Here is a 55,266-nt window from a genome sequence, read left to right as displayed (position 1 = left end):
CTTTCCGAAAATGTCACGGCCACCCGCGTTTTATAGGTCATCGCATATTGCTGGGCGTACAATAAATCATCACGCAACTGTGTAATGATATACGTTTCTGTTTTCTGCCGCGCCAAGTTGCTTAAAGAAGGGAGAGAAACCGCCATCAACACGGTGATGGCGGATAAAACGAGAAGCATTTCGGTAAAGGTAAATCCGCGATCACGTTCCACTTTCGCTTACTTCCCCGTTGCTATTAATTTGAATGGAATGGCCGTTCGGACATTTATCAGACTTAATATACTTTTCATCGATCAGGTCCTGTACAGTAGGAATTTTGTTATTCTCCATCTCATACGCTTTGACTTGTGCTTGGACGGTATTGACAAACGCCGCACATCCCTTGGTGTTAATCATCCCGTTATGTTTTGTTATATTTGGAATGACAATTAGCAATAAGACAGAAATAACCATTAATACGATTAACATTTCGATTAATGTAAAACCCTTTTCATTCACTGTCCTTCCCTCCTATAAATGATTCATCATAGAAAACATCGGCAGCAAAATCGCCAAATACATGCAAATGACAAGCAAACCGACAGAAGACAGAAGCAGCGGCTGAATGAATTTCAATAACGCTTCAAGTCGCTCCTCGAACGTCTGAAACAATATTTCGCTATAATGATTTAACTCTTTGCCCAATTCCCCATTAGACTGGCCATGACGGATCACGAGCGCCAGCTCTTGTTCGTAATAGTTGCAAGCAGCGATAGTGCTATCTAGCGGAAGTCCTTTCGCCAGCTCGTCTTTGATCCTTCTTCCTTCCGCCTGTAAAAACGGCAGCGATTCTTGTCGTTCAAAAACTTGGAGCGCCTCATATATCGACATTCCTCCCTGTAGTAAATGGCCGAGCTGCAGCGCAAGCAGATGGGTGACATAAAGCTTGACAAAAGATCGAAGAAGCGGGATTTTCATCACAACGTTGATCTTGGTGGTCACCGTCCATTTTCGAAACGAGCCGATATAAAAAAGAAAACAAACGATACATAAAACAAAAACAACAGCAAACATATTAGGGACAATAGAAACGATGTGCATAAAAACGGTGGATGCCAAAGATGGCGAAGAGGATAGAGTGGAAGAAACTTGAGCAAACCGCGGCAGCAGCAGATGCCCAACGGCAGCCAACATCAATACCATAAAAAACAGCAACATTAGCGGGTAGCTGCTCGTTTTGCGTAGCTTTTGCATATATTCCGCTTTCTGCATTAGCATTTTTCCCGCTTCGATAATGCCGCGCGGTAAATCCCCGCGCTGCTCTGCGAAAAACAAATAGCCGATTGCTTCGTGATGAAAAGAAAGCGAAGCAACAGATTGGTAAAAAGGTAGTCCCGAACGAAGTCGGGAAAGGCATTGCTGCAAATGATGGCGTCGGGAAAGCGGCTCTTGAATTTCTAAAAATTCGAGTGCTTGTGACAGCGAATACCCTCTTTCTAACAGGCTTCCTAGCCGCACTAAAAACGTTCCTTGCTGATGTAGCGGCCATTTTCGTTTCTTCATTTTTCCCCTCCCTTAACGACCGCGAGAGTGTGCGCCGGCAAAAACCCAAGCGCCACTCCTTTGCGAATGATATTTTCCAACGTATAGTAGCGGCATAGTTGGTTTCCTGTTTGCACGGATTGAATAGCATCCGACAGTGCATTTCCATACAGCAGTTCATGCACAGCGACGCGGCGCACTTTTCGATATTGGCGGCAAACGGGCAAGCAATGTTCGCCGCAAAACGGACAGAGTAAATCGACAAGCCGCTGTGCTGCTACTGCGAGCAATGTTTGTTCAACATCAGCGAGCGGGATGCCGAATTCGCGCAAACGGTAAATCGCGCCAACCGCGTTGTTCGTATGCATCGTCGAGACAATCAAATGCCCTGTCATGGCCGAGCGCACCGCAATTTTTGCCGTTTCGGCATCGCGGATTTCGCCGACCATAATGACGTCCGGGTCATGGCGCAAAGCAGCCTTTAAGCCAGCGGCATACGTAATTCCCGCTTTTTCGTTAATCTGCACTTGCAGTAAATTGTCAATCCGCTTTTCGACCGGATCTTCCAAAGTGATGACATTGCGATGCCACCTTTCTTGGCAAATCCGCAGCAGCGTATATAAAGTTGTCGTTTTTCCTGATCCGGTCGGCCCGGTGAAAATGATTAATCCTTGCGGTTGTTGAAACAGGGAAAGTAATATGTTAGTGGAGTGGGCAAACAGAGAAATTTGTGACTGCGGCAGGAAAAAACTTTGTGGAAGAAGCCGGATGACGAGGCTTTCGTCGTAGAGTGTCGGCAATGTGGAAAGACGCAAATAAATGATTTCCCCTCGCTGGTTTATCTCCATTGCTCCGCTTTGCGGCCGGCGGCGTTCGCCAATATCCATGCCTGCTAAAAATTTAAAGTGGGTAATCAGCCGCTCACATGTTTCTTTTGTCAGCGCTGCTTTTTCCATCAGCATTCCATCTAAGCGAAAACGTACTACCGCATCGTTCTTCCGCGGAACGATATGAATATCCGAGACGCGAAACAACCCCGCTTCCATGAGAAGACAGTCCGCCAAAAATTCGATCTCATTCATTCGTTCATACCATTCCCCCTTTCATCAAACTAATTGTATATTTCGACTTGCTTTCTCCTATTTCCTGCATTAAAAATAAAAAAATTTTATGAACATTTTATGAACTTTTTACGATATTTATGTTGACAGTGATAAATATCATTCCTTGCCGAAAACCAATTTATTATAATGGTCATAGGAATTATTATTTAGGAGGAACCATTATGGAACAAACATTAAAAATTACAAACGTATTGGCGGATCCGACACGCTATCATATTTACGAGTATATCACCAAAAAACATAAGGAAGTATCTGTTCAAGAAATTGCCGATGCATTTAACATCCACCCGAATGTCGCCCGTCTTCATTTAACAAAGCTGGAAGATGTCCGTATGATTGTTTCCGAAACGCAAAAAACTGGAAAAGGTGGACGGCCAAGCCGCCTTTACCGTCTATCGGATGAAGTCATTCAGCTGCATTTTCCGTTTCGTGATTATCAGCTCCTTGCCAAAATCGCGATCCAAGCGATGATGAAGCTTGGTGATGTGGGCAAACAGGCGCTTTACGAAACAGGAAAAAGCTTTGGCAAAGAACTTGTCGCCCAGCGCATCCCACATGATCAATCCCCACAGCAGTTAACGTTTGCCGAAAAAGCAGCCATCGTGAAAGAAGCAGCAGAAACGGCAGGATTTTACCCGACGTTTGAATATAACGAAGAAGAAGGAAAAATATATTTGCAAATTTTTAACTGTCCGTTTAAAGAAATCGCCTTTCAGACGCCGGAAACCGTTTGCCAAATGCACCGCGCCTTTTTGCAAGGAATGTTTGAAGTGCTTTTCCCAAACACAGAACTAGTAGAAGTGGAAAGCATGACAAACGGCTGCGATTATTGCTCGTACCGGGCAAGTTTGGCACAATAAAACAAAGGCACCGCTTTTCTGTCAGCATTGGCAGAAAAGCGCTTTTATGTTTCACAAATGGAGCTTGAGGTTTCACCTTTTACGGAGAATCATAATGCTTTTTGACTGCCGGAGGCAAGCCTGCGTCTTGCCGTTGCGACAACACAACGGCACAATATGGGGATAGATATGGAAAGCGTTATTTACATTCGCTATTATTGTACATTATAATAAGTAAAGGTGGGGACTTGCACATAAAAAGGAGGGATACATAATGGATCGTATGTTCCGCGTCTTAGCGTTTTGGACGGGAATTTTCGCAGTCATGTTTTATCTTGGGCATATGCACACAACATCGCTCATTTTCTTTGGTCAAACCGTATTTTTCCTCTTAGTTGGTTATTTAAAATTAACGGAAAGAATGTACATTTATATTTTCGGGGCATACTTAACCATTTTCTTCGCCGCCTTTACGTATTGGACAACATTTATGATGGTCCCAGGAATGGGAGAATGAAAAACGAGCAGGAGGCTGTTTCTCCTGCTCATTTTCTTTGCCTTCCATTAGGAAAAAAGCAAAAACTCTCGCTGCGCCCATATATCATCCCAGCAAAGCTGCATACCTTTTTGTTGGATCATCACATGAAAGGCGCTGCTCATTCCCTCGTCCATGATCAAAGAGCGAAGCGCCCGGTTTTGTCTGTTTTTAGAGGAAAACGGATTTACATCGTCGTGTGCCACTAAATACTCCAATATTCCAGCCGCAAGCAAAAAGCGGTCCTGCCTGACGAGCGCAACATCCTCCCATCCCGCCTGCTCCCCGTACATTCGCAGCGCGTCCCACTGAACATGCGCTGTTATATCCATCTCTCCAGGATACATAAGCGGATCGGTGATGAGATGGTGGCGATAATATCCGCGCAAGCTTCCCTGCTGCCTTGCTGGCCATCGTAACTCCTCGTCAGTATAGCCGTAATCAATCGTTATCATTACACAATTCTGAAAAAACGAAGCGGTTTGCAAAAGAAACTGTTTCATCTCAAGCGGTACTTCTAAACGCTGTCCGTCCGCTAAATAAAGCTGCCGCTCATGTAAATATTGAAAAATATCTTCATTATCTAACGGGTATTTTTCCTCGATCAGCTTGCCATCGTTCGCGGTGACAAAACATTCATATATTTTTCCATTTTCCTTTGTGATGACGTGCACCGGAAAAGCATCAAAAAATTCGTTGCTAAAGACGATTCCCGTAAACGAAGGTATATGCTGCTTTAGTTCCTTTATATCTTTATACTGTATCACTTTTTCTGCAGCATCGCCAAGCGTTTGCATCTGCTGTGCCCGCTGGTAAGGACTTGTTTCGACAATAATATAAGATAGTTGCTTGTATGTGTGCGGACTTTTTCGCTTCCATTCCTCTAACACCGCGCGCGCAAATTTGCCGTCCCCGCCTCCGAACTCGCAAATATGCGGCAACACACCGCCTTTTTCTACTAACCGGAGAAAAAAGGAAGCAAACAGCTTGCCAAATACGTCGGAAACATAGCTGTTCGTAAAAAAGTCTCCATCTTTTCCAATTTTCGTTCTTTCGCTCATATAATAGCCAAACTGTTCGTTATATAAAGCCAACCTCATATAGTCGGCATACGAGATGCGCCTAAGCGGCGACGATTGGATCGCTTCATAAACCGCCTTTGCCATATCTATTTCCTTTCCTGTTTTTTGCTTTTTACTATTGACATAGTAAAAATACTGTTATATTGTTATAGTAGTAGCTTAACTATATCCCCTCCCATTATATGGATAGAACATCCCCCAAAAACCCTTCTTGATCGAAGAAGGGTTTTTTGTTTGCAAAAAAGCAAACGTGTCATTTGCCAACCGAGGCCGGCACGTTTGCTTTTTTGCATTCATTCCTTTTAAAATCCATGCAAAAACGGATTTGCATCCATTTCTGCACCGATTGTCGTTTCACGTCCATGTCCGGATAATACGACTGTTTCCTCCGGCAATGTAAGCAGCTTATCATGAATGCTGCGCAATAGCTGTTCATAGTTTCCACCTGGCAAATCAGTGCGTCCAATGCTGCCGGCAAAAAGTACATCTCCGGAAAACACCGCTTCAACCTCTTTACAATAGTAAGAAATGCTGCCCGGCGAATGGCCTGGTGTTTCCAACAAATCAAAGGCAAACGCTCCGATTTGCAACGTTTGTTCTCCTATTATGCACGTCGGCTCATGGCGGACGATGACTTGGCCGCCGAAATACGCCGATCCGTTTAAAGCAGGATCGGTTAACCACTCTTTTTCTTTCTCATGGATATAAATAGGCAGTTCCCATCGTGCTCTCACTTCATGGATGCCGCCGATATGGTCGAAATGAGCATGGGTCAATAAAATCGCCAGCGGAGTGAGCTGCTGTTTTTCAATATGCTGAACAATTCTATCTCCCTCCGCGCCCGGATCGAAGATGACACAAGTGCCATCCGTATGGGATAGGATGTAGGCGTTGGCCTGAATCGGTCCGACCGGAATGCGCTCCCACTTCATTGATTATTCCTCCTCCATTGTTGGCACTATAAACCAAGTTTGTTTCTCATATGCCGGCAAAAACGTCACTATCTCCTAGACGTATGTTCCAAACCGCTATATCCACTAATTACTACTTATTTTATCGCAACATGACCAAGTTTGTCATTTCGCTTATTTCTGCAAAACCATTCTAGGCAAGAACAGAATAAATAGAAGAAAATAGGGCACAATGATGATAAATACACGAACACTTCCGTCTCTTTTCCTGTCCTAAAAAGCATAATAACCAAACATCATGGAACCGCCTTAAAAAAATTGCTGATGCATATCGTATGATGATTCACATTTTTGACCTCGACAAATAAATAAAAAAAGATTACAATGAAAAAGAGTTGGTCGGTTTCTTACATAATTTCACCATACCGATTATTTTACAAGGGGGTAAGACAATGGGAACAGTCATTATTTTTGCATTAGTAGCGCTGTTGGCGCTTTACGGAATTGTGCGCTCCTTGCGCGAGAAAAATATACTTGCATTTCTTTTCGGACTTGGTGCCTTCGCCGTATTCGGCTGGTTTACGGTTATGACCGTATTGCATCATGGTTTTCCAACAGGCACGCATTAAAACGCAAGAGGCCTTCCCAAAGCCTCTTGCGTTTTTATTTTTTTCCTTTACGCCATGTACAACGCCGCCAGGAAAATGCCGAGACTATCTTCATAAATCTCGGTAAATTGTTCAATTGGCAGCGGGTTTACTCCTTCTCCTAGTTCCACCGTGTATCCTCTTCGTTTCCATGTTTGAATAAACCAGTCGCGATATCCGGCATGGCTATCAATATACCGTATGGCTTGATAGCCGCTTGCTTTGGCAAATTCATTCACGGTTTTTTCCGCTTCCGGCGGTTCTAGTCCTTCGTACCCCCAATATATTTCTTTTCCTTGTGTGTGAAAAGCTAAAATCATGGCAAAATCACTTTCCTCGGTTAACGCGGCCATCGCTTTTGTTTCCGGTTCTGTGAGCGGCGCGAACCCTGGAAAATCGCGGGGTGCCGGCGCTTTTGGAACTTTGCGGGCCTGCTCCACCTCCCATTTGGCCGGAAATTGATTATTTAAATCAATGCCGCGGATGTTTGCCTTCCACTGTGAAAAATCATAAGACCCTCCGTTCATACGGATCACTTCGCTCCGATACGGCTCTTGTTCCGGCGGACCGTGCAAAACAAGATTGACTCCATCGGGATTGACCATCGGCACAACGGAAAGCGTCACCTTGTTATAATAGTCTAGCATTCGATGGCCGCGCAGCGTTTGCTCGTTTGTCACCGCCAGCAAATAGTCGTTTAAAAACGTCATAATCACCGCGGTCGTAATCCATTCGTTGGCATGAAAGGATCCATTAAAATGGATGCGGATCGGCCCGCGGCCAATCTGCAGCTCGATTAATGGCAAGCCGAGCACGCTATATCCAATCGTTCTTGTTCGTACAAACGGATAATAGCGGCAAAGTGTCTTGATATCCTGCTGCAGCGTGGAAAAATCGTACGCTTTTTGCCCCTGAACCACGCGGGAAACAATCCGTTTGGGCAGTTGCACCGCCCCGCTTGTGATTTCCCTCGTGCCTTTCATGCGTTGTAATGCCATTTCGTGTACGGAAAAAAAGCCCGCCAGCTCTTCCCATGATTGGACCGTATCATATCCCGGAATGCAAATAACCTCTCCCTGCTTCAAATGTCCGTTTTTAATATGCGGGTTTGCGTCCGCCAATAACTCGCAAGGAACAGAAAACCATTCGCTGTACATGGTCAGCGTATCGCCCAAGGAAGCATATATATTCAAACGCCGTCTCTCCTTCCTCCTATTCTACCTTCAACATATGAGACGGGACGGCGGAAAATGAAAAATAAAAAACGGTTCATCGAAGGGTTGATCGTTCGATGAACCGTTTTAATAGGCACACTTTTATACCGGCAATGTTGTTTTAGCCAGCCATGCGCCGCCGATGACTCCCGCATCATTGCCAAGCGTCGCCAGTACAATCGTTGCGCCTTCAGCAACGCGCGGAAACGCAAAGCGGCGAAAATAGGTGGTGATACGTTCTACTAATATACTCCCTGCCTTCGAAACCCCGCCGCCAATGACAATTTTCTTCGGATTGGAGACATTGGCGGCATTCGCTAACGCCAAGCCAAGATAAAACGTTACTTCTTCAACAATTTCGAGCGCCAATGCATCTTCTGCTTTCGCGGCATCAAACACCGCTTTCGCCGTTACGGCATCAGGGCGAAGCATCGTCGGCCGATCCGATGCTGCTAATTTTTCTTTCGCGATCCTTACAATTCCCGTGGCCGAAGCGATTGTTTCCAAACAGCCGCTTTTTCCACAATTGCACGGTCCCCCTCCGCTCGGAATCATCGTCATATGACCGATTTCGCCGCCGGCCCCGTTGACGCCATGCACAATTTGGCCGTTGGCAATCACTCCGCCCCCGACACCAGTACCAAGCGTAATGCAAATCAAATCACGTGCACCACTGCCCGCCCCCTTCCACATTTCGCCAAGGGCGGCGATATTCGCATCATTATCTACCGCGACAGGAAGTGACGTTTCCCGCTCTAACTCTTCTTTCAACGGATAATTTTTCCAGCCTAAGTTCACTGCTTCATAAAGCATTCCCGTTTCCATATGGACAGGTCCCGGCGCGCCGATGCCAATCGCTAAAAGCCGGTCTTTGTTTTCCCCTAAATGATGCAATGTTTCTTGTAGCGACCGGGAAATATGTTTGACAATGTTTTTTCCTTGATTCGAAAGATCGGTATCAATTTCCCATTTATGTACAATATCTCCATCTGTCGTTACAAACGCCATTTTCGTCGTTGTGCCGCCTAAATCAATACCAACAAGCCATTTTTCTGCCATCGTTCACTTCATTCCCTTTTCATTCGTCTTTCTCTTTCGATCTGCGCCTCATGCCGTAATATAAAAAGTGCCATTTGAAAATCTTTCACGTCAATAAGCTGCGACTGGTATAGCTCTTTTAACTCTTCTTCCATCAACTCTAAGTCGGCTAGACGGTCTCCAATATAGACGATCGTCCCAAACCGTTTTAAAAGCTGCTGCACATCATAAACCGTTTTCATTATTTCACCTACACCTCTTTTTCCCAATATAAATGTATCGGCAAATCTCTCTGTTCGTCAAGCACAAACATTCATCTTTCACAACCACAAACAAATTCATACATAAATTCCTGCTTCCATGCATATATTGGTGACAACCTTGTCCATCATGGGAGGTTTCTATGAGAAAATGGATCATTCCAATAATGACGATGATAGTAGCGCTTTTATGCATTATCCCGTTATTTTCCCTTTATTTCCACAACTCAACAAAAGAAACGATTATCTTTTTCCCTATCCATCCGCAAGCAACATTTAAGGAGGCAAAAACAACGTTACAGCTGCAGCCGCAAAAACGGAAGGGAAAATATTCACTGCTTTGGTCAACGTCCTCTTCCTTAGATAGAACCGCCTATTTACGCCAGGATATTTCTTTGCTTTTTGCGGATGGCCGTCTTATCGACCGTCTTTCTAAATGGGAGAGTAATAGGAAAACGTTAACACAGCGAAAGAAAGTAACAACCAAAGATAGCCGCTTTTTTCAAACGATTTCGTTTCACTATGGTGAACTCCATGAAGGAAATGCCATTACGAGCAGCCAGACGATGACAAGCGATTATTTATATGTCATCGATTCGCCGTACCACCCGCTCACGTCGTTTCGCCGAGCGACAACAGAAGAGGAGAAAGAGTGGCAACGAATATTAAACAAAACAACAAACGGATATCTTCAGCATAAAGCCCAATCGCTTTTATCACACTTCTCTATTCAAGCGCAGCAATATTATTCATTATATTTACCTGACTTAATTATGTATAATGAACAGCCGCTGCCAGACCTTTCGATGAAAAAAACACAAGAAATCATCGGGAAACTTTGGGAAGGAATGTACAAATCTTATTTCCTCGGCATAAAAAAAGAGGATGGTTCCATCCTCTCGCCAATCGGCAGCACCGTACCGCTTATTTTAATAAGCAAAGACTATTCCCACTTAATTGTACTGATCGAGACGGAAAACGGGGAGAAATTTCAGCTAATCCAAAAAATAACCTAAAGGCGGAATCCGATCAATAAGCCTAAAGCAACAATACTTACCGTGACAAATAAGGAACGAGCTTGCCGCTTCCATGCAACATGATTGGGCAAATGAACGATACCGGCGGCAAGAAATCCGCCAATTAACCCGCCAATATGGCCGGCATTATCAATTCCGGGAACAACGATTCCAAATAACAGATTGATAATAATCAGGCTGATAATATTCGTCCCGATCGTTTGAAAAAAAAGATGTCGATATACCGTCCCAAAGTAAAGCAAGGCTCCAAATAAGCCAAAAATGGCGCCAGATGCCCCTGCGGAAAGGGACGACGTGAACAAAAAGCTGCCAAGTGTCCCAAAAAAACCGGCAATCATATAGATACAGAAAAAACGCCACGATCCGTAAAGACGTTCCACCATCATGCCTAAATAGTAAAGCGCGAACGTATTCATCAGTAAATGCAAAAACCCGATGTGCAAAAAAATCGGTGTAAAAAAGCGCCACCATTCCCCTTCCCAAATAAGGGGATTAAATTTTGCTCCATATCGAATCAACACTTCAGGATTCGTGCTGCCGCCGCTCCATTCCATCAACAGAAACACCGCCACCTGCAAAACGATAAAAATATAGGTAAAAACAGGCTTTCCGTATTCAAACAGTCGCCTTTCCCGCTCCTGTTGTTCTCTCACTTCCTGGAAAATCCGATGTTTCAGCCGCTCCGCCTCGAAAAATGGATCGCTGCCATCGTCGATAGAAAGATCAATAGGCGTTTTTATCGTTTCTGTTAACTGTTGCAGCGAGCGATCGATATTCCCCGAATGGATCAAAAACGTCTGGAATACGCCGTTCTGCCGCTGCGGAAGCGGAAGCGGCTTTGCGATCAGAAATTCCCAATCATCAACAGGGGGATAGGTGGAAATATAAATATTCACCACTTGGTCCATCTTTCCTATTTTCCGCTTTGGCATTTGCCCGACAATACGCCAAGCATATTCCATATCCCTTTTCAACTGTTGCCCCCAATCGATATCATCACGCACGATACGGACGAGCGAAACATGCCGCTTCTCCAGTGACTCCAACCATATTTCATTCACGCGATGGGATAATTGGACAATCCGGTAACGCTGTTTTATAAAAAAATAAACGAGCTGCCAAAATAGCCATTCCATTTTCCCGTTCAACGTCTCCTCCCCCTTTTCTCTATAACATCAAGCTCCCCGAGCAATGTGGAAGCTAACTCTCCCACACTATGGCAGGTAACGACAGATGGCGACAGAACGGTGAAAGCAGGTTGCCTCTGCTGAAAATAAATCGCCTGCCATCCGGCATGAAGCGCCCCCATGACATCCAGCTCCCAAGAATCACCAATATATACCGGCTGTTTCCCAGCGGCCAGTCGACGTTGAGCGCAACGGAAAATCGCCGCATCGGGTTTTTCACAACCAACCTCCTCAGAAATAATCACCGCGTCGTCGGGAAAAAAGCGCCCCAAACCGGCGTAAACAATTTTCTCACGCTGAACGGCACTTTCTCCATTGGTTATAATACCAAGCGGAAGCGAAAGGCTTTGCAACCGTTCGAGCAATGAAATGATGCCTGGCAGCGCTATCGCAAAACGGCCGACTATCTCGTCAAAATAGGCGTGAAACTCATCTGCTGCTTTTTCGCTTACCTTTATATGGAAATAGCGCATCGCCTCAAGAAAGCGAAGCCGACGATACTCCTTTCTTGTCAAGCGCCCTCCCGCATAATCCGGCCAATAGCGGTCACAATACCATTTAAATATACGAAACCAGGACGAAAAAGAAACAGCTTTGTTTGGAAAAAACGTTATAAAACAATGGTAAATGGCAGCGCGGAATGTCCGCTCATAATCAATAAGCGTATCGTCAAGATCAAACCAAATAACATCCCACTGTTTCATTGTACCACACTTAACGTAATATCTGGGAAATCATTGCATTGCGAACAAACGGAACATTCATAGCAGAGCGGACAAGCCCTTTTTGCAAAAACCGGATGCGTAATAAAACATTCAATATTCGGTAGCGATAGCGATATACCACTATACCAGCAATAATGGCTAATATAGAATAAACAAGTTTATTCATCCTTCCATCTCCCTCTATTATACGAATTCCTCTTTATTCTTTTTCCCATTCATTGATAAATTATGAAATAGCAGCAACAGCAAAAAAAGAAAAAACGGGCCAAAAATGGGCCGTTTTTAGCGAAAAATGTTCATATGGACGCCCCGTTTCAGAAAATGGATAAAACGGCATAAACCAACGCCGAACAGGCAATAGACAAAACATTCACCACATCATTGTTGATAAAATGACACCCTTTGATATGCACCGTTTTCTGTCCGCAATGTTCCTTCCGTTCCGTTTGCATCCCGCATATCGGACAACGATACACCGCTTGCCAGACTGCGCCAAACCATGTATCAAACAAGCTGCCAAGCCAACCGAAAAAGGCGATCGTCATAACGGAAATGTTTTCCCATTGAACAGCGCCTGCAGCAGCGATAAAAGCAGCCCCGAAAAAGGCGGCAGCCGTGCCAAGCAGCGTCACCGCTCCGGATGTCCCCGCTTCTACTTTTTTAAAATTTGTCAATAATCTTGGCGACTGTTTGCTTAAACTACCGATTTCCGACGCCCATGTATCCGCATTGGCAGTGGCGATAGAAATGATAAACAAAGAAAGCCATAGCGGCGATGGATGCAAAAGCGAAAGCAAACTGATAACGGCGGGAACTCCTCCATTGGCAAACACTTGTATATAGTCACGGCACTCTCCTTTTTCTACTTTTTCCGCCAACTTCTGTTTTTTCTTTTTGCCGATTTTGCTCCACACGCTGGAACTAAGGAAAAATATTCCAAGAAGTATTAGTCCTTTCCATGAAAATCCCATTCCAACGACCGCGCCAACAATGATGGTCGCGATCGCTCCGGAAAGAGAAAGCGAACGAACAAACCACCCTCCGATCGCCGCAACAGCGGAAGCGGCGATATATAGCCATTCACTCATTACATTGTATAACCCCTTCGTTTGTAATAATCATTTGCACAGGAACGTCATGCTCCTCTATAGGGAGAGAGTCGACAACTTGAAAGGAATAAGCTAACGAAACCGTTAGCGCGGATACGTGTTGCAAATAGCGATCATAATATCCCCCACCATATCCAATGCGATAACCGTTCTTAGAAAAGCATATTCCCGGAACGATGATGATATCCATATCGCTTTTATTTACTTCGCTCGTCACTGTTTCGATTGGCTCGAGCAGACCGAAATATACCGATTCTAGCTGGGAAAACGATGTGATTTGCCGAAATGCCATCGACTTTGTCGTCGGATCGCATTTTGGTACGCTTACCGTTTTTCCTTCGCTCCAAGCCTGTTTAATAATAGGGATTGTATCTATTTCTTTTCCTTTCGAAATAGTAATGGCAATGGTATCCGCATTTTTCCACTGCGGCAGTTCATATAGCTTTTCTGCGATTTGTTTATCATATGTTTGTTTTTCTTCATCGGTTAATTGCTGCAACTTTGCTTGCATCCACTTGCGGATTTGTTTTTTTTCCTCCATTTTTCTTTTCCTCCCTCAAGGCTACCATAAAAAGATAAAAAGCAGCAGGAACTTATTTCCTACTGCTTACTTCGTTTCGCGATGAGCTACCGCCTTTTTGCATCTTGGGCAATATTTTTTTAATTCAAGGCGGTCAGGATTATTGCGTTTATTTTTGGACGTAATATAGTTACGTTCACCGCATTCTGTGCAAGCCAATGTAATGTTTACGCGCATGTATCTTCCCTCCAAACTACTGTAGTTGAACTTATTATAATCAGACCTTTCTATGATAGCATTTTTTTATAGCGATTTCCACATCTAAATTTCATCTTTTTCGCTTGATCAATGAAGTATTTCTTGAATAAACGAGCTATGGTATAGTGAAATGGGGTGATAATGATGATCGAATATGTGATGCTCGCTTTGGCCGTCCTATCTATTTTTCTCTTTATTGTTTCTTTTTTTGGCAAAGATGAAATAAACCGTCTTGAAGAACAAATCGACCATCTCACCATTTCGCTGGCGCAGGAAACCTATCAAATCAAAAAACGGCTGCAAGTGTTGGAAGAAGAATTGCTTATTCCGCATGAGAATGGATCGAACGCCATGGCTATCCGCCATGATGGGCTGCTTTCTTCTTCCCAAAAGCGCGTGTTGTTCCTTTACAAACAAGGACTCTCTCATGAACAAATCGCCCGCGAAACCGCCCTTACGACAGAAGAAGTGCGCATGATTTTAAGGGGACTGGCACGATGATGAAAAAGCAAACGATTCGCGCCATCGCTCTTGGAATGCTATTTGCCACTTCGGTTATCGGCGCCGCTTACTACATGGAATTCGGCACGTTAACAACTGCAAAACTCCATGACGCACTGAAAAAAGAAGGGCTGATCGCGATAAGTGTATCAGAATATAAAAAGTTAAAAGAAGCAGCTAAACAGGATAGTCCTCCTTCTGTTTCAAACAATCAACCTTCAGCCAAAACTGTATATGTTTACTTTCTTACGATTCAAAAAGGTGAAGTGCCAAACGACTTCGCGCAAAAGTTAAAGGATGCTCATATTATTCCCGATGCTAACGCATTTGTAACCTATTTAGAAACACATGGGCTGACCCGCTACGTTCGTGCCGGTACTTACAAAGTACATAGCGGCATGAGTTATGAAGAAATAGGAAATCTGATCACTAACCACCAACAAATCCGATAAAAATGGGGTTATTCCCTAAAACAAGGGAATAACCCCATTTTCGATTTTTAGCCAAATCGTCCGGTAATATAATCTTCTGTTCGTTTATCTCTTGGATTGGAAAACAATTGGCGCGTATCTCCAAACTCAATTACTTCCCCGTTTAGGAAAAATGCAGTTTTATCCGAAATACGTGCTGCTTGCTGCATATTATGAGTAACGATAATAATACTATAATGTTCCTTCAGCTGTTGCATCAGCTCTTCAATTTTCGCTGTTGACACTGGGTCCAATGCGGAAGTAGGCTCATCCATCAAAATAACATCCGGTTCGACCGCTAAACAGCGAGCGATGCATAGCCGTTGCTGCTGTCCTCCTGAAAGCATATGTGCATGCTCATGGAGACGATCTTTTACTTCATCCCAAAGTGCTGCGGCACGTAAACTTTTCTCGACAATGTCGTCTAATGTACTTTTATTTCGTACCCCATGAATGCGCGGACCGTAAGCAACATTATCATAAATGGATTTCGGAAACGGGTTCGGTTTTTGGAAAACCATTCCGACACTCGTCCGCAATTCTTCTACGTGGTAAGAAGGGTCAAAAATATTGCGACCGCGATAACTGACTTCTCCAGTAATGCGGACATTTGGCGATAATTCAATCATTCGGTTTAACGTTTTAATGTAAGTGGATTTGCCGCAACCAGATGGACCGATAATCGCTGTAATTTCGTTTTCATAAAAAGATAAGTTAATATTTTTTAAAGCGTGGTGCTCTCCGTACCATACGTTTAGTTGGTTTGTGTGGTATACCGTTTCCTTTTTCGCCGTTTCTCTTAATGTATTCATATGAGGTCGTTCCATTACCAATGTTACACCCATAAATGTCTCCCCTTTTATTTTGCTATAAAAAGGTAAAAAACGCCTTTGATTCGCTATCGCTTTCACAAAAAACGTTTCTATCACTCACTTAACTTCACTAAGCCTCCTAAATCAAGGATACACCGGAACTATTAACGATATTTTAATTAAATGTTAAGATTTTGTTAAAGGGAATTTAAAAAAAGAAGGCACCGCATACAAAAGTGCCTTCTTTTCCTGCTGTTTAATGGCTGTTACTCATTTCTTCCGTGTTTGTCCCTGGGTTTCCGTTTGCAGCATTGTTTGCAGTATTGCCTTTTGCTCTCTCTGCCATCAGCTCAAAATACGCATCTAAAATTCGTCTGCCGATTCTATTGTTAATGCCGTCGCTCTCTCCTTGCGTTGCCCAAGGAACGACAACAGAAAACGCCACTTCCGGATCATTATACGGAGCATATCCGATTAATGTCAAATTATATGTTGGATCATTTCGTCTGCTTTGGATCGGTCCGTCATAAAAGGCTTCCGCCGTTCCCGTTTTGCCAGCCGGCTTATATGGCGCATTAGCGAAATACACATACGCAGTTCCTTTCGGCATCTGCATCACCCGGCGGAATCCTTCCTGCACCCGTTTAATATACTCCGTCTTCATATCGATTCGGTTTAATACAACCGGTTCAAAGCGTTGGACAATCGGCCCCAATTCCTTTGCACTATCCGTCGGCTTGCGAATCTCTTTGACAATTTGCGGCTTCATCCGATAGCCGCCGTTGGCAATCGTTGATACATATTGCGCCATTTGCAGCGGGGTATACATATCGTATTGGCCAATAGAAAGGTCTAGCAATTTCCCGGCTCCCGTTTCTTTTCCCTTAAAACCGCTGAGCTCGTTTGGCAAATCAATTCCTGTCTTTACTCCGAGCCCGAATTGGCTAAAATACTTGCGAATGGTCGTGAACGCTTCCGGATTAACGCTTAATGACCGGTGTGGGCGATACTTCCCGCCGCCGATGGCGATCGCCGTTTTAAACATATATACGTTCGAGGAGCGCTGCAGCGCGGTCAACTCATTGATAGTCCCCATCGTCTGCCACGATTTTTTAACGGGCGTGTCTTTGATATATAATGGTTCATCACGGATGTAAGTATTCGGATGCAATACTCCTGTTTGAAAGCCCGTCAGCACCGTCGCACCTTTTACTGCCGATCCCATGGCATATGCTGAGGTGATGTTGCCAATAGCAAAATCAACAAATTGTGTTTTTCCATTTTCACCTTTTGTGAGCAGTTTTCCAGCCATGGATAAAACTTCTCCCGTTTTCGGGTTCATCATCACCACAAACGCCCGGTCAAGCAGCGGAGATCTTCCCTTCCGCTTTGTTGCCATGATTTCTTCTTCGATGATTTGTTCCACCTGCTTCTGAAGTTCGATGTCGATCGTCAGTACAAGATCCTTCCCGCGCTCTCCGTTATATATTTGCTCTACCGAAGTCACATTGCCGGACTTGTCCACGACATTTTTGATTTTTGCCTTTTTGCCGTGCAATACATCCTCAAATTGCGCTTCAAGGTAGCTTTTCCCAACGCGATCATTCCGGCTGTAGTCACGGGCCAAAAAATAGTCAAGCCGTTCACGCGGAATTCCTTCATCATCTTTCGTCACATTGCCGAGTACGGAACGGAACGTGTTGTCATACACATAATGCCGTTTCCAATCAACCGTGGTATTTACTCCTGGAAGCTCCTCAAGATGTTCGCTGACAACGGCGTACTCTTCATCTGTTACGCCATCATTTTTCACCGTTTGCGGTGTCAGCGCATAGCCGCTGTCCATTGCATGTTTAATCGCGATAATTTTCAATTCTTTTTTCGAAATTTTAGCCAAATCAGCTGGCGTAATGCGCTTTAATGTCAGCTCATATATTTTTTTGTCGATTTCCTTCTGCGATAGCCCTTGCTTCTCGAGTTTTTTCCGCTCTTCTTTGCTTACTTTTTTTTCTGCTTTGTCTTTTCGTGTTAAAATCCAATAGTCTTTCATATCGCGTTCGGTCACTTTATCCATCATCGGTTTATCGACAACGATATATTGCTCCAGTTTCTGCGCCACTTTCAACGTATCTTCCGGCGTCGTTGTCTTCGAACGCGTATAGGTAATCGCTTTTCTCGGGATATTATCTACAATCACCTGATGAAAGCGATCATAAATTTTTCCACGCGGCACCGGCGTGCTGACAATTTCATCTTTCGTCCGCTCGACTTCCTTCCGGTAGTCTTCGCCATAAACAATCTGTACGACACCAAGCCGTAAAATAAGTGCCGAAAACAGCAAAAACACAACAAAAAAAAGAATATTTAACCGAAACGGCACTTGCGCCCGTTTTTTCTTCTTCAACCTGCTTCCTCCTTTTCCTCGCCCATTTCTTTTTATTATTGTAAAAGAAAAAGGACAACTTTTCTAGAAAAAAACATGGCAAAGAGGGGGCTGCCTATGCCGGGGAGCCCCCTTCTTCATTGGTGAACTTTGGCTGTAGAAACGACTGTCTTGCTTTATCCGCTTCATGGTCGTCCAAATGAATGCGGCGGATAAAAAAGTAAATGATGAAATGCCCCGCTCCAAGTATTAACATTAAAATCGGAATTCCCGTTTTTTCCTCAAAAAAGGTGACCGCCGCTAAAAACGAAAGAATGGATACAATCCGACCACCGTTTAAAAACAATTCACGGACGACAATATACTCAATCCGCATTTCCGCTGATTTCCAGCTTCTCCCTATTACATCAAACGTTAACGACGAATACGGAACGAGCAACAACGGATAAGCAATGGCGATCGTGATCGCATACAAAATCAAGCGCGGATAAGAAACGTGAAAAACGATAAGAAAAACGGCGCCATATAGCAATAAACCGCCGCATAAAATTGCTTTTTTCCGATATTTCCGTTTCATCAGCCGGGAAACAACGTAATAAGCAATGAATGAAGTTAGTGAGTTCACAAATCCAAATTTCCCTAAAGCCAACTCGCTTTTCGAAGTAATATACACTAATACGGAAATGACAAAGACAAACGTTCCTTCACGCAATCCTTGAAAAAAATGTGCGTTCGTAATTAATCTCCAATTTTGATTATAACTCCGCTCTTTTAAAATGCGAAGAAACAAATAGTTTCCATCTGCCGGACGCCGGTGTAGAAAAAAGCTTAAAATGACGGCAATGATAAACAGGACGAGGGAAATAGAAAAGATCAACGTATATCCGCGCGCATTGGCGAAAGAAGAAATAATATAGCCGGCAGCGATTGGTCCAATCATTCCGGCCATCGAAGTAAGGATCCCGAAAAACCCGTTAAAAAAATCACGAGTTTCCGGTTCGGTAATTTCAAATGTTAATACGTTAAAAGCAAGCCAATAAAACCCATAACCGATACCTAAAAGTGCACCTAGAAGGATCAAGTAGTTATGGGCATGACTGCCGACAAGCAATACCATAATAAAAAAAATCGCCAAAAACGATACACCTAACCGCAATACAATAATGCGGTCTACTTTTTTGGCCAATTTCCCAGCGAAAATAAACGTCAGCGGCTGCAAGGTCACAACAGATAAGTTATATAACGCTAAATCACGAAACGCTCCCGATTGTTTCCATAAATACACATTGACAAACGTATTGGAAAGCGAAACACTCAACGCATAAAATCCGCCGATGCATAGCAACAACACTAAATCCCGCGTAATTTGTTCTTGACCAGTAATTTTTTTGATAATTGCCATGGTAAACTCCCCTTTTTCATCTAAAGGGTAGTGTTGCAATTTTTCGTTGTTCTATGCATCGGGACGGAAAAAATCACTGATCCTTTGCAAAAACAAAAAAAGACTGGGCTAAAAGAGAAGGAAGCTTTTAGCCCAGTCTGTGTGCTGCAGCAGTTCATTATTTCGCTTTTACTTCGTTGTAACGTCTTGCCACTTCGTCCCAGTTGACAATGTTCCAGAATGCAGCAATGTATTCTGGACGGCGGTTTTGATATTTTAAGTAATATGCATGCTCCCAAACGTCTAGGCCAAGAATTGGAGTTTTTCCTTCCATTAATGGAGAGTCTTGGTTTGGAGTGCTTGTCACTTCAAGCTCACCGTTATTGACAACAAGCCAAGCCCAACCAGAACCAAAGCGAGTCGTAGCCGCTTTTGTAAATTCTTCTTTAAATGCAGCAAAACCGCCAAATTTTTTGTTAATCGCATCAGCTAGTTCGCCTGTTGGCTCACCGCCGCCGTTTGGTGAAAGAATCGTCCAGAATAAAGAATGGTTAGCATGCCCGCCGCCATTATTGCGAACTGCGGTGCGAATGCTTTCTGGAAGTGCTTCCAAATTGCTGAGCAATTCTTCCAGCGATTTGTTTTGTAAGTCAGCATGTCCTTCTAAAGCGGCATTTAAGTTTGTGACATAAGTGTTATGGTGTTTTGTGTGGTGAATGTTCATTGTTTCTTTGTCAATGTGCGGCTCTAACGCATCATAGGCATAAGGCAATTGCGGTAATTCAAAAGCCATACTAACTCCTCCTCTTTGTTTTTATGTACCCGAACGCAAAATAGTATAACCACTGTGCGTTCGTTTAAAATTAGCTTACCAAAATTGCCACAATGTTTCAATTTATTTGCTTGTAACTCCCATTGCTTAACACACTTTACACACTCTCTTAACAAAATATTAAAAATAATTCGTTACATTGAGTTATGATTAGATTTCATAAGGACAAAGGAGCGTATAAAGAATGAAACGATCAAAGTGGACCTGGCCGAAGCTATTCTCACTCCCATTTAAGATAAACACCTTTCGTTTCACACCGTTTTCTTTGATCAGCAGCTGGAACTTACAGACCATTTTAGTATTCGTCATTGTTTTTATGACGTGCATCTCCTCTTCGATGATCGCTTATATCGGCTATGAAAAAAACAAACAAGTCGTCATTCGCTCCATCGAACAACAAATGTTGCTGTCCACCGAAGTAATGATTGAAAAAATTTCAATGTTAAAATCTTCAACCACTAATGAGGAGTTTTATAAAAAGCTATCCTATGTGCTAACGCTGAATCAGCGCAAGTTCCAGTCCCTCGGCTTGCGACCGATGCAATTTGTCATTACAAAAGAAAAAGGGGTTGAAAAGTTAGGTGGTTTTTCTAGTCCATTACCGTCCTTGCCTCGTTCTGTCATCCAGCAAATCGAAAAACAGAAGCAAGGAATCACCCATTTTCAAGGATTGACTTTATCATTTGCGCCTTCTATTGATTTAAACGGCCAAATATATGTTTTAGCTCTCCAAAATGGAGACTATTTGCAGTCCGTTTTTGAATATAGGCGGATTAGTATTCTAGTTTCGTTGCTCACCATATTGTTCACTAGTTTTATTGGTTTTTTTATTATTCGCCGATTTACGCAACCGATTGCTTCGTTAAAGCAGGCGATGCGTCAAGTAGGAAAAGGAAATTTGCAAACAAGAGTTCAGCTTGCTTATTCTAGCAAAGATATCCGAACATTGGCGGATGGATTTAACCAAATGGTTGACAGCCTTACTACACTCATTGAACATGTAGACGCAAGCTCGAAACATATCACCGCATCTTCGCAAACGTTGCGACGTACCTCCCATGAAACGAAAAAAGCGTCAGAACAAATCGCTATCGCCATATACGAAGCGGCAAGCGGCACAGAAAAACAAGCGAGTTCTTCCATAAAAATTTCGCAATTTTTCCATGAAATCGCCAATGGAATGGAGCAAGCGGCTGCTTCCATCGCTGATGTAGAAGTCTCGACAAACAGAGCAAACGATCAAGCATACGCAGGAAATGAGCTCGTGGACCAAACGGTAAAGCAGATGAGTGTCGTACAAAAAACAGTAGGAGAAACAGCCGAAGCCATCTATATGTTAGGACAAAAATCCAATCGAATCGACCAAATCGTCTCTTTAATTAGCAATATCGCGGATCAAACGAATCTTCTTTCACTCAATGCAGCTATCGAAGCGGCCCGGGCTGGGGAACATGGCAAAGGATTTTCGGTAGTGGCAAATGAAATCAGAAAACTGGCTTCTCAAACTAGTCAAGCTTCTAAACAAATTCAAACCATTATTAAAGAAATTCAGCATGAAGTAGAACGAGCGGTACAATCGATGACTCGTGGTTCACAAGTGCTCGAACACGGAATGGAAATGGTCTATCAAACGGAGGCAGCGTTTAAAGGGATTGTCCAAGCAGTAAACAACGTTTCGCAACAGTCGAAAGAAGTATCCACTATTATTCATGATGTCAGTGCTCAAACAAAACAAATGTCCATGAGCATGGAAGAGATTGCTTCCATTGCTCAACAAATCGCTGGAAACATGGAACATGTAGCGGCCGTTACTCAACAGCAAAGCGCTTCAATGGATGAGGTTTTACATGCTTCCCAATCATTAACCGAACTCGTCGATCAATTAAATGGACTCCTGCGAACATTTAAAGTATGACCATGTTTGTCCTAGGAACAAAAACGTTCCTAGGAGATTTTTTTATACGTGCGTCTTTAGTTGAATTATCAACGCGCACAATATACAATGAACAATGGAGGACAGGAAGGATGTGTCAAGGATGAATATGTTTGTGCAGCTATGGAAAAGTTTATATTCCCCAAAAGATATTGCACGTTTTCGCTTTCAAGGAATTGGAAAAACGATTGGCTATGTATTTTTGTTAACCTTTCTTTCTATCTTGCCGATGGCCTATTACTTAACCACTTCTTTTGTCGAAGGAATTCGTAATACAAGCGCTCTTTTGCAAAATGATCTTCCTTCGTTTGCGATTGAAAACGGGCAATTGCATTCTTCTGCGAAAGAGCCCATTCATATTGATCAGTACGGCTTTACCATCATTTTTGACAGCACCGGCCAAGTAACTAAAGAAGACGTAGAGCGTTTTAACAACGCTATCGGTCTTTTAAAACACGAGGCTGTATTAGTTGCTAATCATCAAGCGCAATATTATAGCTATTCAACATTTCCAGATATGAAAATAACAGACAAAGATGTCCATTCCTTTATCGAAACAATGCAGTCACTGTTGCCTGTTTTCATCCCGCTGTCGTTTCTCCTTATTTATTTATTCGCAAGCGCAAGCAAATTTATTGGCATCTGTATTCTTGCCTTCTTCGGATTAATTTTGCGCAGCACTCTTGATAAAAAACTGCAATACCGCCATACTTGGATTATGTCAGCATATGCTGTCACTTTATCAACGGTGTTTTTCACCGTTATGGAGGCGCTACAAGCGGTTGTGCCATATGCTCCATTTATTCATTGGTTCGTCTCGATTGCCGTGCTATTTTTGGCAATAAAAGAAGTTCCTTCCGCAAAACCGCAAAACGAATAGGCCACTATCGTTCCCGATAGTGGCCCTTTTTATGCAACATTGCTCATCTTCTTTGCTGCTCGGCGATTCCCGGTAAAATAGCGTTGCAAGGCAGCGGACGCAAAACGAGCGGTAATATTAAACAAAAGAACCATAATCACTAATATCGCTGCGGATTTCGCCGCAATGATTTTTGCGTCCGGAACAATTCCCTCTGAATTTAATTTCCAAATGTGCACGGTTAACGTTTCTGCCGGTCGAAAAACATTCAACGGATGTGCTTTGCTTGATAAATCGGCAGCAAAGTTTAATAACGGCGTCGTTAATCCTGCCGTATAAATTAATGCAGCTGCCTCACCAAAAATTCGTCCCGCCGCTAAAATGACACCTGTCATTATTTGCGGGAGAGCGGACGGCAGAATGACTTTCACTAACGTTTGCCACCGCGTCGCTCCTAACGCAAGACTACCTTCTTTTATGCTCGGAGGAACATCTAAAATCGCGTTCTCACATATACGTGTCAATCCTGGCAAGTTTAATATGGTAATCGCCAACGCGCCTCCAAGTAACGTGTAGCCCCATCCTGTTAGCGTCACAAACGCCAATAATCCAAACAATCCGACGACAATCGATGGGAGAGACGCCATCGTTTCAATGCACAACCGAATAAAGTTAAGCATCTTTCCTTGTTTGGCGTATTCCGCCAAATAAATTCCCGCTCCTAATCCTAATGGAACAGAAATTAATAACGTAATAACAAGCATATAAAGCGAGTTAATAAGCTGAGGACCAACCCCTCCTCCTGCTTGCATGTTGCTCGGTTTGCCAAATAGAAAATCTGGCTGCCAAAATCCCCAGCCTTTTGACAAAATCGTCACAAAAAATAATACAAGCAAACCAATGACGAATGCAGCAATCACATAAAATATGCCCGTCCAAATTTTATCGACCACTCTCGATACCATTTTATCGTTCCCCTCTTTGTCCGATCATTCGTATAAGCACAATAAAGAAAAAGGAAATAAATAACAAAATCATCGCCAATGTCCACAATGCATTGTTCCAAGCAGTACCATTGATCGTATTCGACATATCCATCGTTAAAATTCCGGTTAGTGTCGCTGTTGGGCTATATAATCCTGAAGGAAGTTTCACCGTGTTTCCGATTACCATTTGCACTGCTAATGCTTCGCCAAACGCTCTCGCTAGCCCAAGGACAATGCCAGTTAAAATTCCCGTTTTTGCTGCGGGAACGATCACCCGGCTAATCGCCTGCCATCTTGTTGAACCAAGTCCGTATGAAGCTTCTAAGTATGAAAGCGGAACGCTGTGAAGCGCATCTGACGTAATGCTTGTGATCGTCGGTAAAATCATCACGCTTAATACGATAATTCCAGCTAACAGACTAAATCCCACGCCGCCGAACCATTCGCGAAGAAGCGGAACAAGCATCGTAACACCTAACCAACCGTAAACGACGGACGGAATGCCGACAAGCAGCTCCAAAACTGGTTTTAATACGGACGACCCGAATTTTGGAGAAATAAAATGCATAAAAATAGCAAGGGCAATCGCGATCGGCGTGCTTAACAACACCGCTCCAACGGATACGAGCGTTGACCCAACGATAAAAATAACGGCTCCATATTTTGGATGTGAATCACTTGGCTTCCATTCTGCCGAGAACAGCATTTCCTTTAGAGAAATTCCGTTTTCTGTAAATGACTGGATTCCTTTGCCACAAATAAACGCAATAATAGAAAGAGTAGTAATAACGATCAGCAGACCGCAAAAAGTTACTAGGATCCTTCCGATATATTCGTTTTTCCAATAATTAAGCTTTCTTTTCTCTTTCATTCTTCCATCACCTCATGAAGAATAAGACTGGCTAAACGATGTAGCCAGCCTTTAATGGAATTACTCTAATTCAGATATAGGAATGTAACCCATTTCTTTTACTTTCGAAGCAAATTCTTCGCTTTTCACGTAATTGATAAATCCTTGCACTGCATCTTTCGGCTCGCCTTTTGTAATCATGTATTCATAAGACCAGAAAGGATACTTTTCCGTTTTGATATTTTCGATCGTTGGTTCTACACCATCAATTTTTAACGTTTTTAAATCTTTATTTTCACCGATTAAGTAGGACATCGCAACATAACTAATCGATCCTGGCGTCGAGTTAATCGCTTGTTCGACAGCGCCATTGGAATCTTGAACAGTTCCAATCGCTTCGTTTATTTTTACGTCTTTCATCACCGTTTTTTCAAAAGTAGCACGTGTTCCAGAGGAAGCAGGACGATTAATGACGTTAATTTTTTCGTCTTTTCCGCCGACATCTTTCCAGTTTGTAATTTTTCCAGAGAAAATATCTTGAATTTGTTGTGTTGTTAAAGAATCGACATTGACATCTTTATTCACTACAAGCGCAAAAGCAATTCCTGCTACTTTATGATCAACAAGCTCTCCTGCTTTTGATTTATCTTCTAGCTTTTCTGCAGATGGAACATCCGAGTTTCCGATTTGTACAGCACCAGCGGCAACTTGGTTAACACCTGTTCCGCTTCCTCCCCCTTGTACAGTAATCGAAACATCAGGGTATTTTTCCATAAATTGATTTGCAGCCTCTTCAGCAAGCGGTTGAAGAGCAGTGGATCCAGCTAACGTAATCGTTCCAGAATACGATTCTTCTTGCTTCGTTTCTGTGTTTCCAGCATTTTCTTCTGTTTTGTTATCCGTTTTTCCACACCCCGCAAGCATCCCCGTTATTAACAGTGCTGCAATTCCGAATCTGATTGGTTTTTTCCACATCATCGATTGACCCTCCTAGTTATTTTGTGGTCCGTGTACATGTTCATTGTAACGAACGAGTTTTATGCCTTTATTAAGCAAATGTTAAGTTTACGTAAAACAGGTAGGCATATTTTACATATTTCTTCCGGGACAAGCATACATAGTTACTAACAATGCGTTCATTGGAGGAGTAATACGTGAAAAAAGTAATCAGTGCCTTCTTCCTATGCCTTTCCATCTATATCATTTATCATGATGTAACAGAAGGAACATTGATCGCTTCAACAGAAGCAACAGCACCCCCGGAACATGGGACAGACGGAAAAACAAACGTTCACATCCCATATCAAATGGTGACCGTCCAACCAGGGGATACACTATTGTCCATTATAGAAAGAAAACAAAACGGGCCACTTCCTGTCCCCATTGACAAGGTGATCACCGATTTTGAAGCATTGAACCCAGGCGAAAAAGCGCAAACATTACGAATTGGAAAAAAATATAAAATACCGGTATATCAACGGTAAGTAGCGAATTTCTTGTCAAGTGATGATAAACATTGTTACAATAGTTCAGAAAGCGACATGAACTTGTTTCTTAAAGGAGCGAATTTCCGTGGGTGAAATTATTCATCGTTCAAAAACTCGTCCTGTTCGCGTTGGCAATTTAACGATTGGCGGCAATAACGAAGTCATTATTCAAAGCATGACGACGACGAAAACGCACGACGTCGAAGCGACCGTCGCCGAAATCAAGCGTCTGGAGGAAGCAGGCTGTCAAATCGTCCGCGTCGCCTGCCCAGATGAGCGCGCGGCCAACGCTATTCCGGAAATTAAAAAGCGCATTAACATCCCGCTTGTAGCAGATATTCACTTTGACTATAAATTAGCGTTGAAAGCAATCGAAGGCGGAGTGGACAAAATTCGCATCAATCCAGGAAATATCGGACGCCGTGAAAAAGTCGAAGCGGTCGTAAAGGCGGCGAAAGAACGCGGTGTGCCGATCCGCATCGGCGTCAATGCCGGATCGTTGGAAAAGCGGATTTTGGAGAAATACGGCTACCCTACCGCAGACGGTATGGTCGAAAGCGCGTTATACCATATCCGCATTTTAGAAGAATTTGATTTCCACGATATTATCGTATCGTTAAAAGCGTCAGATGTACGGTTGGCGATCGAGGCATACGAAAAAGCGGCACGCACGTTTGATTATCCGCTCCATGTCGGCATTACCGAATCCGGTACGCTATTTGCTGGAACGATCAAAAGTTCCGTCGGGCTCGGGGCCATTTTAAGCAAAGGAATCGGAAATACGATCCGCGTCTCGCTGAGCGCCGACCCGGTTGAAGAAGTAAAGGTGGCAAGGGAAATATTAAAAGCGTTCGGTTTGGCAGCAAATGCAGCGACACTGATTTCCTGCCCGACGTGCGGACGCATTGAGATCGACTTAATCAGCATTGCCAACGAGATTGAAGAATATATTTCGAAAATAAAAGCACCGATTAAAGTAGCCGTGCTCGGGTGCGCTGTCAACGGACCAGGCGAGGCACGCGAAGCGGATATTGGCATCGCCGGAGCGCGCGGCGAAGGTTTATTATTCCGCCATGGCCAAATTGTTCGCAAAGTTCCAGAAGAAAAAATGGTCGAGGAATTGAAAAAAGAAGTGGACAAATTGGCGGAAGAGTACTTTGCCAAACAAAAGCAAAAAGCTTGACGCTTGAAGCGCCAAGCTTTTTTGTTAATCATAAAACGGCATGATGAACAGGCGGACGATAATCGCTACAATTCCAATCCCGATGGCCCATGCACCCAGCGTCTCAGCACCGCGCCGGCGTGCAATAAAGCCGACAATAATGCCTGCTGCTCCTAAAAAAACAGGCCAAATAAATAAAGAAATAATGGAAAGGGCGAGTGCTAGCCAACCTATCCCTGTTCCATCAGCTTTTTCTTCGCCACGTTCATCATTGCGCCGAATTGGCTCGGCTATTTCTGCCCCTGTTTCTTCCATAAAGTCGCGTTCTGGTTCGTCTTTTCCAATCGATTGCACGTAGCTTTCATTATACGTGCGGTCGCGATCATCCACCATGTGCTTCCCTCGCTTTCCTAGAGTAAGGAGCATTTATTAGTATGAAAAGTTTATGCAAAATTATAGATGTGAATATTTTCTATAAATGCTATGCGATTATCGGCGGCAAACTTTGACTTCCCTTGGCTATGCTTAATCTGAGTTCGGCAATCACGCCGCATATCATCTATAGCTGGATTTTATTTTTAAGGAGTGTAGAAAGATGAAAAAACGACTTGGAATTGATATCGATGGAACCGTTACTTGTCCGAGCACATTTATTCCATATTTAAACGAGTCTTTCCGAAAAAATTTGACGCTAAAAGATATCACCCAATATAATTTGGCACCGCTGTACGATACAACGGAAGAGGAAATGGACCGCTGGATGGAGAAATATGAAGCAATGATTTACGAATGCGCCCCGTTGGCCGAGCATGCTCTGGAAGTGATCAACAGCTGGAAAAACAAATACGAATTGTTTTATATCAGTGCGCGCGGCCGACATTTATATGACCTAACGGAGCGATGGTTTCAAAAAAACGGTGTTCATTATCACCACATCGAATTAGTCGGCTCTCACGACAAAATTGAAGCCGTAAAAACATATCGCATTTCCGCCTTTTTTGAAGACAAATACGATAACGCCTGCGATATTGCCGAGGCATGCCATATCCCCGTTATTTTATTCGATACACCATATAATCAAGGCCCGCTTCCAAAGCAAGTCATCCGCGTCAAAGACTGGCTGGAAGCAAAACAGCATGTAGAACGGCTTTTATCAACATAAAGAAAAGGGATATCTCTGCTTTATGTAGAGATATCCCTTTGACATTCCGGACATTTTCCATATATTTCAAATTTATGATCGGATATTTGATAACCTTGCAGCTGCTCGGCCAGTCCGTCCATTGGACAGGAAGAAATTTTTTTTGTTTTGCCGCATTGCACACAAATAAAATGATGATGGTGATGATGGCTATCACACGCAAAACGAAAATGTTTCTCCCCTGACAACTCCGTCATCTCCAAAATGCCAAGCTCCACAAACAGCGATAAATTGCGGTAAATCGTATCAAAGCTTAATCCTGGATAATCATCACGCAACGCCTCTAACACATCTTTGGCCGTTAAATATTTATCGGTGTTTGCAAATAGCTGCAGCATATCTTTCCGTTTGTCTGTATGTTTAAATCCTTTTGCCTTCATCAAGCGAATGGCTTGTGCGACATTCATTCTTTCTTATCCCCTTTTCCACTTGTTCCACATTAGTGCGGCAAGCAAAATGAACACAGCAAGCATCACGATCGTGCCGCCTGGAGCCAAATCAAGCTGATAGGAAAGCAACAGGCCAACAACGACCGATATTTCTCCAAATAAAACAGAGTAAACGATCGCCTGCTTAAAGCCTTTGGCAATGCGAATGCTCGCCGCCACCGGAAGCGTCATCAACGAAGAAATAAGCAAAACGCCAACGATCCGCATCGATGCGGCGATCACCAGCGCCACTAATACGATAAATATAAAATGAATCAGCTTAGCGCGAATCCCGGAAATGACCGCATATTCTTCATCAAATGAAAGAAGAAACAATTCTTTAAACAACAATAAAACCATGGCGGTTATGATGCAGGCGATGGCAAATATCGTCCATACATCTTGGCGGCTAACAGCGCTGACACTGCCGAACAAATACGAAAACAAATCTGTATTAAAGCCGTCTGCCAGCGAAATAAAAATGACGCTAAGACCAATGCCGCCAGACAGAATGATCGGAATTGCCAGTTCCTGATAATGTTTATACACTGTCCGCAATTTTTCAATAAAAAGCGAACCGAGAACAGAAAATCCCATTCCGATATAGAGCGGATTCCAGCTTGCAAAGTAAGAAAAATTTTTGCCGAGCAGCAAACTGGCAGCAATACCGGCAAGCGTCACATGGCTGAGCGCGTCGGCAATAAGCGACAGACGCCGCACTACAATAAACACTCCGAGAAGCGGAGCAGCAAATCCAATTAACAATCCAGCAATAAACGCGTTGCGCAAAAATTCATATTGCCATATCGCTTCGAGCATAATATCATTCCCCCATCAGTGCTGATGAGAAAGCACATGAAGCGAATGCCCGTAAAATTGCGATAATGCGTCTTCCCCGAGCTTTTCAAATTCTTCTGCTTTCCCATGGAAATATAAATGCTTATTTAAACAAGCAACATCCGTTACTTTTTCGGTGACCGTTCCAATATCGTGTGTGACAAGAATAAGTGTAATGCCAAGGCGTTGATTTAACTCATCAAGCATGTTGTAAAAACTTTGCACGTGGTGAATATCGACGCCAACCGTCGGCTCATCTAAAATAAGCAGTTCCGGTTTGCTGACAATCGCCCGGGCAATAAAAACACGCTGCTGCTGGCCGCCCGATAATTCGCCAATATTCCGCTTGGCAAATGCGCTCATGCCAACTGCTTCAATCGCTTCCGACACCGCTTGTTTATCGTTTTTCGTAAAAAAGCGAAACATTCCTCGCTTCGCGGTCAGCCCGCTCGCCACCACTTCATAAACAGTGGCAGGAAATCCACTGTTAAAACTGTTGGCCTTTTGCGAGACAAAGCCGATCCGATGCCACTCTTTAAACGATTCAATCGGCGTTCCGAACAAAGAAATATGGCCTTGCTGCGGTTTTAACAAGCCTAATACGCATTTTAACAACGTCGATTTTCCTGAACCGTTCGGGCCGACTAGCCCTAAAAACGCACCTTTTGGCACGGCTAAATTAATGTCCTCTAATACATTTTCTTTTTCATAACGAAACGATACATGTTCCATTTTCAGGACATATTCTGTTTTCATCGCGTTCTCCCCTGCTAATTCAGAATAGTTTCGATTTAGCTACGAACGTAGTATAGCGGATTGAACGCCGTTTGTAAACATTAATGAATCATCGCTTTAAACCGTGCTTCTCTTGCTTGATGGGCAACCATAATCGTGATAAAGAAATTCGGAGCAATTTATTGACGCTGGACGCGAAGCGCCAACAAAAATAAAACAGAGACGATCAATAACATGGCTAAACGGTTCCTTTTTATGCTGTTTTTGTACCAAAATACCACCGTTTCTTTTTTCCTTTAGTATACCATACACTTTCCACCTCTTCATTTCATATGATGCATAAAAGAGGAGGCGTCGAAAATGAACTTTTATCAGCAGATCATTCAACAAAAGCTCAAAACGATTACTCCGGAGGAACTGGTGTCATACAGCCATGACTACAACATCCCGATCACCGTTGAACAGGCAAAAAAAATTCTCGACATCGCGCGAACCAATAAAATCAATGTGTTTGACCCACAGGAAAGAAAAAAATGGGTCAAAGAGCTGGCGAAAATTACCTCGCCGCAAGTAGCGAAAAAAGCAAATGAATTATTTTTGAAATTCGTCAATAAAAAATAAAAGGGCATTATTTTTTGCCCTTTTATTTTTCTTCTATAATTTTGCTTAACACTTCTTCATCAAATGCTTGCGCGCGCAGCATGGCAATTTCATGCTTGTACGGCGGTTTTTTATGATTTTTGTCCTCGCCGACATACGGCGTCTCTAAAATTTTCGGAATATCGTCAAGCTGCGGATGGTGAACGATATAATTTAACGCAGCAAAGCCGATATGCCCAAAACCGATGTTTTCATGACGGTCCTTGCGGCTTCCGCGCGGATTTTTGCTGTCGTTGATATGCAGCACTTTGAGCCGCTCAAGCCCTATAATGCGGTCAAATTCCTCTAATACGCCGTCAAAATCCTCGACAATATTATAGCCCGCATCATGCGTATGGCATGTATCAAAACAGACAGACAATTTTTCGTTATATGTGACGCCATCGATAATTTGCGCCAGCTCTTCAAAGCTGCGGCCGCATTCGGAACCTTTTCCCGCCATCGTTTCCAGCGCGATTTGCACCGTTTGCTCACGCGTCAACACTTCATTTAATCCTTCAATAATTTTACGGATGCCCGCTTCCGGCCCCGCTCCGACATGCGCGCCTGGATGTAGAACGATTTGTTTGGCGCCAATCGCTTCTGTCCGTTCAATTTCTGAACGCAAAAATTCTACGCCAAGTCGAAATGTATCGGGGTTGTTCGTATTGCCGATATTAATGATATACGGAGCATGAACGACGATTTCTTCAATGCCATGCTCTTTCATATGGGCAACGCCTGCTTCAATATTGAGCTCTTCGATTTTTTTGCGCTTTGTATTTTGCGGCGCCCCGGTATAAATCATAAATGTATTCGCTCCGTAAGAAACAGCTTCTTCGCTGGCGGCAAGCAGCATTTTTTTTCCGCTCATTGATACGTGCGAACCGATTTTTAACATTTCTCTTCTCCCTTTCCGTTATATCATTACCGTTTCTTTAAACGGCGCAACCGCTTTTTTTGTTTTTCTATTTCGGCGAGCAATTTTTTCTTATATCCTGGCTTCACTTGTTTCGGCTTTTTCATTTTCGCAAGCAGCGGTGCGATCTCGTCATCTTGCTTAGTCCGCTTGCTCCGTCGGTTCCAAGGCGGCAAATCGACCCATTCACCGCGCACGAGATCGCGATGCAAAAACTCAATCCCCATTTTTTCTAATTTTGCAATCGCATCTTGATCGGACGGCTCATAAATGGTTACTGCGATGCCGGTGTAACCGGCGCGTGCCGTGCGTCCGACACGGTGAATGTAAAATTGCAAATCACGCGGCAGTTCATAGTTGATAACGTGGCTCACTCCCTCAATATCAATGCCGCGCGCCGCTAAGTCGGTCGCGACAATATATTGAAATTCTAAATCACGAATTTGCTTCATCATTTTTTTGCGCTCTCGCGGCGACAGATCGCCATGTAAAACCCCGATTTTTAATCCCTTTTCCATCAAGCTGTTCGCCAATTCGTCAGCCATTTTTTTCGTATTCGTAAACACGATTGCTAAATACGGGTTATAGGTAACAAGCATATCGTGCAGCAGATTCACTTTGTCGCGGCTGCGAAGCGGCACGAGAACATGTTCAATCTTTTCTGCTGCCACCTGCTTAGGCGCAACATGAACGTATTTTGGGTTTTCCATATATTTTTTTAAAAATGGCTTTAATTTTTCCGGAATCGTCGCCGAAAAAACGAGCATTTGCAATTGTTTCGGCATGCGCGCCGCAATTTGGTCCACATCGACGATAAACCCCATATCAAGCATTAAATCGGCTTCATCAACAACAAGCATCGTCGCCGTGTGCACATTTAAGGCTTGGTCGCGAATAAGGTCATTGATTCTTCCCGGCGTTCCGACAACAATATGCGGCTGTATTTTTAGTTTTTCCAGCGCTTTTTGCTTATCGGTTCCGCCGATAAAACAACGCGCCGTAATTTGCCGACCTGCCGGACAAAACTTAGTGATTTTTAACAATTCATGATAAATTTGTGTCGCAAGCTCACGCGTCGGCGCCGTAATCACCGCCTGCACCGCCTCGCGCTCCGGGTCTATCTTTTCGATAATAGGCAGTAAATAAGCATGGGTTTTCCCTGTTCCTGTTTGCGACTGACCGATGACGCTTTCCCCACGAAGAATGCTCGGAATAATGCGTTCTTGAATTTCCGTCGGTTTATAAAAACGAAGCTCTTTAATGGCTTCCATAATAAACGGCTGAAAGGCAAAATGTTCAAATTGCGTTTCCTTCATTCATCATTACTCCTTTCTGCTCCGACTTTGCCGAAAGCCGAATAGCTCGATTTATCATTATATCTAATTTTTGCACAGTACCGCAACTTAAGACGATCAGAAGAAGAAAAAACATTTCCCGTTTTTCCGCATACTTTATGAAAGAGATATTCTCTTACTTCAGCCTAGAAAGGAGGAAAATGCGATGATCTACAACCGGCCACCGATATTTCCTTCTTCCCCGATGCCGCGCTCGTTTTTAAGAATGCCGCCTTCTTCTTTTCCTGTCATGAGAACACCCTTTCCTCGCCCCGGGTTTGGCGGTTTCCTATCGCGTTTATTTTCAAGAGGGCAGCCGATCGCTTCTCCATCCCCGTGGATAACGCCAGTGATGCGAAACGCTGCCGCTAGTGCCGGAGCCGGCGCAAACACAGGCGGGGGATTTCTCGGAATGTTGACAAACGTGCAAAAAATGCTTGGCATTGCACAAAACGTCATGCCAATGGTGCAGCAATACGGCCCGCTGATTAAAAATCTTCCTGCGATGATCCGCATATGGAAAGAATTAAAACCGGCGGATGAAGAAGAAAGTAAAACGGAAAATAACAGCCAAGAAAACAAGAAAAAAACAACGTCTTCAGCAAAAAAACGGACCGTACCGAAAGCAGCAAAAACGAATGAAAACAAACGAGCAGAATCGGAAAAAGGGCCAAAACCATCCACCCCGAAGCTATATATTTAAAACGTGTTATCTTTGTATTCCCCTTTTTTCTCCGATATAATGTAAAAGAAGACAATTGTTTTTACATGCCGGAGTTTAGGAGGAAACAAAATGGAAGTGATTAAAATTACCCCGCGCGGCTACTGCTACGGGGTTGTCGATGCGATGGTTATCGCAAGAAATGTTGCCTTGGATCCTACACTGCCAAGACCGATTTATATTCTTGGAATGATCGTTCACAATAAACATGTTACCGATGCATTTGCCGAGGAAGGAATCATTACGCTAGACGGAGAAAACCGATTAGAGATTCTTGAAAAAATCGATAAAGGAACCGTTATCTTTACTGCGCACGGCGTATCGCCTGAGGTGAAAAGACGTGCGCGCGAAAAAGGGCTGGTTACGATTGATGCGACCTGTCCGGACGTCACGAAAACGCACAATTTGATCAAAGAAAAGCTAGCGGACGGCTATGAAATTATTTACATCGGCAAAAAAGGACATCCCGAACCAGAAGGAGCGGTCGGCATTGATCCGACGCGCATTCATCTTGTCGAAACGATCGAAGATGTAGAGCGTCTGACGATCAAAAGCGACCGCATCATGGTGACAAACCAAACAACGATGAGCCAGTGGGACGTTGCCGATATTATGCAAAAAGTAAAAGAAAAATATCCGCATGTCGAAATGCATAAAGAAATTTGCCTTGCCACCCAGCTCCGTCAAGAAGCGGTGGCGGAACAGGCGAAAGAGGCCGACGTGACGATTGTTGTTGGCGACCCTCGCAGCAATAACTCCAACCGCCTGGCCCAAGTATCAGAGGAAATTGCTGGTACAAAAGCATATCGCGTTGCTGATGTAACGGAAATTGATATTAACTGGATTAAAGATGCAAAAAAAGTGGCTGTTACGGCAGGAGCTTCCACCCCTACCCCGATTACAAAGGAAGTCATCGACTTTTTAGAGCAGTTTGATCCAAACGATCCAACGACATGGAAACGCGAACGAAACGTACCGTTGCAAAAAATTTTGCCGAAAGTAAAAGCAAAGAAAGAAACGAAGCAATGAAAACAAGGCTGACCCCAAGCAGCGCGGGGCCAGCCTTCTGTTTTACACAAATGTAAACGGATCGGTATGCACTTTCGAGACACAAACGGACGCTGCAAACTGTCGCTTGGCAAACTCCGCTTCTAAAAAGCGGGCGAGACCCTGTTTCATGACTTTCTCTACGTTATGGCCCGGATCGACAATATTTAGCCCCAGCATCATCGCGTCATGCGCAACATGGTAATACACATCTCCGGTGACGTACACGTCCGCACCAGCCGACTTGGCCTGTGAAATATATTTGTTTCCGTCTCCGCCCACGACCGCGACCTTTTGCACTGTATCTTGTAAATTGCCAACAACTCGAACCGCCGGCACATCCAACGTTTTTTTCACATGCTCGGCAAACTCATTAAGCACCATTGCTCGCGGCAAGCGGCCAATTCTTCCTAATCCAAACGTTTTTCCTTTGTTGTCAAGCGGATAGATGTCGTATGCCACTTCTTCATACGGATGAGCCTGCAGCATCGCTGATACAACTTTATTCTGCAGAGAGGCTGGAACAATTGTCTCGATGCGCACCTCTTCTACTTTTTCCAGCTCTCCCGCCTTTCCGATAAACGGATTGGATCCTTCTAAAGGCAAAAACGTACCGATCCCGCGGCCATTAAACGTACAGTGGCTATAGTTGCCGATATGACCTGCCCCCGCGTTGCCGATTGCCTCCCGAACAAGGTCGGCATGTGTTTCCGGAACATAAACGACCAATTTTTTCAGCGGCTCTTCATACGTTGGAACGAGCACCTCTACTTGCTCCAATCCTAGCGCTTCCGCCAGCCAGTCATTGACCCCACCATCGGCGATATCTAAATTCGTATGGGCGGCATAAATAGCAATGCCATGTTTTAGGCATTTTTCTATCATGCGCCCTTGCGCCTGATCGGTAACGAGCTGCTTTAACGGACGGTAAAGCGGTGGATGATGAGCGATGATGAAATCGACTCCTTCGGCGACCGCCTCATCGATAACATCCTCCAAAACATCTAAGGCGATCATCACTTTTTTCACCGGTTTATTTAACGTTCCGATTTGCAAACCGATTCTATCGCCCTCCATTGCCAGGTGTTTCGGAGCAAGCTGTTCCAACAGCCCGATGATTTCATAACCGTATGGAAGTTTGCTCACTGTAATGCCTCCTCCACAAGCTTGATTTTTTCCTCCAGCTCCCGTTTTTTTGCCAGCGCAGATTCCGTTTCTGCCTTTTCAGCGAGTTGACGGACGATCCGCTTCCAATGTTCCAGTTCATGACGCCATTTCTCTAAAAACACATCTTTTTTTTCCTTCAGCAAAAACGGACCTAACAATAGTTCTGCCTCCATATCGGCATATGGTTTTTTTCCGTCGCCTTTTTCGGCCACGAGCACTTCGTAAATTCTTCCATCTTCTTTTAATATTCGTTCGGCGATCAACTCCCAGTCGTTATTCATCAGCCATTTGCGCACGATATCGGCCCCGACATTCGGCTGCAAAATAAGCCTTTTTACACCGAAAAGCTTATTTTTTCCGGCTTCCAAAATATTCGCAATCAATGTACCGCCCATCCCGGCAATCGTAATGCAGTCGACTTCGCCGGGAGCGATGACTGCTAAGCCGTCACCTTTCCGTACGGAAATGACATGGGAAAGCCCCGCTTTTTCCACCTGCTGTTTCGCCGAGCGGAGCGGGCCATCCGCCACTTCCCCTGCTACTGCCTTTGTAATATATCCATGCAAATATGCGTAGCACGGCAAATATGCGTGATCGGAGCCGATATCAGCGAGCGTGGCGCCTTTGGGAATGAAAGAAGCGACGGTTTCTAGGCGTTTCGACAGACGAAATTCATTCATGGTGCTTTTCACATCCCTTTTCTTCTTCTGTGTATTGTACCACAAACAAAAAATCCCTTCACCTAAGGAAGGGATTTTTTGTTTATTTCAGCTTAGAAAGCCATTTTGCCATTTCATCCGCTTTTTCCGGCGGAACAAGGCCTGGAGGCATGTTGCCACGACCGTGTTGGATCACGTCTTTAATTTGGTCAAGCGAAAGCCGTTGACCTACTCCTTTTAATGCCGGACCAACCCCGCCTTCATAATTTTGTCCATGACAGCTGCTGCAAGTTTGTTGGTAAAATTGTTCGGGATTGGCCGCAGCGGTTTGTTCTGTTTTCTCGCCGCCTTTTTTCTCTTTCGCGAGCTCTTTCGCGTCACCAAGCCCTTTAAATGAAAGCCCAAGAGTAAGTCCGATCCCAAACAACATAATGATAAAGAATGGGATTAACGGGTTTCGATTCATCTTTTTTTACCTCCCTTATGTATGACCATTGTTCAATAAATATAACCACTACAAACAATTTTATTTTACTGTAAATTATTGCGGAGGAAAAGCCCTAAATCGGATAATCTATAGCAAAACTCCCACAATCAAAAGGGCTAAAGCAAAAGAAAAACCATTAAAATACCTGTCCCAATTATACCTGATAGAAGAAAATAAAGTAAGCGAAATTGTTTTCCCAGCCATATCCATATTAAACAATTTACAAAAACGGTTAATGCCGTAACCATTTTTTGTTTTGGAAAATAATATTCACCAATTTTAATGGATGCAATAAGGAAAATAAACGCACTGCTGATGAGCGGAAGATGAATGATATTTCCCTTTCCCTTCCACATCCGTATAGCGATAAGACATAGAAAGAAAAAAAGGGCGAAAAGGAGCATTTGCAAAACGAATGACAATTCAGTAAAATAAATGACAAGAGCACTTGCTGGCAACAATAGACAAATAATTGCTGCGAACAGAAAAGTGAGCATTGTTCGGCGGCGTGCCGGAAAACGATCACGCAGACGCTTTTGATAACCGCCTTCCGTGTATAACGCCAACAAATAATTGCAATATTGCTCTGGAAGGAGACGAGAACGCTTCCAATATTCAATTTCCCGCACAATAATTTCACGTCTTTGTTCGTCCATACTCATCCGCCTTTCATCAAGAAAAGAGAAAGAAAAAATAGTTTACTTCTGAAGAAGTAAACTATTGAGAAAAAGATTACTCTAAAAAGTCTTTTAGCCGTTTACTGCGGCTTGGGTGGCGTAATTTGCGGAGCGCTTTTGCTTCAATTTGACGAATGCGTTCGCGAGTGACACCAAAAACTTTTCCAACTTCTTCTAGCGTCCGTGTCCGGCCGTCGTCCAGCCCAAAACGCAGGCGCAAAACGTTCTCTTCGCGATCAGTAAGCGTATCTAACACATCTTCGAGCTGTTCTTTTAGCAGCTCATACGCCGCGTGCTCGGATGGCGATGTTGCTTCCTGATCTTCAATGAAATCGCCTAGATGCGAATCATCTTCTTCACCAATCGGTGTTTCGAGAGACACCGGTTCTTGGGCAATTTTTAAAATTTCGCGTACTTTTTCCGGAGTTAAATCCATTTCTTCGGCGATTTCTTCTGGAGTTGGTTCACGACCAAGATCTTGAAGCAATTGCCGTTGCACACGAATCAGTTTGTTAATCGTTTCAACCATATGCACTGGGATGCGGATCGTTCGTGCCTGATCGGCAATGGCGCGCGTAATCGCTTGGCGAATCCACCATGTTGCATAAGTACTGAATTTATATCCTTTACGGTAGTCAAATTTTTCGACTGCTTTAATTAGACCCATGTTTCCTTCTTGGATTAAATCGAGAAATAGCATCCCACGACCAACGTAACGTTTGGCAATGCTGACAACAAGACGGAGGTTGGCTTCTGTCAAGCGGCGTTTTGCTTCCTCGTCGCCTTGCTCAATCCGTTTTGCCAGCTCAATTTCTTCTTCGGCAGACAAGAGTGGGACGCGGCCAATTTCTTTTAAATACATGCGTACAGGGTCGTTAATTTTAACGCCAGGAGGAACGGATAAATCATTTAAATCAAATTCTTCTTCTTTCGTTAAGTCATCGATATCAGGGTCTGTCTCTAAATCAGATTCGCTAATGACTTCGATTCCTTGATCAGCCAAGTATTCGTAATATTCGTCCATCTGATCAGAATCGAGATCAAAGCCAGACAAACGTTCAGCAATTTCTTCATATGTTAAAATACCGCGTTTTTTGCCGAGCTCGGCTAGCTGTTCTTTTACTTGTTCAAGGGTTGCGTCCGCATCGGCTTGTTTGGAACGGGCTGGTTTTTCAGCCATCTCACTACCTCCTTTTAAAACTTATACCACCATGTTATGAAGAAGATAACATCTTTTTCATCTCAATAATTTCTTTGGCAATGCGCGCAGCAGTTAAAAAATCCTTTTTTCTCTCTGCTTCCGTCTTTTCTTGTTCTTTTTCTTTTAGCATTAACCATTTTGGATAATTCAACACATGTCTTATATAATCATTCAGTTCCTGCTCGGAAATTTCGTCTGTGATCAGTAATAACGACAACTCGGTTGCCAGCGGCTTCAAGTCGTCAGGAAGACGCGAAATCAATAAGCTGACATTCGGTTCATTTCCTTCTTCGTAAAAAGCGTAAATATAAGCGGCAATCGCTCGGTGCTCTTCGAGATTGAACCTGCCTGCGATCTTTTCCTGAACAACCATCGCTACATCGCGATTTTGCAGCATATGGGCAAGCAGTATTCGCTCGGCATTTTGAAATGCAGGAAGAAGCTTTTTTTGCAGCAGCGGCTTTGGTGCTGCTTCCCGGTCTATATGATCAGAATGCTTGACTTCCTTGACTGCGTCTCTATAGCGGTTTAACTGCTCCTGCAAGGCGGACAGTGAAAGGGAAAACTCATCAGCCAACTGCCGTAAATAGTAATCCCACTCAATCGGATTCGGCAGCTTGCTGATTTCGCGAAGCACTTCCTCAATATAACGGATTTTATCATTTTCATTATGCAAGTTTTTTCCCTTGCGGAAATACATCATTTTAAACGTCATCAGCGAGCTGCTAGCGTCAATGATATCACGCTGAAACCGCACTGCGCCATATTTCTTTATATATTCATCTGGGTCGAGGCCATCGGGAATTGTTGCGACTTTCACATGACATCCTGCATCCGCTAACAGCTTTGCGGCGCGGAATGTCGCTTCTATTCCCGAAGCATCGCCATCATAGCAAATAATAACTGTATCGACATTACGGCGAAGGATGCGCGCGTGCTCTTCCGTCAATGCCGTGCCCATCGTTGCTACCGAATGGGCAACGCCTGCCTGTACGGCAGAAATGACATCAGCGAATCCTTCCAATAAAACGGCTTCTTGATGCTTTCGAATATGTAGCCGCGCTTGATGAAAATTGTATAAAATGCTCCCTTTATGGAAAATTGGTGTTTCAGGGCTGTTTAAGTATTTCGGCTGACCTTCCTCAAGCAGCCGTCCTGAAAAACCGACAGCATCCCCATGATGATTATGAATGGGAAACATGATGCGATGGCGAAAACGATCGATATAGTCGCCGTTTTCTTTGCGGATGATCAACCCTGCCTTCTCCATCAGGCTGGGCGAAAAACCTCGTCCTAGTAAAAGTTTGACAGCGAAATCACGTGAATCGGGTGCATAGCCGATTTCAAACTGATCGATCATTTCCCTAGTCCATCCACGCGCTTGTAAATAATCAAAAGCTTTCTGCCCTTCCTTTGTATTGACAAGCAAATGATGGTAAAATTTTTTCAGAAGCGCATGCGCTTCGATCATCATTTTTGTTTCGCCTGCGTCGGTGCGATGATGTTTATCAACGTCGTCCAGCTTGAAAGCGGACAAATCCACGTTTGCCTTTGCGGCCAGACGTTTGACCGCTTCAATAAAGGTGAGGCCTTCTATGTCCATTAAAAACGAGAATACATTTCCTCCCGCACCGCAGCCGAAACAATGAAAAATTTGTTTTTCTGGAGAAACCGAAAACGATGGGGTCTTTTCCCCATGAAATGGACATAATCCAAAATAGTTACGCCCTTGTTTTTTTAACTGGACATAATCGCTAATCACATCGACGATGTCGATGCTGCGGCGAATCTCTTCAATCGTTTCTTCGGGAATACGGTATCCCATATGAACAACTCCGTATCTTATTATTCTCGGGTCTATGTCTATTTTCCTTTGAGTTTCGACAAAATTTTTTCGAAATTTTGCCGAAATCGGCGGCGATCCTGGTCAGAAAACCGTTTCATTCCTTTCGGGTATACCCCTTGCCTTCGCATTCTAGTATGAAGATAGCGATGGTGAAGGGCATTTTCCATCTCTTCCTCTTCATACACCTTTCCGCGCGGAGAAATGACATGCACACCGCGGCTCACCAGTATGCTTGCCAATCCAACGTCCTGGGTCACCACCACATCCCCGCGCATCGCATGATTTAAAATATACAAATCCACCGCTTCCTTTTCTGTATCAACGTATACCCACTTCATTTGCTGCAACGGCGAAAAGTGGTTGTACGAAGAAATAAACACACTTGGTATATTATATTTCGCAGCAAGGAAGAAAATTTCACTTTTTATCGGGCAAGCATCCGCATCTACAAAAACAGTCGGTCCCACTGTCTCTATCTGACTGCTATCGCCGTTAGTTGTGTACTGTCCAGGATAGGGCTAATCAAGCAACCAGATTTACACCTCCTATTATTCTACACCGTTCTTAAAAATCCTTCTTTTTTCCCCCGTATAATGAGCGAATTTTGTCGAAAAACATTTTGCTCTTTCCCTTGACAAATAACTATAAATAGTTTACTCGTCTTTTACACGCTCTAAACCTATATTGTGCATTTTTCTCGCAATTTTTTATTATAATACAAAAATCAAAAATGCGCTATAAAAAAATAAAAGCACAATTCACATGAACGTGAATGTGCTACAGTTTTCTTTTCTTCATAATAATGCTTGCTGTTTCTTCAACCGCTTTATTCGTCACATCGATCACATCGCAGCCGATTTTCGCGACAATCTCATCGAAATAAGCAAGCTCTTCTTTAATGCGATCCATATTGGCATAAATAGCCTGATCATTTAATCCAAGCGATTTTAGACGCTCGCGGCGAATCGTCAGCAGCTTTTCCGGACTGATTTTTAAGCCGAAACATTTTTTGCGCGGCACTTGAAACAGTTGTTCCGGCGGCTCTACTTCCGGTACGATCGGCACGTTGGCTACCTTTAGCCGCTTATGGGCCAAATATTGCGATAGTGGCGTTTTTGAAGTGCGCGATACACCGATTAAAACGATGTCAGCACGCAAAATTCCCCGCGGATCGCGCCCGTCATCATATTTTACCGCAAATTCAATCGCTTCAATTTTCTTAAAATAATCCTCATCCAATACACGCACTTGTCCTGGCTCATACCTTGGTGTCAATTGAAACAGATCGCTCATTTGTTCAATCAGCGGCCCGATAATATCATACGCCATTACTCCCTCGCGCGTTGCTTCCTCCATAAGAAACTGGCGCATCTCCGGAACGACGAGGGTAAAGGCGATAATTCCTCGATTCATTTTCGCTAGCGCCACCACTTCGGCCAGCGTCGTTTTATCTTCTACATACGGTACGCGTTTGATCTGAATATGAGTGCTATAAAACTGGCTTGCTGCCGCTTTCACTACAAGTTCCGCTGTTTCCCCTCCTGAATCGGAAACAACATAAACAAGGCGTTGATCCATCTTTCTCCTCCTTTTTCTCCCTATAACAAATCGTCTTTTGCTAGCGCAACGAACGCCTTTGTCATATTGGTTTTCGTTATTCGTCCGATAACTTCGTAGCCTTTCTCCGTTTTCCGCACGACTGGCATCGCATCGATTTGTTTTTCGATCAGCCGTTCTGCTACTTCAATAAGCGGATCATCTTTATAGCAAACCGCTATATTCGGCATTCTCGTCATAATGATATTGACGGGAATTGTTGTTAACTCCTGTTTGCCGATGCTTGCACGTAGCAAATCTTTCCGTGATAGTACACCAGCTAACAGCGATTCATCATCAACGACAAACAAGGTGCCGACATCTTCGAGAAACATCGTCACAATCGCATCATATACGCTTACATTTTCATTGACAACAACCGGAATTGACTGGTAATCAGCAACCTTTAGCTTTTTTATTTTATCGGCCAACAGCTGCGATCCCGTTTTTCCTGTATAAAAATAGCCTACCCGAGGCCGCGCCTCCAAATAGCCAGCCATTGTTAAGATCGCCAAATCCGGACGCAATGTGGCCCTCGTTAAATTCAACTTCTCGGCAATGCTTTCGCCGGTAATTGGGCCATGATCTTTCACAATCTGCAAAATTTGTTCTTGGCGTTTATTCAGTTCGATCGTCGCTCACCACCTTACTCAAAAGCTACATAAGTTTAACTTGAAGATTAGATCTCTGGTATTTAAAAAGCTTGTCGTAGATTTTCGATTGTCGCGCATTAGCGTGACAGTCGAAAAACATCGGGACTCTTTGCTAAAAGGCACAAAGGGGGAAACGTCAAGTTACATAATTATTATACTATACTCCGTTTCTAAGGAGAAAATTTTGATAATTAATGATCGCTTGTTTTTTCGCTGTTTTTATTGCGGTTTTCCGCGTTTTGGCCAGGTGGACTTATCTCTTTTAATTCGTCAATTTGCCTTAAAAAACGTTTCGTTTTCAGCGATAATCCGGAATATTCGTCATAATAGGAAGAAATAACGGTGCGGAGTTCTCGCTTCGTTTTTTCTTTTACAGAAATAGTTCCTAACCTTGATACATCGATGTAATAAAACAAACGCAACAGTCGGACAGCGGCAGCGGAAAGAGGGATGCGGTGAGGATCGGCAGCCTCGCAACGATGGCAAAGAAACCCGGCTTCCCTCACTGAAAAAGAAAAATTCCCCTCCGTTCGGCTGCATATTGCACAACGATCTAATGTCGGAGGAATCCCCATCACCGATAACATTTTCACCTCATAAATGTAAGTAAGAATCTCTAAGTCGCGCCCTTCGTTCATATATTGTAATGTCTGCAGGAGCAGCTCAAATAAATATGGATTGCGTTTTTGTTCCTCGGTAATTTTATCTGTCAGCTCTACAATATAGGACGCATATGCTGCAGTGAAAATATCTTCGCGGATGGTGCGCATCGAATCGATGATCTCCCCTTGGTGCAGCACACCAACCCCGCGGCTTCTGCGGATTAAGTAATGGCCGTATGTAAACGGTTGTGTAACGGCAGAAAGGCGGCTGCTTGGCTTTTTCGCTCCGCGTGCCATCGCAGCCACCTTTCCCCATTCTCTCGTGAAGAAAGTAACGATTTTATTTGTTTCGCCATAATCAATGGTACGAATGACCACTGCTTCACATTTTTCAAACAATCGTATCACCACCGATTTACGAACACCCATTAAAAAATAGGCTGATCAACTTCCTCTAGTTCCGATTTTTGTTCATCGCCGCTAAGCTGTTGCTCTCTTTCCAGCTCTTTAAAAAGAAGATATGTGTCGATATTGCCCGTTTGGCTAAATAATTTCCAAGTGAATTCAAGCATGGAACCACACCTCTTTCCGCCTGCAGCATTGCTTGTTTTTTCGTCTAATGATAGGTTGACTCCGACAGAAAACGTTTATGTTGCACAAAATTTTCTAATTAATACTCCTCTTCCCGGAATCCGAAGTCGCGCAGCTGGGCGAGGCGATTGCGCCAATCCTTTTGCACTTTGACCCATAGCTCCAAAAACACTTTTGACCCAAGAAGAGCTTCAATATCCATGCGCGCCCGCTGTCCAATTTCTTTTAGCATCCGTCCTTGCTTTCCAATAATGATCCCTTTTTGTGAATCGCGTTCTACGATAATGACGGCACCGACATAAACGGTGTCACTATCCTCGCGCCGCTCAATCCTTTCCACCACGACAGCAATAGAATGCGGAACTTCCTCGCGCGTTAAGTGAAGCGCTTTCTCACGAATCAACTCCGCGATAATAAACTGTTCCGGATGATCGGTAATTTGGTCAGGCGGATAATATTGTGGACCTTCCGGCAAATATTTTTTAATTTGTCCTACTAAATTTTCCACGTTGTTCCCTTGCAATGCGGAAATCGGAATGATCTCGGCAAATGGATAAAGATCTTTATACTGCTCGATGAGCGGCAATAAATCATCCGGATGAACTTTATCAATTTTATTCATGACTAGAAACACCGGAGTGTTTACCTCTTTCAGCCGTTCAATAATAAATGCATCGCCGCGCCCAAATCCTTCTTCGACGTTAATCATAAACAAAATAAGGTCGACTTCCCTTAACGCGTTCAGCGCCACCTTCATCATAAAGTCGCCAAGCTTATGTTTTGGCTTATGCACTCCTGGCGTATCAATAAAAATAATTTGTGCATCTTCGGTCGTATAAACACCTTGAATTTTATTGCGCGTCGTCTGCGGCTTATCGCTCATAATGGCGATTTTTTGGCCAATGACACGGTTTAAAAACGTGGATTTTCCGACGTTTGGTCTACCAACAATCGCTACGAATCCTGATTTATATCCTTCCCTACTCATGCATATCCTCCGCTGAAAAAGCTTGTGGTAATAGTTCGTTCACTGTTAGTTCCATTATATCGCCATTTAAATTTGCCAAGATTACTTTCATATCGCTTGGGCATAGCTCAGAAATAACTTGACGGCAGGCGCCACACGGCGGTACCGGCCGGGGCGTATCGGCAATCACCGCAAGGGCGGCAAATTCCGTGTCCCCTTCCGAATACGCTTTAAAAAGCGCCGTTCGCTCCGCACAATTGCACATGCTGTAGGCAGCATTTTCAATATTGCAGCCGCGGTACACTTTTCCGTCTTTGGTTAATAAGGCGGCGCCAACTTTAAATTTCGAATAAGGAACATAGGCATACTCTCGTGCTTTTTTTGCTTCTTCGATAAGTTCGTTTGTTTTCAACATTTCTCTTCCTTTCTCAACTCGAGAGGCAATTTACTTCTTTCTTTTATTTTACAAAAAATCTTTATAAATTTCATCTCTCGTCATGAAAATGTAACAGAAAAATTAGAATTTTCCTACTTATCCATCATATGTGGCAGAAAGATGATGATTCCAATGATCACCGCGACGATAGCGGCAAACAAAACAGCGGCCGCAGCAATATCTTTTGCGGCTTTGGCCAACGGATGAAAGTCGGTTGTTACTAAATTGACGACGCGCTCGACCGCCGTGTTGACAAGCTCCAACGTAATCACGCTTCCGATGGTCAGTAAAAGAATGAGCCATTCCCATTTAGAAATGCCGACGACAGCGGCCGCAGCAATGGCAAGAACAGCTAGGGCGATATGAACGCGCATATGCTCCTCTTCTTTAATTGCGGTCTTCATTCCTTCCCATGCGGAAGCAAACCGCTTTTTTTCCTTCTGCCAATTCATAACTATCTCGTCAATCCAAAGTGTTTTAAAATCTCTTCTTGCTTAGAAAACATCGTTTTCTCGTCTTCCTCCGTTTGATGATCATAACCTAACAGATGCAAAAAGCCGTGCACCGCTAAAAAACCGAGCTCGCGCATGAATGAATGCCCGTATTCTTCAGCCTGTTCTTTTGCCTTTGGAATGGAAATAATAATATCGCCAAGCAATGGCGGAACATCGGCACCGATAATTTCAATTTCTCCTTCTCCCTTTTCCTCGAGCGCGAAAGAAATCACATCCGTTGGCTGATCTTTTCCACGGTAGTCGCGGTTGATGGCGCGGATTCGCTCATTGTCGACAAAGGAAACGCTCACTTCCGCCCCTTGAGGGACGTCCTCGATTTCCGCCGCATAGTTTAACAGCTGTTCGATCATCTTTATTTGTTCTTCGGTGACTCCGTTTGTTTCGTCGATAAAATCGATGTAAAGAATCATGCGTGTTTCACCTTTTCCTTTCTTGTCTCTGGATATTCAATACGCGAATGAAATACACCATTTAGCGTCTCGCAAAGCGAACGGGCGACAATTTCTAATTCTTTTAACGTAATATCACATTCGTTCAATTGATTGTCTTGCAAGCGATCAGCAATAATGGAGCGCACAATTTTTTCGATTTTTTCCTGGGATGGACTAGAAAGCGAGCGGACTGCCGCTTCAACGCTATCCGCAATGCTAACAATCGCCGCTTCCTTCGTTTGCGGCTTTGGCCCCGGATAGCGGAATTCCTCTTCCAAAACATAGTCTGTTTGTTCCAATGCTTTATGATAGAAATATTTTAATAAAGTTGTGCCGTGGTGCTGTTCGGCAATGTCAATGATTTCCTTTGGCATGCGGTGTTTTTTTAATATTGCCACTCCATCCGCTACATGAGCAAGAATAATATTTTTGCTTAACTGTGGTGATAAATGATCGTGCGGATTCCCGCCGATTTGATTCTCAATAAAATAGCGCGGCCGTTTCGTTTTTCCAATGTCATGGTAGTAACAGGCGACACGCGCCAACAGACCGTTCGCGCCAATCGCTTCGCACGCGGCTTCGGCCAAATTGGCGACCATAATGCTATGATGGTACGTTCCCGGCGCTTCGATTAAAATTTTGCGAAGCAGCGGGTGATTCGGATTAGACAGTTCAATGAGCTTGATCGATGATAAAATCCCGAATGCTGCCTCCAACACTGGCAATAGCCCGATCGTCAAAATGGCGGAAAAAATGCCGGAAGCAAGCGCCATCAGCAGGAACATTCCGATTTCCGAAAACGAATAATGACCGTTTTTTAACAAGATCATGGTCAGCATCACGACAATATTAATAAACGCAACAAACAATCCAGCCTGCCAAATTTTTGCCTTGCGCAGCTGTTTATGCAAAAAGAAGCTGCCTGCCAACCCGCTTGTCAGCAAATAAATCGCTAACGAAACTTGTATCGTACCGTTTGCGCCTATTTCCTCATTAAACATCAAACTTCCACATACAGCGCAAAGAATTGCTGTTATGATCGCTATTCGTTCCCCAAGCAAAATGCGCACCAGCATGGTGCCGAAAGCAACTGGCACCAGATAGCCGGTGGAAACCGTATCTCCTTGCGGCAAGAGGCGGACAAGCTCCATGACTAGCATGATAGTGGTAAAAATGGTTGTATACAGAAATAAATTGGTGTTTGTTTGTTCACGTCCAAAGTAATAAACAAGCGGAGAAAGCAATAATAGCACAAGCATGGAAAGACCGATCAACGGCTGGAAAGAACGGTTGTTTTGCAATAAGCCGACAAGCTGCAACTGGTGATAAATTTCATTCGTAATAAACTGTCCTTCCTCCACGATCACTTGTCCCTGCAAAATTTTTACTGGCTTAATCTCATCCATTACCTGTCTCCGCTTTTCTTCCGTAGCCGTCCGGTCATAAACCACGTTTGGAATGATCGCCTGTTTCGTAAGCTTTACAACAATTTCTTTTAATGGCGGCGAAAGCATCACATACTTCAATTCATCCGCTGCTTTTTCTCTTGCCTTATCTAATTCCGCCTGCGTAATCCGCTCTCCCATAATCAAATGGACGGCCGTTACCGCTGCTTCTTTCGCCGTTTTTATATCTTCCGGAGCCGTATGAAGCAGCGCTTCCCACTCGTTAACCGACAAATATGAAAACCATTCCGGCGGCAGCCGCTTCTGCAGCGCGCCGACCATATCCGCCTCCGCTTCGTTTTCCCTTTTCGCTTGTTCCTGTATGTCCACAATGGCCGTAAATAAAGACGAAATTAAATCGACGCGATTTTCCGCATACTCTTTCTTTAATGTATAAATATCAGCTACTTTATTGGCCGCTTCTTCTTTCAGCCGTTCGGTCGCCACCTTATCTTCGATCGTAATCGGCGACCGGATCGTTTCTTTCGCGACGTCAAACAGGCGCAGCTCATATTGGTGTGGCTTCACATGCCAGTAAAGGACGGCAAACAGCATCATCCCTAAAAACAAAAACAAAAGGTAGCGTACAAAACGAACACGGCTCGTATGCTCTAGAAAAAAGCGAATCCTCTCCAACGGTTTCCCCTCACTTTAAAGAAAAGACCCTGTGGGAACCGGGTCTTTTTTTGTCTATATACCAGCTTGATTATACGCTTCAATAATTTTCGCCACGAGCGGGTGGCGTACTACATCCGATTGCTCAAGAAAAACAAATGAAACGCCGCTGATGGTAGCCAATATTTCCTTCGCTACGGCAAGACCTGATTTTACTCCCTTCGGCAAGTCCACTTGCGAAATATCGCCGGTAATGACCATTTTGGAACCGAATCCCAGCCTAGTTAGGAACATTTTCATCTGAGACGGTGTCGTGTTTTGCGCTTCGTCTAAAATGACGAAAGCATCTTCTAACGTTCTCCCGCGCATGTAAGCAAGCGGAGCAATTTCAATCGTTCCGCGCTCAATCAGGCGCTGCGTATGGTCTACCCCTAATACATCGTGCAGCGCATCGTAAAGCGGGCGTAAATACGGGTCTACTTTTTCTTTTAAATCTCCCGGTAAAAACCCTAAACTTTCTCCCGCCTCCACCGCCGGACGGGTCAAAATAATGCGTTTCACTTGGCCGTTCTTTAGCGCTCGAACAGCCATAACTACCGCCAAGTACGTTTTCCCGGTTCCAGCTGGACCGATGCCGAAAACAAGATCGTGCTGCTTAATGGCGGCTACATAATGCCGCTGTCCTAGCGTTTTGACGCGAATCGATTTTCCTTTTGCATTTTTCGTTATTTCTTCTTCATATAAACTGATCAAATAGTCGAGTGCTCCCTTTTTCGCTAACTGCACCGCGTACATCACGTCCCGCTCGCCAATCGTAATTCCCTTGCGGATGATGATCAATAAGTGGCGCAGCAAGTCATCCACAAGCTGTACTTGCTCGGGGGTACCGGAAACACTCACTGTTTCCCCTCTTGTTATAATGGAAACCCCCAACTCCTCTTCCAATCGTTTGAGATGGGCATCATGAATGCCGAACAAGGCAATTGCTTCGTTTGCGTTTTCTAACTGTTGACTGATCGTTACAAACTCCTCTGACATTCTCAATCTCCTTGAACGATAGGTTGTGGTATTGCAATATTTTCAATCACTTGATAATGCAATTCTACCCTTACTTTACCATTCTCTTTCGTCTGATGCAAAACTTTTTCGCCTTTTATGGAAGCATCATCGGGCAGTTTTTCTTTTAATTCCTCACGGGCAAGTTCTTTTGCCTTTGCAAACGCTTCTTCCCACGTATAGCTCCGCTTTATTTCTTCTTTTTCCCGAAAAATGACGCGCTCATAATATAAGGGCAAGTCCCATTTCCAAAAACGAAGCGGCCTTTTTTGCACATCGATTTCATAATTGGGAAACTCCGGCTTTTTCCATCCCCAAACCGGAAGAGAAATATTCCCTATTGTTATATAATGTTTTTCCATATATTTTCCTGTAAATACACGAAAAGTGGCATCAAGAGGTAGGACAACGGTAGACTTGTACCATGTTTCGCCAAAAATTTTCCCCTTTGCCGGCACTAATTTTGTCTTCCCTTCTTTTCCGATAATTCCAGACACAAGCAGCTGCCCTTTCGCAACATAGTCATGAACGGAAACAAGCGGCTGTCCTTCTTCAACAAACATATCCGTAATAATCGCCTTTTTTTTCGCCACTAAATGCTGCGCCCCTATTTTTTTCGGTTCTTCAGGCTGTTCTTTTTCCACCACCCGAAAATAAAGCTTTGTCCCTTTCCATTCCACACCAACCCATGTAATCGCATCAATGCGATCTATCAATTTCTTTTGGATCGTTTCCGGATCATCAACGAGAAATTGAAACGTTCCTTTTTCTACTCCCATATGTTTTAATTCTTTCCAAATTCGGTATTCCGTCTCCGGCTTTGCCCCTTTGATTTCAATCCCCCATATCATATTGGAAAGCAAAAAAACAATAACGAAAAATAAGCATATTCCGGCTAAAAAACCAGTGTTCGCCAACGCTTTTTTACAGAAAAACGGAAACCCTGTTTTTCCGACAAAATAAAGTTTGCACTCGCTCCTGCGGGCGACGATGCGCAACCGTTTCACATCGCTTAACTTAATAAAAAATGTCACAATATGGTCGCTATGTTTTTTCACATTCCAAATAATAATATCGTTGCGCACACATGCGTTCAGCAAGCGTTCCACACCTTTTCCTTGCGCTTTCACCCTTACGCTGCCAATCAGTGCGTTCATCCATTGATTTTTCATCGTATTTCCTCCCGTGAATGGTTATTCGTCTATATAAATCACTTGATTGATTTTTCCTTCCAACAAAATTTCTTCTGGCAAAATCGTTTTGATGACAAAATTTTCGCCGCGGACGAGCAGTTGCCCTTGCTTCAAAAGGAGGCGCAGCTCTCTATCGCTAAACGTCAGCAGCCCTCGGTGATTTTCAATATAAATATGTATTTGCCCAACCATCGTAATGCGGGGAAGATCCATGATAATATCAGCGGGAAGCTCCAGTTTATCAGTAATCCATCTTTTCATCTGCTGGCGCCACTTTTTCACCATAAAAAGAACCCCCTTTCATCTCATATGTATGAGAGGAAAAGGGGTTATAGCACCTGTTTTGCAAAAACAAAGGGCGCTCCGCCTGCACGGAGCGCCCTTGTTCTTCCTTATTGTGAAAGTTGTTGTTGAACAAGTTTATTGACGAGAGAGCCATCCGCTTTTCCTTTTACTTTCGGCATGATCGCTCCCATCACTTTCCCCATATCCGCTTTCGAGGAAGCTCCTACTTCGGCAATCGTCTGTTTGACAATTTCCAATAGCTCTTCCTCTGTGAGCGGTTTTGGCATATATGATTGAACAATTTCAATTTCTGCCTTTGTTTTTTCGACAAGGTCAGCACGGCCAGCGTTTTCGAATTCCTGGAGGGAGTCTTTACGCTGTTTTAATTCGCGAGAAAGAACGGTGAGCTCTTCGTCTTCTGATAATTCGCTTTTCCCTAGTTTAATCGCTTCGTTTTGCAACGCCGCTTTCAACATGCGAAGAACGGAGAGTTTCTCTTTCTCTCTGCTTTTCATCGCCTGCTTCATATCGTCATTTAAACGATTGAGAAGACTCATATATACACCCTCTTTTAATGCTTGCGCTTTCTAGCCGCTTCAGATTTTTTCTTCCGTCTGACGCTTGGCTTTTCATAAAATTCGCGCTTTCTTACTTCTTGCAGTGTACCCGTTTTGGAAACGGCACGTTTGAAGCGACGAAGAGCGTCGTCAATAGATTCGTTTTTGCGAACGATGGTTTTTGACATCCTACTTCCCTCCCTCCGAGCAACAACCATTACATTCTGTTACTATGCGTGTACTTGTCAATTATAATACATGCTTGCGCCAAAGGTCAATAAAAAACTGTCATCGTTTACCTTCCTTGCCCATACAAATAGGATGAAAGGGGGAAGGACAAGTGGTGCAATTGCTTATCTGGTTTTCGGTTTATACCGGCATTTTTCTTCTTGGCATGTTTATGATGAAAGCGGGATTTTACGCTTTATCTGGTCACCGTCTAAAACGCTGGCTATTACGCTTTACAGACACCCCATGGCAAGGATTTCTCACCGGAACGGTGACTACTGCCCTTATGCAAAGCAGCTCTGCCGTAATGGTGATTACAGTAGGACTCGTCTCCACCGGCTATCTTACATTCCGGCAATCGATCGGCATTATTTTAGGAAGCAATATCGGCTCTACCGTCACGACAGAAATCATGACTCTTGATGTTGGAAACAACGCTATTCCGATGCTTTTCATTGGAGCAATTCTCGTTTTTTTCGGGTATTATCGCCCTGCTTACAGCATCGGCATGATCTTCGTTGGACTGGCTTCTTTATTTTTTGCCATGGATGGATTTAGTCAACTCGCAAAGCCGCTATCGGCATATCCCATTGTTGACGAATGGCTGCAAAAAACGAATCATTCTCCTTTCATCGGAATCATGATCGGCATTATCTTTACAGCCATTATTCATTCCAGTGCGGCAATGATCGGCATTGCCATGGGGTTTTTGAATGAACATCTATTAACATTGCCAGCCGGCATCGCCATTTTGCTTGGCGCGAATATCGGCACCTGTGTCACCGGCCTTCTTGCCAGCATCGGTTCCGCCTATGAAGCGAAACTAACGGCGTATACGCATTTATGGTTTAATGTCATCGGGGTTATCGTTTTTTATTTTCTTATTGACCCGCTCGCTTTCGTTGCTGGCAAGCTAAGCGATTCCCCGGATGTGCAGCTAGCCCATGTCAGCGTCCTGTTTAACGTTATTTGTTCGTTGGCGGCGCTGCCATTTGTCCGCTGGATCGAAGCGGCAATATTATTTTTCCACGGCAGGCGGCCTTAATAATCAGAGCGGGCTATTTTTCCTTCGACAATCGCTACACCCGAGCTTGTCCCGATGCGCGTGGCCCCTGCTTGTATCATGGCGTTTGCGCTTTGCATATCACGGACGCCGCCGGAAGCTTTCACCCCGATGGACGGGCCGACCGTTTTGCGCATTAACGCCACATCTTCCACCGTCGCGCCGCCGGTGGAAAATCCGGTCGACGTTTTAACATAATCCGCGCCTGCTTTCACCGCGAGCTGGCAGGCACGCACTTTTTCTTCTTCGGTAAGTAGACACGCTTCAATAATCACTTTGACAAGTGCTTTTCCTTTCGCCGCATCGACAACGGCGCGGATATCGCGCTCCACAAGCTCATCGTTTCCATCTTTCAGCGCGCCGATATTGATCACCGTATCGACTTCCGCCGCCCCGTTTTCAATCGCGTTTTTCGTTTCGAACGCCTTTGTCTCCGGCGTATTGGCTCCGAGCGGAAAGCCGATTACCGTACATACTTTCACATCCGTGCCTTTTAACAATTCGGCGGCGGTTGCCACCCATGTCGGATTGACACAAACAGAAGCAAACCCGTATTGTTTTGCTTCCTCGCACAGCTTCACAATTTGCGCTTTTGTTGTATCCGCTTTCAGCAGCGTATGATCAATCATTTTTGCAATGTTGTTTTCCATCTTAACAAATCTCCTTTCATAAGCAACAGAAGTCTGACATCTATCATCATACCATTATAAACAAAAAAAAACTAGTCTACAGCATATTTTTGCTTGCAAAAACAAAAACCCAGCTGCATGAGCTGGGTTATGAGCTTAATTTGACGGATTGCGGGATGTCGTCGGCAACAACGCGGACAAATTCGCCTTCATTATAGGGATATCCGGCTTTTGTAATTTTTACTTTGACGATTTCGCCGACCATTTCTTCGGTAGCTGGGAATTTCACTTTTAAATAGTTATCGGTGTAACCGATATACAGACCGCTTTCCGGATTTTCTTTGTCGCGCTCTTCCGGAATCACTTCCAGCACTTGCCCTTCAAATTGCGAAGCATATTCTTTCGCCAGCTGATCGGACAGCGCAATTAAGCGACGGACGCGGTCGTGTTTTACTTCCTCGTCCACTTGATTTGGCATGCGCGCGGCCGGGGTGCCTGTCCGTTTAGAATACGGAAAGACGTGGAGTTCGGAAAAACGCTGTTCGCGCACAAAGTCGTATGTCTCCATAAACTCTTCTTCCGTTTCGCCCGGGAATCCGACGATCACGTCCGATGTAATCGCCAGTTCAGGGAACACTTCACGCAGACGTGCTATCCGTTCGGCAAAAAATTCGGTCGTGTATTTGCGGCGCATCCGTTTTAATACGGTATTCGAGCCCGATTGAAGCGGAATATGCAAATGGCGCACGATTTTATCGGAACGGCGGAGTACTTCGATCACTTCGTCGGTAATTTGGCTCGCTTCAATCGATGAAATGCGGAGCCGTTTTAGGCCGACAACTT

The 55,266-nt window shown here is 43.9% G+C and carries 67 protein-coding genes (2 of these 67 running past the window's edge); 15 read left to right on the top strand and 52 right to left on the bottom strand.

The genetic code is table 11. The annotated features are described in order from the left end of the window. The 4 genes in view from comGD to comGA are tightly spaced (at most 12 nt apart) and all read right to left on the bottom strand, a layout consistent with a single transcriptional unit that may run on beyond the window. Nucleotides 1–212, bottom strand: partial view of a competence type IV pilus minor pilin ComGD gene (gene comGD, locus AC1WMD_RS05790; RefSeq protein WP_088124188.1) — the 5' portion only. Its footprint begins 226 nt before the window's first position; the window shows 212 of its 438 coding nt (coding positions 1–212); its start codon is at nt 210–212; its stop codon lies beyond the left edge, outside the window. After that, complete coding sequence (gene comGC, locus AC1WMD_RS05785; protein ID WP_088124189.1) at nt 202–498, bottom strand: competence type IV pilus major pilin ComGC; 297 nt, start codon at nt 496–498, stop codon at nt 202–204. The genes comGD and comGC overlap by 11 nt, the downstream gene beginning before the upstream one ends. A 12-nt stretch (nt 499–510) precedes the next feature. Further along, nucleotides 511–1,542 carry a competence type IV pilus assembly protein ComGB gene (gene comGB, locus AC1WMD_RS05780; protein WP_043905466.1) on the bottom strand — a complete coding sequence of 344 codons (1,032 nt, stop codon included), beginning with the start codon at nt 1,540–1,542 and terminating at the stop codon, nt 511–513. Further along, a complete protein-coding gene (gene comGA / locus AC1WMD_RS05775) occupies nt 1,539–2,603 on the bottom strand; it encodes a competence type IV pilus ATPase ComGA (RefSeq protein ID WP_494256258.1) in 1,065 nt (354 codons plus the stop codon). Before comGA ends, comGB begins: the two co-directional genes overlap by 4 nt. Nucleotides 2,604–2,806: 203 nt before the next feature. On the opposite strand from comGA, the gene AC1WMD_RS05770 reads away from it, so the two are divergent. Further along, complete coding sequence (locus AC1WMD_RS05770) at nt 2,807–3,505, top strand: helix-turn-helix transcriptional regulator (protein WP_043905468.1); 699 nt, start codon at nt 2,807–2,809, stop codon at nt 3,503–3,505. 253 nt (nt 3,506–3,758) lie between these two features. Continuing rightward, nucleotides 3,759–4,001 (top strand): DUF2626 domain-containing protein, encoded by a 243-nt coding sequence (locus tag AC1WMD_RS05765; protein ID WP_043905469.1) that lies wholly within the window; start codon nt 3,759–3,761, stop codon nt 3,999–4,001. Between the two features lie 47 nt (nt 4,002–4,048). Here the strand turns inward: AC1WMD_RS05765 and AC1WMD_RS05760 are convergent, their stop codons facing one another. Further along, the gene (locus tag AC1WMD_RS05760) at nt 4,049–5,185 is read right to left on the bottom strand and encodes a class I SAM-dependent methyltransferase (RefSeq protein ID WP_494256256.1); all 1,137 of its coding nucleotides are present in this window, start codon (nt 5,183–5,185) and stop codon (nt 4,049–4,051) included. A gap of 218 nt (nt 5,186–5,403) precedes the next feature. Continuing rightward, the gene (locus tag AC1WMD_RS05755) at nt 5,404–6,033 is read right to left on the bottom strand and encodes an MBL fold metallo-hydrolase (protein ID WP_043905471.1); all 630 of its coding nucleotides are present in this window, start codon (nt 6,031–6,033) and stop codon (nt 5,404–5,406) included. 431 nt (nt 6,034–6,464) lie between these two features. On the opposite strand from AC1WMD_RS05755, the gene AC1WMD_RS05750 reads away from it, so the two are divergent. After that, entirely contained in the window at nt 6,465–6,641 is a 177-nt protein-coding gene (locus AC1WMD_RS05750; protein ID WP_043905472.1) for a DUF2759 domain-containing protein, read from the top strand. A gap of 47 nt (nt 6,642–6,688) precedes the next feature. Here the strand turns inward: AC1WMD_RS05750 and AC1WMD_RS05745 are convergent, their stop codons facing one another. The 3 genes from AC1WMD_RS05745 to AC1WMD_RS05735 all read right to left on the bottom strand — a co-directional run bounded on the left by AC1WMD_RS05745 (nt 6,689) and on the right by AC1WMD_RS05735 (nt 9,153). Further along, a complete protein-coding gene (locus tag AC1WMD_RS05745; RefSeq protein ID WP_494256255.1) occupies nt 6,689–7,852 on the bottom strand; it encodes a M14 family metallopeptidase in 1,164 nt (387 codons plus the stop codon). A gap of 123 nt (nt 7,853–7,975) precedes the next feature. Beyond that, nucleotides 7,976–8,932 (bottom strand): ROK family glucokinase, encoded by a 957-nt coding sequence (locus AC1WMD_RS05740; RefSeq protein WP_494256254.1) that lies wholly within the window; start codon nt 8,930–8,932, stop codon nt 7,976–7,978. 8 nt (nt 8,933–8,940) lie between these two features. After that, complete coding sequence (locus AC1WMD_RS05735; protein ID WP_494256253.1) at nt 8,941–9,153, bottom strand: YqgQ family protein; 213 nt, start codon at nt 9,151–9,153, stop codon at nt 8,941–8,943. Between the two features lie 161 nt (nt 9,154–9,314). On the opposite strand from AC1WMD_RS05735, the gene AC1WMD_RS05730 reads away from it, so the two are divergent. Continuing rightward, nucleotides 9,315–10,187: a hypothetical protein gene (locus AC1WMD_RS05730; protein ID WP_494256252.1), complete on the top strand. Its 873-nt coding sequence runs from the start codon at nt 9,315–9,317 to the stop codon at nt 10,185–10,187. Here the strand turns inward: AC1WMD_RS05730 and AC1WMD_RS05725 are convergent. From AC1WMD_RS05725 to rpmG, 6 genes are all read right to left on the bottom strand, one after another. Continuing rightward, the gene (locus AC1WMD_RS05725; RefSeq protein WP_043905477.1) at nt 10,184–11,356 is read right to left on the bottom strand and encodes a rhomboid family intramembrane serine protease; all 1,173 of its coding nucleotides are present in this window, start codon (nt 11,354–11,356) and stop codon (nt 10,184–10,186) included. The genes AC1WMD_RS05730 and AC1WMD_RS05725 overlap by 4 nt on opposite strands. After that, on the bottom strand, nt 11,353–12,099 hold the full coding sequence (locus AC1WMD_RS05720) for an HAD family hydrolase (protein ID WP_043905478.1): 747 nt from the start codon (nt 12,097–12,099) through the stop codon (nt 11,353–11,355). Before AC1WMD_RS05720 ends, AC1WMD_RS05725 begins: the two co-directional genes overlap by 4 nt. A 10-nt stretch (nt 12,100–12,109) precedes the next feature. Next, the gene (gene yqgO / locus AC1WMD_RS05715; protein WP_186003869.1) at nt 12,110–12,286 is read right to left on the bottom strand and encodes a protein YqgO; all 177 of its coding nucleotides are present in this window, start codon (nt 12,284–12,286) and stop codon (nt 12,110–12,112) included. 148 nt (nt 12,287–12,434) lie between these two features. Further along, nucleotides 12,435–13,208 (bottom strand): DUF92 domain-containing protein, encoded by a 774-nt coding sequence (locus AC1WMD_RS05710; RefSeq protein WP_043905479.1) that lies wholly within the window; start codon nt 13,206–13,208, stop codon nt 12,435–12,437. Then, entirely contained in the window at nt 13,201–13,770 is a 570-nt protein-coding gene (locus AC1WMD_RS05705; RefSeq protein ID WP_494256251.1) for a 5-formyltetrahydrofolate cyclo-ligase, read from the bottom strand. Before AC1WMD_RS05705 ends, AC1WMD_RS05710 begins: the two co-directional genes overlap by 8 nt. A 66-nt stretch (nt 13,771–13,836) precedes the next feature. Next, nucleotides 13,837–13,986, bottom strand: coding sequence for a 50S ribosomal protein L33 (rpmG, locus tag AC1WMD_RS05700; protein WP_043905481.1), 150 nt, complete (start codon nt 13,984–13,986; stop codon nt 13,837–13,839). Between the two features lie 165 nt (nt 13,987–14,151). Here rpmG and AC1WMD_RS05695 point away from each other — a divergent pair, with 165 nt between their 5' ends. Together AC1WMD_RS05695 and AC1WMD_RS05690 are read left to right on the top strand one after the other, a co-directional pair. After that, nucleotides 14,152–14,508, top strand: coding sequence for a hypothetical protein (locus AC1WMD_RS05695; RefSeq protein ID WP_043905482.1), 357 nt, complete (start codon nt 14,152–14,154; stop codon nt 14,506–14,508). After that, nucleotides 14,505–14,960, top strand: a complete 456-nt coding sequence (locus tag AC1WMD_RS05690; protein ID WP_260676079.1) for an MltG/YceG/YrrL family protein — start codon at nt 14,505–14,507, stop codon at nt 14,958–14,960. Before AC1WMD_RS05695 ends, AC1WMD_RS05690 begins: the two co-directional genes overlap by 4 nt. A gap of 47 nt (nt 14,961–15,007) precedes the next feature. Here AC1WMD_RS05690 and pstB read toward each other — a convergent pair whose 3' ends face one another. The 4 genes from pstB to AC1WMD_RS05670 form a co-directional block, all read right to left on the bottom strand. Next, entirely contained in the window at nt 15,008–15,823 is an 816-nt protein-coding gene (pstB, locus tag AC1WMD_RS05685; RefSeq protein WP_043906615.1) for a phosphate ABC transporter ATP-binding protein PstB, read from the bottom strand. Nucleotides 15,824–16,046: 223 nt separating this feature from the next. After that, a complete protein-coding gene (locus AC1WMD_RS05680; protein WP_494256250.1) occupies nt 16,047–18,194 on the bottom strand; it encodes a peptidoglycan D,D-transpeptidase FtsI family protein in 2,148 nt (715 codons plus the stop codon). A gap of 94 nt (nt 18,195–18,288) precedes the next feature. Beyond that, nucleotides 18,289–19,575 (bottom strand): MFS transporter, encoded by a 1,287-nt coding sequence (locus AC1WMD_RS05675; protein ID WP_494256249.1) that lies wholly within the window; start codon nt 19,573–19,575, stop codon nt 18,289–18,291. 157 nt (nt 19,576–19,732) lie between these two features. Then, nucleotides 19,733–20,347, bottom strand: coding sequence for a superoxide dismutase (locus tag AC1WMD_RS05670; RefSeq protein WP_494256248.1), 615 nt, complete (start codon nt 20,345–20,347; stop codon nt 19,733–19,735). 223 nt (nt 20,348–20,570) lie between these two features. On the opposite strand from AC1WMD_RS05670, the gene AC1WMD_RS05665 reads away from it, so the two are divergent. Beyond that, nucleotides 20,571–22,301: a methyl-accepting chemotaxis protein gene (locus tag AC1WMD_RS05665; RefSeq protein WP_494256247.1), complete on the top strand. Its 1,731-nt coding sequence runs from the start codon at nt 20,571–20,573 to the stop codon at nt 22,299–22,301. A gap of 121 nt (nt 22,302–22,422) precedes the next feature. Beyond that, on the top strand, nt 22,423–23,199 hold the full coding sequence (locus AC1WMD_RS05660) for a DUF1189 domain-containing protein (RefSeq protein WP_494256246.1): 777 nt from the start codon (nt 22,423–22,425) through the stop codon (nt 23,197–23,199). 29 nt (nt 23,200–23,228) lie between these two features. Here AC1WMD_RS05660 and pstA read toward each other — a convergent pair whose 3' ends face one another. Genes pstA through AC1WMD_RS05645 form a run of 3 tightly spaced genes read right to left on the bottom strand, consistent with a single transcriptional unit; the run spans nt 23,229 to nt 25,992 of the window. Then, nucleotides 23,229–24,143: a phosphate ABC transporter permease PstA gene (gene pstA / locus AC1WMD_RS05655; RefSeq protein ID WP_043905488.1), complete on the bottom strand. Its 915-nt coding sequence runs from the start codon at nt 24,141–24,143 to the stop codon at nt 23,229–23,231. A gap of 1 nt (nt 24,144) precedes the next feature. Continuing rightward, on the bottom strand, nt 24,145–25,035 hold the full coding sequence (pstC, locus tag AC1WMD_RS05650) for a phosphate ABC transporter permease subunit PstC (protein ID WP_043905489.1): 891 nt from the start codon (nt 25,033–25,035) through the stop codon (nt 24,145–24,147). Between the two features lie 60 nt (nt 25,036–25,095). Further along, a complete protein-coding gene (locus tag AC1WMD_RS05645) occupies nt 25,096–25,992 on the bottom strand; it encodes a phosphate ABC transporter substrate-binding protein PstS family protein (protein ID WP_186003870.1) in 897 nt (298 codons plus the stop codon). Nucleotides 25,993–26,168: 176 nt separating this feature from the next. Between AC1WMD_RS05645 and yqfZ the strand changes: the two genes are divergently transcribed. Further along, complete coding sequence (yqfZ, locus tag AC1WMD_RS05640; RefSeq protein WP_043905490.1) at nt 26,169–26,498, top strand: protein YqfZ; 330 nt, start codon at nt 26,169–26,171, stop codon at nt 26,496–26,498. Nucleotides 26,499–26,586: 88 nt separating this feature from the next. Next, the gene (gene ispG, locus AC1WMD_RS05635; protein ID WP_043905491.1) at nt 26,587–27,684 is read left to right on the top strand and encodes a flavodoxin-dependent (E)-4-hydroxy-3-methylbut-2-enyl-diphosphate synthase; all 1,098 of its coding nucleotides are present in this window, start codon (nt 26,587–26,589) and stop codon (nt 27,682–27,684) included. Nucleotides 27,685–27,708: 24 nt separating this feature from the next. Here ispG and AC1WMD_RS05630 read toward each other — a convergent pair whose 3' ends face one another. Beyond that, nucleotides 27,709–28,056, bottom strand: coding sequence for a hypothetical protein (locus tag AC1WMD_RS05630; RefSeq protein WP_043905492.1), 348 nt, complete (start codon nt 28,054–28,056; stop codon nt 27,709–27,711). A 202-nt stretch (nt 28,057–28,258) separates the two neighbouring features. On the opposite strand from AC1WMD_RS05630, the gene AC1WMD_RS05625 reads away from it, so the two are divergent. Continuing rightward, nucleotides 28,259–28,825 carry a nucleotidase gene (locus AC1WMD_RS05625; protein WP_043905493.1) on the top strand — a complete coding sequence of 189 codons (567 nt, stop codon included), beginning with the start codon at nt 28,259–28,261 and terminating at the stop codon, nt 28,823–28,825. Between the two features lie 20 nt (nt 28,826–28,845). Here AC1WMD_RS05625 and zur read toward each other — a convergent pair whose 3' ends face one another. Genes zur through AC1WMD_RS05610 form a run of 3 tightly spaced genes read right to left on the bottom strand, consistent with a single transcriptional unit; the run spans nt 28,846 to nt 30,885 of the window. Next, nucleotides 28,846–29,271, bottom strand: a complete 426-nt coding sequence (gene zur / locus AC1WMD_RS05620; RefSeq protein WP_043905494.1) for a zinc uptake transcriptional repressor Zur — start codon at nt 29,269–29,271, stop codon at nt 28,846–28,848. 6 nt (nt 29,272–29,277) lie between these two features. Further along, nucleotides 29,278–30,111, bottom strand: coding sequence for a metal ABC transporter permease (locus tag AC1WMD_RS05615; RefSeq protein WP_043905495.1), 834 nt, complete (start codon nt 30,109–30,111; stop codon nt 29,278–29,280). A gap of 15 nt (nt 30,112–30,126) precedes the next feature. After that, nucleotides 30,127–30,885 carry a metal ABC transporter ATP-binding protein gene (locus AC1WMD_RS05610; protein ID WP_494256245.1) on the bottom strand — a complete coding sequence of 253 codons (759 nt, stop codon included), beginning with the start codon at nt 30,883–30,885 and terminating at the stop codon, nt 30,127–30,129. 339 nt (nt 30,886–31,224) lie between these two features. Here AC1WMD_RS05610 and AC1WMD_RS05605 point away from each other — a divergent pair, with 339 nt between their 5' ends. Next, on the top strand, nt 31,225–31,485 hold the full coding sequence (locus AC1WMD_RS05605; RefSeq protein WP_043905497.1) for a DUF2624 domain-containing protein: 261 nt from the start codon (nt 31,225–31,227) through the stop codon (nt 31,483–31,485). A 22-nt stretch (nt 31,486–31,507) separates the two neighbouring features. Here AC1WMD_RS05605 and AC1WMD_RS05600 read toward each other — a convergent pair whose 3' ends face one another. The 3 genes from AC1WMD_RS05600 to AC1WMD_RS05590 form a co-directional block, all read right to left on the bottom strand. Further along, nucleotides 31,508–32,404: a deoxyribonuclease IV gene (locus tag AC1WMD_RS05600; RefSeq protein ID WP_043905498.1), complete on the bottom strand. Its 897-nt coding sequence runs from the start codon at nt 32,402–32,404 to the stop codon at nt 31,508–31,510. Nucleotides 32,405–32,430: 26 nt separating this feature from the next. Continuing rightward, on the bottom strand, nt 32,431–33,738 hold the full coding sequence (locus tag AC1WMD_RS05595; RefSeq protein WP_043905499.1) for a DEAD/DEAH box helicase: 1,308 nt from the start codon (nt 33,736–33,738) through the stop codon (nt 32,431–32,433). A gap of 189 nt (nt 33,739–33,927) precedes the next feature. After that, on the bottom strand, nt 33,928–34,149 hold the full coding sequence (locus AC1WMD_RS05590; RefSeq protein WP_260676169.1) for a hypothetical protein: 222 nt from the start codon (nt 34,147–34,149) through the stop codon (nt 33,928–33,930). On the opposite strand from AC1WMD_RS05590, the gene vrrA reads away from it, so the two are divergent. Together vrrA and AC1WMD_RS05580 are read left to right on the top strand one after the other, a co-directional pair. Continuing rightward, the gene (vrrA, locus tag AC1WMD_RS05585; protein ID WP_494256306.1) at nt 34,076–34,459 is read left to right on the top strand and encodes a VrrA/YqfQ family protein; all 384 of its coding nucleotides are present in this window, start codon (nt 34,076–34,078) and stop codon (nt 34,457–34,459) included. The two genes, AC1WMD_RS05590 and vrrA, sit on opposite strands and share 74 nt — an antisense overlap. Before the next feature lie 90 nt (nt 34,460–34,549). Then, entirely contained in the window at nt 34,550–35,506 is a 957-nt protein-coding gene (locus tag AC1WMD_RS05580) for a 4-hydroxy-3-methylbut-2-enyl diphosphate reductase (protein ID WP_494256244.1), read from the top strand. A 42-nt stretch (nt 35,507–35,548) separates the two neighbouring features. Here the strand turns inward: AC1WMD_RS05580 and AC1WMD_RS05575 are convergent, their stop codons facing one another. The 21 genes from AC1WMD_RS05575 to rpsU form a co-directional block, all read right to left on the bottom strand. Then, complete coding sequence (locus AC1WMD_RS05575) at nt 35,549–36,670, bottom strand: Nif3-like dinuclear metal center hexameric protein (RefSeq protein ID WP_494256243.1); 1,122 nt, start codon at nt 36,668–36,670, stop codon at nt 35,549–35,551. Next, nucleotides 36,667–37,371: a tRNA (adenine(22)-N(1))-methyltransferase gene (locus tag AC1WMD_RS05570; protein WP_043905503.1), complete on the bottom strand. Its 705-nt coding sequence runs from the start codon at nt 37,369–37,371 to the stop codon at nt 36,667–36,669. The genes AC1WMD_RS05575 and AC1WMD_RS05570 overlap by 4 nt, the downstream gene beginning before the upstream one ends. 82 nt (nt 37,372–37,453) lie before the next feature. Then, a complete protein-coding gene (gene cccA / locus AC1WMD_RS05565; RefSeq protein ID WP_043905504.1) occupies nt 37,454–37,816 on the bottom strand; it encodes a cytochrome c550 in 363 nt (120 codons plus the stop codon). A gap of 137 nt (nt 37,817–37,953) precedes the next feature. Beyond that, the gene (locus tag AC1WMD_RS05560) at nt 37,954–38,493 is read right to left on the bottom strand and encodes a hypothetical protein (protein WP_043905505.1); all 540 of its coding nucleotides are present in this window, start codon (nt 38,491–38,493) and stop codon (nt 37,954–37,956) included. Nucleotides 38,494–38,569: 76 nt separating this feature from the next. After that, nucleotides 38,570–39,694 (bottom strand): RNA polymerase sigma factor RpoD, encoded by a 1,125-nt coding sequence (gene rpoD / locus AC1WMD_RS05555; protein WP_043905506.1) that lies wholly within the window; start codon nt 39,692–39,694, stop codon nt 38,570–38,572. A 34-nt stretch (nt 39,695–39,728) separates the two neighbouring features. Next, on the bottom strand, nt 39,729–41,540 hold the full coding sequence (gene dnaG / locus AC1WMD_RS05550) for a DNA primase (protein ID WP_043905507.1): 1,812 nt from the start codon (nt 41,538–41,540) through the stop codon (nt 39,729–39,731). A gap of 38 nt (nt 41,541–41,578) precedes the next feature. Beyond that, nucleotides 41,579–42,028, bottom strand: a complete 450-nt coding sequence (locus AC1WMD_RS05545; protein ID WP_494256242.1) for a YaiI/YqxD family protein — start codon at nt 42,026–42,028, stop codon at nt 41,579–41,581. 310 nt (nt 42,029–42,338) lie between these two features. Continuing rightward, nucleotides 42,339–43,139: a pyruvate, water dikinase regulatory protein gene (locus tag AC1WMD_RS05540; RefSeq protein WP_043905509.1), complete on the bottom strand. Its 801-nt coding sequence runs from the start codon at nt 43,137–43,139 to the stop codon at nt 42,339–42,341. A gap of 20 nt (nt 43,140–43,159) precedes the next feature. After that, nucleotides 43,160–43,789 carry a transcriptional regulator CcpN gene (gene ccpN / locus AC1WMD_RS05535; RefSeq protein ID WP_260676162.1) on the bottom strand — a complete coding sequence of 210 codons (630 nt, stop codon included), beginning with the start codon at nt 43,787–43,789 and terminating at the stop codon, nt 43,160–43,162. A gap of 212 nt (nt 43,790–44,001) precedes the next feature. Beyond that, the gene (recO, locus tag AC1WMD_RS05530) at nt 44,002–44,811 is read right to left on the bottom strand and encodes a DNA repair protein RecO (RefSeq protein WP_043905511.1); all 810 of its coding nucleotides are present in this window, start codon (nt 44,809–44,811) and stop codon (nt 44,002–44,004) included. A gap of 29 nt (nt 44,812–44,840) precedes the next feature. Beyond that, nucleotides 44,841–44,984, bottom strand: a complete 144-nt coding sequence (locus tag AC1WMD_RS05525) for a YqzL family protein (RefSeq protein ID WP_070104940.1) — start codon at nt 44,982–44,984, stop codon at nt 44,841–44,843. A gap of 98 nt (nt 44,985–45,082) precedes the next feature. Then, a complete protein-coding gene (era, locus tag AC1WMD_RS05520; protein WP_043905512.1) occupies nt 45,083–45,991 on the bottom strand; it encodes a GTPase Era in 909 nt (302 codons plus the stop codon). After that, on the bottom strand, nt 45,984–46,385 hold the full coding sequence (locus AC1WMD_RS05515) for a cytidine deaminase (protein WP_186003871.1): 402 nt from the start codon (nt 46,383–46,385) through the stop codon (nt 45,984–45,986). Before AC1WMD_RS05515 ends, era begins: the two co-directional genes overlap by 8 nt. Before the next feature lie 113 nt (nt 46,386–46,498). Next, nucleotides 46,499–46,858, bottom strand: coding sequence for a diacylglycerol kinase family protein (locus AC1WMD_RS05510; protein ID WP_043905513.1), 360 nt, complete (start codon nt 46,856–46,858; stop codon nt 46,499–46,501). Between the two features lie 2 nt (nt 46,859–46,860). Continuing rightward, nucleotides 46,861–47,331 carry an rRNA maturation RNase YbeY gene (gene ybeY / locus AC1WMD_RS05505; protein ID WP_043905514.1) on the bottom strand — a complete coding sequence of 157 codons (471 nt, stop codon included), beginning with the start codon at nt 47,329–47,331 and terminating at the stop codon, nt 46,861–46,863. Continuing rightward, on the bottom strand, nt 47,328–49,433 hold the full coding sequence (locus tag AC1WMD_RS05500; protein ID WP_494256241.1) for an HD family phosphohydrolase: 2,106 nt from the start codon (nt 49,431–49,433) through the stop codon (nt 47,328–47,330). The genes ybeY and AC1WMD_RS05500 overlap by 4 nt, the downstream gene beginning before the upstream one ends. 54 nt (nt 49,434–49,487) lie before the next feature. Continuing rightward, complete coding sequence (locus AC1WMD_RS05495; RefSeq protein WP_494256239.1) at nt 49,488–50,450, bottom strand: PhoH family protein; 963 nt, start codon at nt 50,448–50,450, stop codon at nt 49,488–49,490. A 2-nt stretch (nt 50,451–50,452) separates the two neighbouring features. Beyond that, nucleotides 50,453–51,640, bottom strand: coding sequence for a sporulation protein YqfD (yqfD, locus tag AC1WMD_RS05490; RefSeq protein WP_494256237.1), 1,188 nt, complete (start codon nt 51,638–51,640; stop codon nt 50,453–50,455). Nucleotides 51,641–51,661: 21 nt separating this feature from the next. Next, nucleotides 51,662–51,946, bottom strand: coding sequence for a sporulation protein YqfC (yqfC, locus tag AC1WMD_RS05485; RefSeq protein ID WP_043905518.1), 285 nt, complete (start codon nt 51,944–51,946; stop codon nt 51,662–51,664). Between the two features lie 107 nt (nt 51,947–52,053). Then, the gene (locus AC1WMD_RS05480) at nt 52,054–52,503 is read right to left on the bottom strand and encodes a GatB/YqeY domain-containing protein (protein ID WP_043905519.1); all 450 of its coding nucleotides are present in this window, start codon (nt 52,501–52,503) and stop codon (nt 52,054–52,056) included. A gap of 14 nt (nt 52,504–52,517) precedes the next feature. Then, nucleotides 52,518–52,691 carry a 30S ribosomal protein S21 gene (gene rpsU, locus AC1WMD_RS05475; protein ID WP_008879912.1) on the bottom strand — a complete coding sequence of 58 codons (174 nt, stop codon included), beginning with the start codon at nt 52,689–52,691 and terminating at the stop codon, nt 52,518–52,520. Between the two features lie 152 nt (nt 52,692–52,843). Here rpsU and AC1WMD_RS05470 point away from each other — a divergent pair, with 152 nt between their 5' ends. Beyond that, a complete protein-coding gene (locus AC1WMD_RS05470) occupies nt 52,844–53,776 on the top strand; it encodes a Na/Pi symporter (RefSeq protein ID WP_043905520.1) in 933 nt (310 codons plus the stop codon). On the opposite strand, the gene deoC is transcribed toward AC1WMD_RS05470, so the two are convergent. Together deoC and mtaB are read right to left on the bottom strand one after the other, a co-directional pair. Further along, nucleotides 53,773–54,444 carry a deoxyribose-phosphate aldolase gene (gene deoC / locus AC1WMD_RS05465; protein WP_043905521.1) on the bottom strand — a complete coding sequence of 224 codons (672 nt, stop codon included), beginning with the start codon at nt 54,442–54,444 and terminating at the stop codon, nt 53,773–53,775. The genes AC1WMD_RS05470 and deoC overlap by 4 nt on opposite strands. A 127-nt stretch (nt 54,445–54,571) precedes the next feature. Then, nucleotides 54,572–55,266, bottom strand: the 3' portion of a protein-coding gene (mtaB, locus tag AC1WMD_RS05460) for a tRNA (N(6)-L-threonylcarbamoyladenosine(37)-C(2))-methylthiotransferase MtaB (RefSeq protein WP_043905522.1). The gene runs 661 nt beyond the window's last position; only the last 695 of its 1,356 coding nucleotides appear in the window; the start codon falls outside the window, past its right edge — the gene reads right to left on this strand; the stop codon is at nt 54,572–54,574.

The organism is Parageobacillus sp. NEAU-HV-2 (assembly GCF_059115485.1).
The sequence above is the reverse complement of the archived record's forward strand: the minus strand, read 5'-3'. Positions and strand labels throughout refer to the sequence as shown.

Excerpts from the sequence above, each read along its gene's own strand:
- AC1WMD_RS05730 (WP_494256252.1), top strand. The coding sequence starts at position 9,315 with ATGAGAAAATGGATCATTCCAATAATGACGATGATAGTAGCGCTTTTA.
- AC1WMD_RS05600 (WP_043905498.1), bottom strand. The coding sequence starts at position 32,404 with ATGTTAAAAATCGGTTCGCACGTATCAATGAGCGGAAAAAAAATGCTG.
- rpsU (WP_008879912.1), bottom strand. The coding sequence starts at position 52,691 with ATGTCAAAAACCATCGTTCGCAAAAACGAATCTATTGACGACGCTCTT.
- AC1WMD_RS05735 (WP_494256253.1), bottom strand. The coding sequence starts at position 9,153 with ATGAAAACGGTTTATGATGTGCAGCAGCTTTTAAAACGGTTTGGGACG.
- AC1WMD_RS05580 (WP_494256244.1), top strand. The coding sequence starts at position 34,550 with ATGGAAGTGATTAAAATTACCCCGCGCGGCTACTGCTACGGGGTTGTC.
- AC1WMD_RS05740 (WP_494256254.1), bottom strand. The coding sequence starts at position 8,932 with ATGGCAGAAAAATGGCTTGTTGGTATTGATTTAGGCGGCACAACGACG.
- ybeY (WP_043905514.1), bottom strand. The coding sequence starts at position 47,331 with ATGATTCTTTACATCGATTTTATCGACGAAACAAACGGAGTCACCGAA.
- AC1WMD_RS05525 (WP_070104940.1), bottom strand. The coding sequence starts at position 44,984 with ATGCTTGAATTCACTTGGAAATTATTTAGCCAAACGGGCAATATCGAC.
- comGB (WP_043905466.1), bottom strand. The coding sequence starts at position 1,542 with ATGAAGAAACGAAAATGGCCGCTACATCAGCAAGGAACGTTTTTAGTG.
- AC1WMD_RS05495 (WP_494256239.1), bottom strand. The coding sequence starts at position 50,450 with ATGTCAGAGGAGTTTGTAACGATCAGTCAACAGTTAGAAAACGCAAAC.
- AC1WMD_RS05670 (WP_494256248.1), bottom strand. The coding sequence starts at position 20,347 with ATGGCTTTTGAATTACCGCAATTGCCTTATGCCTATGATGCGTTAGAG.
- dnaG (WP_043905507.1), bottom strand. The coding sequence starts at position 41,540 with ATGGGATACCGTATTCCCGAAGAAACGATTGAAGAGATTCGCCGCAGC.
- AC1WMD_RS05645 (WP_186003870.1), bottom strand. The coding sequence starts at position 25,992 with ATGATGTGGAAAAAACCAATCAGATTCGGAATTGCAGCACTGTTAATA.
- cccA (WP_043905504.1), bottom strand. The coding sequence starts at position 37,816 with ATGAATCGAAACCCGTTAATCCCATTCTTTATCATTATGTTGTTTGGG.
- AC1WMD_RS05665 (WP_494256247.1), top strand. The coding sequence starts at position 20,571 with ATGAAACGATCAAAGTGGACCTGGCCGAAGCTATTCTCACTCCCATTT.
- AC1WMD_RS05690 (WP_260676079.1), top strand. The coding sequence starts at position 14,505 with ATGATGAAAAAGCAAACGATTCGCGCCATCGCTCTTGGAATGCTATTT.
- AC1WMD_RS05625 (WP_043905493.1), top strand. The coding sequence starts at position 28,259 with ATGAAAAAACGACTTGGAATTGATATCGATGGAACCGTTACTTGTCCG.
- AC1WMD_RS05750 (WP_043905472.1), top strand. The coding sequence starts at position 6,465 with ATGGGAACAGTCATTATTTTTGCATTAGTAGCGCTGTTGGCGCTTTAC.
- AC1WMD_RS05480 (WP_043905519.1), bottom strand. The coding sequence starts at position 52,503 with ATGAGTCTTCTCAATCGTTTAAATGACGATATGAAGCAGGCGATGAAA.
- yqgO (WP_186003869.1), bottom strand. The coding sequence starts at position 12,286 with ATGAATAAACTTGTTTATTCTATATTAGCCATTATTGCTGGTATAGTG.
- yqfC (WP_043905518.1), bottom strand. The coding sequence starts at position 51,946 with ATGGTGAAAAAGTGGCGCCAGCAGATGAAAAGATGGATTACTGATAAA.
- AC1WMD_RS05705 (WP_494256251.1), bottom strand. The coding sequence starts at position 13,770 with ATGGAGGAAAAAAAACAAATCCGCAAGTGGATGCAAGCAAAGTTGCAG.
- yqfD (WP_494256237.1), bottom strand. The coding sequence starts at position 51,640 with ATGAAAAATCAATGGATGAACGCACTGATTGGCAGCGTAAGGGTGAAA.
- AC1WMD_RS05695 (WP_043905482.1), top strand. The coding sequence starts at position 14,152 with ATGATCGAATATGTGATGCTCGCTTTGGCCGTCCTATCTATTTTTCTC.
- AC1WMD_RS05720 (WP_043905478.1), bottom strand. The coding sequence starts at position 12,099 with ATGAAACAGTGGGATGTTATTTGGTTTGATCTTGACGATACGCTTATT.
- AC1WMD_RS05630 (WP_043905492.1), bottom strand. The coding sequence starts at position 28,056 with ATGGTGGATGATCGCGACCGCACGTATAATGAAAGCTACGTGCAATCG.
- pstA (WP_043905488.1), bottom strand. The coding sequence starts at position 24,143 with ATGGTATCGAGAGTGGTCGATAAAATTTGGACGGGCATATTTTATGTG.
- pstC (WP_043905489.1), bottom strand. The coding sequence starts at position 25,035 with ATGAAAGAGAAAAGAAAGCTTAATTATTGGAAAAACGAATATATCGGA.
- AC1WMD_RS05595 (WP_043905499.1), bottom strand. The coding sequence starts at position 33,738 with ATGAAGGAAACGCAATTTGAACATTTTGCCTTTCAGCCGTTTATTATG.
- AC1WMD_RS05710 (WP_043905479.1), bottom strand. The coding sequence starts at position 13,208 with ATGAGTGAATGGCTATATATCGCCGCTTCCGCTGTTGCGGCGATCGGA.
- AC1WMD_RS05610 (WP_494256245.1), bottom strand. The coding sequence starts at position 30,885 with ATGAAAACAGAATATGTCCTGAAAATGGAACATGTATCGTTTCGTTAT.
- rpoD (WP_043905506.1), bottom strand. The coding sequence starts at position 39,694 with ATGGCTGAAAAACCAGCCCGTTCCAAACAAGCCGATGCGGACGCAACC.
- AC1WMD_RS05755 (WP_043905471.1), bottom strand. The coding sequence starts at position 6,033 with ATGAAGTGGGAGCGCATTCCGGTCGGACCGATTCAGGCCAACGCCTAC.
- AC1WMD_RS05615 (WP_043905495.1), bottom strand. The coding sequence starts at position 30,111 with ATGCTCGAAGCGATATGGCAATATGAATTTTTGCGCAACGCGTTTATT.
- AC1WMD_RS05605 (WP_043905497.1), top strand. The coding sequence starts at position 31,225 with ATGAACTTTTATCAGCAGATCATTCAACAAAAGCTCAAAACGATTACT.
- AC1WMD_RS05560 (WP_043905505.1), bottom strand. The coding sequence starts at position 38,493 with ATGGACGAACAAAGACGTGAAATTATTGTGCGGGAAATTGAATATTGG.
- comGA (WP_494256258.1), bottom strand. The coding sequence starts at position 2,603 with ATGAATGAGATCGAATTTTTGGCGGACTGTCTTCTCATGGAAGCGGGG.
- AC1WMD_RS05570 (WP_043905503.1), bottom strand. The coding sequence starts at position 37,371 with ATGAATGAATTTCGTCTGTCGAAACGCCTAGAAACCGTCGCTTCTTTC.
- AC1WMD_RS05510 (WP_043905513.1), bottom strand. The coding sequence starts at position 46,858 with ATGAATTGGCAGAAGGAAAAAAAGCGGTTTGCTTCCGCATGGGAAGGA.
- pstB (WP_043906615.1), bottom strand. The coding sequence starts at position 15,823 with ATGGGTGTAACATTGGTAATGGAACGACCTCATATGAATACATTAAGA.
- AC1WMD_RS05675 (WP_494256249.1), bottom strand. The coding sequence starts at position 19,575 with ATGGCAATTATCAAAAAAATTACTGGTCAAGAACAAATTACGCGGGAT.
- AC1WMD_RS05515 (WP_186003871.1), bottom strand. The coding sequence starts at position 46,385 with ATGTTGAAAACAAACGAACTTATCGAAGAAGCAAAAAAAGCACGAGAG.
- AC1WMD_RS05540 (WP_043905509.1), bottom strand. The coding sequence starts at position 43,139 with ATGGATCAACGCCTTGTTTATGTTGTTTCCGATTCAGGAGGGGAAACA.
- AC1WMD_RS05770 (WP_043905468.1), top strand. The coding sequence starts at position 2,807 with ATGGAACAAACATTAAAAATTACAAACGTATTGGCGGATCCGACACGC.
- era (WP_043905512.1), bottom strand. The coding sequence starts at position 45,991 with ATGAGTAGGGAAGGATATAAATCAGGATTCGTAGCGATTGTTGGTAGA.
- zur (WP_043905494.1), bottom strand. The coding sequence starts at position 29,271 with ATGAATGTCGCACAAGCCATTCGCTTGATGAAGGCAAAAGGATTTAAA.
- AC1WMD_RS05760 (WP_494256256.1), bottom strand. The coding sequence starts at position 5,185 with ATGGCAAAGGCGGTTTATGAAGCGATCCAATCGTCGCCGCTTAGGCGC.
- AC1WMD_RS05765 (WP_043905469.1), top strand. The coding sequence starts at position 3,759 with ATGGATCGTATGTTCCGCGTCTTAGCGTTTTGGACGGGAATTTTCGCA.
- rpmG (WP_043905481.1), bottom strand. The coding sequence starts at position 13,986 with ATGCGCGTAAACATTACATTGGCTTGCACAGAATGCGGTGAACGTAAC.
- AC1WMD_RS05660 (WP_494256246.1), top strand. The coding sequence starts at position 22,423 with ATGAATATGTTTGTGCAGCTATGGAAAAGTTTATATTCCCCAAAAGAT.
- deoC (WP_043905521.1), bottom strand. The coding sequence starts at position 54,444 with ATGGAAAACAACATTGCAAAAATGATTGATCATACGCTGCTGAAAGCG.